This window comes from Pseudomonas sp. NPDC089918 (genome assembly GCF_050280605.1).
Classification (GTDB): domain Bacteria; phylum Pseudomonadota; class Gammaproteobacteria; order Pseudomonadales; family Pseudomonadaceae; genus Aquipseudomonas.
Genome location: NZ_JBNNVP010000005.1, coordinates 55348 through 113018, shown reverse-complemented (window position 1 = coordinate 113018; position 57671 = coordinate 55348). Strand labels below are relative to the sequence as shown.

General features: G+C 58.9%; 52 protein-coding genes (2 of these 52 only partly in view). 28 read left to right on the top strand and 24 right to left on the bottom strand.

What is annotated here, in order from left to right; genetic code table 11:
- Together ACQKPC_RS05690 and ACQKPC_RS05685 are read right to left on the bottom strand one after the other, a co-directional pair.
- Positions 1-226: the start of a dicarboxylate/amino acid:cation symporter gene (locus ACQKPC_RS05690; RefSeq protein ID WP_427623512.1), read on the bottom strand. It extends 1130 nt beyond the left edge of the window; the window shows 226 of its 1356 coding nt (coding positions 1-226); the start codon lies at positions 224-226; its stop codon lies beyond the left edge, outside the window.
- Positions 227-333: 107 nt separating this feature from the next.
- Entirely contained in the window at positions 334-1389 is a 1056-nt protein-coding gene (locus ACQKPC_RS05685) for a tartrate dehydrogenase (protein WP_008076642.1), read from the bottom strand.
- A gap of 137 nt (positions 1390-1526) precedes the next feature.
- Here ACQKPC_RS05685 and ACQKPC_RS05680 point away from each other — a divergent pair, with 137 nt between their 5' ends.
- A complete protein-coding gene (locus ACQKPC_RS05680; protein WP_063343356.1) occupies positions 1527-2450 on the top strand; it encodes a LysR family transcriptional regulator in 924 nt (307 codons plus the stop codon).
- Positions 2451-2754: 304 nt separating this feature from the next.
- Here the strand turns inward: ACQKPC_RS05680 and ACQKPC_RS05675 are convergent, their stop codons facing one another.
- From ACQKPC_RS05675 to ACQKPC_RS05660, 4 genes are all read right to left on the bottom strand, one after another.
- Positions 2755-3405, bottom strand: a complete 651-nt coding sequence (locus ACQKPC_RS05675) for a response regulator transcription factor (protein ID WP_427623510.1) — start codon at positions 3403-3405, stop codon at positions 2755-2757.
- A 107-nt stretch (positions 3406-3512) separates the two neighbouring features.
- Positions 3513-4121, bottom strand: a complete 609-nt coding sequence (locus ACQKPC_RS05670; RefSeq protein ID WP_427623509.1) for a lecithin retinol acyltransferase family protein — start codon at positions 4119-4121, stop codon at positions 3513-3515.
- 156 nt (positions 4122-4277) lie between these two features.
- Positions 4278-9749, bottom strand: coding sequence for a trifunctional serine/threonine-protein kinase/ATP-binding protein/sensor histidine kinase (locus ACQKPC_RS05665; RefSeq protein ID WP_427623508.1), 5472 nt, complete (start codon positions 9747-9749; stop codon positions 4278-4280).
- A gap of 226 nt (positions 9750-9975) precedes the next feature.
- The gene (locus ACQKPC_RS05660) at positions 9976-10911 is read right to left on the bottom strand and encodes a LysR family transcriptional regulator (protein WP_218396514.1); all 936 of its coding nucleotides are present in this window, start codon (positions 10909-10911) and stop codon (positions 9976-9978) included.
- Positions 10912-11206: 295 nt separating this feature from the next.
- Here ACQKPC_RS05660 and ACQKPC_RS05655 point away from each other — a divergent pair, with 295 nt between their 5' ends.
- The 12 genes from ACQKPC_RS05655 to arsN2 all read left to right on the top strand — a co-directional run bounded on the left by ACQKPC_RS05655 (position 11207) and on the right by arsN2 (position 21996).
- Positions 11207-11599, top strand: coding sequence for a response regulator transcription factor (locus tag ACQKPC_RS05655; RefSeq protein WP_427623507.1), 393 nt, complete (start codon positions 11207-11209; stop codon positions 11597-11599).
- A 243-nt stretch (positions 11600-11842) separates the two neighbouring features.
- Positions 11843-13045, top strand: a complete 1203-nt coding sequence (locus ACQKPC_RS05650; protein WP_427623506.1) for an NAD(P)/FAD-dependent oxidoreductase — start codon at positions 11843-11845, stop codon at positions 13043-13045.
- 49 nt (positions 13046-13094) lie between these two features.
- Positions 13095-14063 (top strand): MBL fold metallo-hydrolase, encoded by a 969-nt coding sequence (locus tag ACQKPC_RS05645; RefSeq protein ID WP_427623505.1) that lies wholly within the window; start codon positions 13095-13097, stop codon positions 14061-14063.
- A 247-nt stretch (positions 14064-14310) separates the two neighbouring features.
- Entirely contained in the window at positions 14311-15141 is an 831-nt protein-coding gene (locus ACQKPC_RS05640) for an alpha/beta fold hydrolase (protein ID WP_008011081.1), read from the top strand.
- A gap of 379 nt (positions 15142-15520) precedes the next feature.
- A complete protein-coding gene (locus tag ACQKPC_RS05635) occupies positions 15521-16297 on the top strand; it encodes an ABC transporter substrate-binding protein (RefSeq protein WP_063343350.1) in 777 nt (258 codons plus the stop codon).
- 105 nt (positions 16298-16402) lie between these two features.
- Positions 16403-17092, top strand: coding sequence for an ABC transporter permease (locus ACQKPC_RS05630; RefSeq protein ID WP_032830789.1), 690 nt, complete (start codon positions 16403-16405; stop codon positions 17090-17092).
- Positions 17093-17104: 12 nt separating this feature from the next.
- Positions 17105-17803 (top strand): ABC transporter permease, encoded by a 699-nt coding sequence (locus tag ACQKPC_RS05625; RefSeq protein ID WP_007904476.1) that lies wholly within the window; start codon positions 17105-17107, stop codon positions 17801-17803.
- Positions 17804-17812: 9 nt separating this feature from the next.
- The gene (locus tag ACQKPC_RS05620) at positions 17813-18925 is read left to right on the top strand and encodes a succinylglutamate desuccinylase/aspartoacylase family protein (protein ID WP_427623503.1); all 1113 of its coding nucleotides are present in this window, start codon (positions 17813-17815) and stop codon (positions 18923-18925) included.
- A gap of 18 nt (positions 18926-18943) precedes the next feature.
- The gene (locus ACQKPC_RS05615) at positions 18944-19708 is read left to right on the top strand and encodes an ABC transporter ATP-binding protein (protein ID WP_007904480.1); all 765 of its coding nucleotides are present in this window, start codon (positions 18944-18946) and stop codon (positions 19706-19708) included.
- Between the two features lie 126 nt (positions 19709-19834).
- Positions 19835-20743 (top strand): MurR/RpiR family transcriptional regulator, encoded by a 909-nt coding sequence (locus tag ACQKPC_RS05610; protein ID WP_427623502.1) that lies wholly within the window; start codon positions 19835-19837, stop codon positions 20741-20743.
- 190 nt (positions 20744-20933) lie between these two features.
- Complete coding sequence (locus ACQKPC_RS05605; protein WP_427623501.1) at positions 20934-21416, top strand: GNAT family N-acetyltransferase; 483 nt, start codon at positions 20934-20936, stop codon at positions 21414-21416.
- A gap of 130 nt (positions 21417-21546) precedes the next feature.
- A complete protein-coding gene (arsN2, locus tag ACQKPC_RS05600) occupies positions 21547-21996 on the top strand; it encodes an arsenic resistance N-acetyltransferase ArsN2 (RefSeq protein WP_116265249.1) in 450 nt (149 codons plus the stop codon).
- 118 nt (positions 21997-22114) lie between these two features.
- Here arsN2 and ACQKPC_RS05595 read toward each other — a convergent pair whose 3' ends face one another.
- Genes ACQKPC_RS05595 through ACQKPC_RS05580 form a run of 4 tightly spaced genes read right to left on the bottom strand, consistent with a single transcriptional unit; the run spans position 22115 to position 25694 of the window.
- Positions 22115-22963, bottom strand: coding sequence for a sugar phosphate isomerase/epimerase family protein (locus ACQKPC_RS05595; protein ID WP_427623500.1), 849 nt, complete (start codon positions 22961-22963; stop codon positions 22115-22117).
- Between the two features lies 1 nt (position 22964).
- On the bottom strand, positions 22965-24206 hold the full coding sequence (locus tag ACQKPC_RS05590) for an NAD(P)/FAD-dependent oxidoreductase (protein ID WP_427623499.1): 1242 nt from the start codon (positions 24204-24206) through the stop codon (positions 22965-22967).
- A gap of 18 nt (positions 24207-24224) precedes the next feature.
- A complete protein-coding gene (locus ACQKPC_RS05585) occupies positions 24225-24545 on the bottom strand; it encodes a MocE family 2Fe-2S type ferredoxin (protein WP_007904516.1) in 321 nt (106 codons plus the stop codon).
- A gap of 36 nt (positions 24546-24581) precedes the next feature.
- The gene (locus ACQKPC_RS05580) at positions 24582-25694 is read right to left on the bottom strand and encodes a fatty acid desaturase family protein (protein ID WP_427623498.1); all 1113 of its coding nucleotides are present in this window, start codon (positions 25692-25694) and stop codon (positions 24582-24584) included.
- Positions 25695-25874: 180 nt separating this feature from the next.
- On the opposite strand from ACQKPC_RS05580, the gene ACQKPC_RS05575 reads away from it, so the two are divergent.
- The gene (locus tag ACQKPC_RS05575) at positions 25875-26924 is read left to right on the top strand and encodes a LacI family DNA-binding transcriptional regulator (RefSeq protein WP_427623497.1); all 1050 of its coding nucleotides are present in this window, start codon (positions 25875-25877) and stop codon (positions 26922-26924) included.
- A gap of 210 nt (positions 26925-27134) precedes the next feature.
- Here ACQKPC_RS05575 and ACQKPC_RS05570 read toward each other — a convergent pair whose 3' ends face one another.
- Entirely contained in the window at positions 27135-29156 is a 2022-nt protein-coding gene (locus ACQKPC_RS05570; protein WP_427623623.1) for a sigma-54 interaction domain-containing protein, read from the bottom strand.
- 200 nt (positions 29157-29356) lie between these two features.
- Between ACQKPC_RS05570 and ACQKPC_RS05565 the strand changes: the two genes are divergently transcribed.
- The 5 genes from ACQKPC_RS05565 (at position 29357) to ACQKPC_RS05545 (ending at position 38061) form a co-directional block, all read left to right on the top strand.
- Positions 29357-30379, top strand: a complete 1023-nt coding sequence (locus ACQKPC_RS05565; RefSeq protein WP_427623496.1) for a Gfo/Idh/MocA family oxidoreductase — start codon at positions 29357-29359, stop codon at positions 30377-30379.
- The gene (locus ACQKPC_RS05560) at positions 30376-31164 is read left to right on the top strand and encodes a TIM barrel protein (protein ID WP_427623495.1); all 789 of its coding nucleotides are present in this window, start codon (positions 30376-30378) and stop codon (positions 31162-31164) included. The genes ACQKPC_RS05565 and ACQKPC_RS05560 overlap by 4 nt, the downstream gene beginning before the upstream one ends.
- A 99-nt stretch (positions 31165-31263) precedes the next feature.
- Positions 31264-32190: a sugar ABC transporter substrate-binding protein gene (locus ACQKPC_RS05555; RefSeq protein ID WP_427623493.1), complete on the top strand. Its 927-nt coding sequence runs from the start codon at positions 31264-31266 to the stop codon at positions 32188-32190.
- Positions 32191-32469: 279 nt separating this feature from the next.
- Positions 32470-33627, top strand: a complete 1158-nt coding sequence (locus tag ACQKPC_RS05550; RefSeq protein WP_427623492.1) for a response regulator — start codon at positions 32470-32472, stop codon at positions 33625-33627.
- Between the two features lie 42 nt (positions 33628-33669).
- A complete protein-coding gene (locus ACQKPC_RS05545) occupies positions 33670-38061 on the top strand; it encodes a response regulator (RefSeq protein ID WP_427623491.1) in 4392 nt (1463 codons plus the stop codon).
- Positions 38062-38109: 48 nt separating this feature from the next.
- Here ACQKPC_RS05545 and ACQKPC_RS05540 read toward each other — a convergent pair whose 3' ends face one another.
- The gene (locus ACQKPC_RS05540) at positions 38110-38502 is read right to left on the bottom strand and encodes a GFA family protein (protein ID WP_063343341.1); all 393 of its coding nucleotides are present in this window, start codon (positions 38500-38502) and stop codon (positions 38110-38112) included.
- Between the two features lie 133 nt (positions 38503-38635).
- On the opposite strand from ACQKPC_RS05540, the gene ACQKPC_RS05535 reads away from it, so the two are divergent.
- The 3 genes from ACQKPC_RS05535 (at position 38636) to ACQKPC_RS05525 (ending at position 40307) form a co-directional block, all read left to right on the top strand.
- Positions 38636-38947 (top strand): hypothetical protein, encoded by a 312-nt coding sequence (locus tag ACQKPC_RS05535; protein WP_427623490.1) that lies wholly within the window; start codon positions 38636-38638, stop codon positions 38945-38947.
- Positions 38948-39055: 108 nt separating this feature from the next.
- A complete protein-coding gene (locus ACQKPC_RS05530) occupies positions 39056-39535 on the top strand; it encodes a VOC family protein (protein WP_427623489.1) in 480 nt (159 codons plus the stop codon).
- Between the two features lie 31 nt (positions 39536-39566).
- Positions 39567-40307: a Mut7-C RNAse domain-containing protein gene (locus tag ACQKPC_RS05525; RefSeq protein ID WP_192343543.1), complete on the top strand. Its 741-nt coding sequence runs from the start codon at positions 39567-39569 to the stop codon at positions 40305-40307.
- A gap of 315 nt (positions 40308-40622) precedes the next feature.
- Here ACQKPC_RS05525 and ACQKPC_RS05520 read toward each other — a convergent pair whose 3' ends face one another.
- Both ACQKPC_RS05520 and ACQKPC_RS05515 read right to left on the bottom strand, forming a co-directional pair.
- Positions 40623-42338, bottom strand: coding sequence for an amidase (locus tag ACQKPC_RS05520; RefSeq protein WP_427623488.1), 1716 nt, complete (start codon positions 42336-42338; stop codon positions 40623-40625).
- 247 nt (positions 42339-42585) lie between these two features.
- A complete protein-coding gene (locus tag ACQKPC_RS05515) occupies positions 42586-43467 on the bottom strand; it encodes a LysR family transcriptional regulator (RefSeq protein ID WP_427623621.1) in 882 nt (293 codons plus the stop codon).
- Between the two features lie 102 nt (positions 43468-43569).
- Between ACQKPC_RS05515 and ACQKPC_RS05510 the strand changes: the two genes are divergently transcribed.
- On the top strand, positions 43570-44640 hold the full coding sequence (locus ACQKPC_RS05510; RefSeq protein ID WP_427623487.1) for an alkene reductase: 1071 nt from the start codon (positions 43570-43572) through the stop codon (positions 44638-44640).
- Between the two features lie 51 nt (positions 44641-44691).
- A complete protein-coding gene (locus ACQKPC_RS05505; RefSeq protein ID WP_008068209.1) occupies positions 44692-45276 on the top strand; it encodes an isochorismatase family protein in 585 nt (194 codons plus the stop codon).
- A 147-nt stretch (positions 45277-45423) separates the two neighbouring features.
- Here ACQKPC_RS05505 and ACQKPC_RS05500 read toward each other — a convergent pair whose 3' ends face one another.
- Together ACQKPC_RS05500 and ACQKPC_RS05495 are read right to left on the bottom strand one after the other, a co-directional pair.
- On the bottom strand, positions 45424-47325 hold the full coding sequence (locus ACQKPC_RS05500) for a potassium transporter Kup (protein ID WP_427623486.1): 1902 nt from the start codon (positions 47323-47325) through the stop codon (positions 45424-45426).
- A gap of 298 nt (positions 47326-47623) precedes the next feature.
- The gene (locus tag ACQKPC_RS05495; RefSeq protein ID WP_427623485.1) at positions 47624-48244 is read right to left on the bottom strand and encodes a cell wall hydrolase; all 621 of its coding nucleotides are present in this window, start codon (positions 48242-48244) and stop codon (positions 47624-47626) included.
- A 189-nt stretch (positions 48245-48433) separates the two neighbouring features.
- Between ACQKPC_RS05495 and ACQKPC_RS05490 the strand changes: the two genes are divergently transcribed.
- Entirely contained in the window at positions 48434-49285 is an 852-nt protein-coding gene (locus ACQKPC_RS05490; protein ID WP_427623484.1) for a CAP domain-containing protein, read from the top strand.
- A gap of 35 nt (positions 49286-49320) precedes the next feature.
- Positions 49321-50679 (top strand): chromate efflux transporter, encoded by a 1359-nt coding sequence (chrA, locus tag ACQKPC_RS05485; RefSeq protein ID WP_427623483.1) that lies wholly within the window; start codon positions 49321-49323, stop codon positions 50677-50679.
- 16 nt (positions 50680-50695) lie between these two features.
- Here chrA and ACQKPC_RS05480 read toward each other — a convergent pair whose 3' ends face one another.
- From ACQKPC_RS05480 to ACQKPC_RS05460, 5 genes are all read right to left on the bottom strand, one after another.
- On the bottom strand, positions 50696-51094 hold the full coding sequence (locus ACQKPC_RS05480) for a DUF5329 domain-containing protein (protein WP_427623482.1): 399 nt from the start codon (positions 51092-51094) through the stop codon (positions 50696-50698).
- Between the two features lie 69 nt (positions 51095-51163).
- Positions 51164-51400, bottom strand: a complete 237-nt coding sequence (locus ACQKPC_RS05475; protein ID WP_427623481.1) for a hypothetical protein — start codon at positions 51398-51400, stop codon at positions 51164-51166.
- Positions 51401-51524: 124 nt separating this feature from the next.
- Entirely contained in the window at positions 51525-51761 is a 237-nt protein-coding gene (locus ACQKPC_RS05470) for a hypothetical protein (RefSeq protein WP_008006271.1), read from the bottom strand.
- 61 nt (positions 51762-51822) lie between these two features.
- Positions 51823-52611, bottom strand: a complete 789-nt coding sequence (locus ACQKPC_RS05465) for a DeoR/GlpR family DNA-binding transcription regulator (protein WP_427623480.1) — start codon at positions 52609-52611, stop codon at positions 51823-51825.
- A gap of 193 nt (positions 52612-52804) precedes the next feature.
- Positions 52805-53698, bottom strand: coding sequence for a LysR family transcriptional regulator (locus tag ACQKPC_RS05460; RefSeq protein WP_427623479.1), 894 nt, complete (start codon positions 53696-53698; stop codon positions 52805-52807).
- Between the two features lie 85 nt (positions 53699-53783).
- Between ACQKPC_RS05460 and ACQKPC_RS05455 the strand changes: the two genes are divergently transcribed.
- Positions 53784-54617 carry an NAD(P)H-dependent oxidoreductase gene (locus ACQKPC_RS05455; protein ID WP_427623478.1) on the top strand — a complete coding sequence of 278 codons (834 nt, stop codon included), beginning with the start codon at positions 53784-53786 and terminating at the stop codon, positions 54615-54617.
- A gap of 564 nt (positions 54618-55181) precedes the next feature.
- On the opposite strand, the gene ACQKPC_RS05450 is transcribed toward ACQKPC_RS05455, so the two are convergent.
- The gene (locus ACQKPC_RS05450) at positions 55182-55604 is read right to left on the bottom strand and encodes an HD domain-containing protein (RefSeq protein ID WP_427623476.1); all 423 of its coding nucleotides are present in this window, start codon (positions 55602-55604) and stop codon (positions 55182-55184) included.
- 15 nt (positions 55605-55619) lie between these two features.
- Positions 55620-56009, bottom strand: a complete 390-nt coding sequence (locus ACQKPC_RS05445; protein WP_427623475.1) for a hypothetical protein — start codon at positions 56007-56009, stop codon at positions 55620-55622.
- 586 nt (positions 56010-56595) lie between these two features.
- Here ACQKPC_RS05445 and ACQKPC_RS05440 point away from each other — a divergent pair.
- Entirely contained in the window at positions 56596-56889 is a 294-nt protein-coding gene (locus ACQKPC_RS05440; RefSeq protein WP_427623474.1) for a fructose-bisphosphate aldolase, read from the top strand.
- A 281-nt stretch (positions 56890-57170) separates the two neighbouring features.
- Here the strand turns inward: ACQKPC_RS05440 and ACQKPC_RS05435 are convergent, their stop codons facing one another.
- Positions 57171-57671, bottom strand: the final stretch of a protein-coding gene (locus ACQKPC_RS05435) for an isocyanide synthase family protein (protein WP_427623473.1). 1260 nt of this gene lie beyond the right edge of the window; only the last 501 of its 1761 coding nucleotides appear in the window; the start codon falls outside the window, past its right edge; its stop codon occupies positions 57171-57173.

Below are 57671 nucleotides of genomic sequence, written 5' to 3'. Positions count from 1 at the left end.
CACGAAAACCAACACGCCCCAGCTCTTTCATGTTCTCCATACGTGCAATGCCCGTCACCACCGTGAGGAAGATTACCGGTGCGAGCAGCATTTTGATCAATTTGATGAACGCGTCGCCCAAGGGTTTGAGCGCTGTTCCGGTTTCGGGAACGAACACCCCGACAATGGCGCCGAGGATGACTGCGATGAGCACTTGTACGTAGAGTTTGCCAAATATTCTTTTCATGACAGGGCCCTGATTTTTTATTGTTGTCAGGAGATGCCAAGGGGTCGGACTCAGTGATCCGCCCCTTGGCGTTGTGCCGCAGTACTACTTTGAATCGCTGGAAAATTTCAGCGGTTGATCAAGGCGATGACGGCATCGGTGATCTGTCGGGTGGTGGCGTTACCGCCGAGATCCGGGGTATGCAGACCGCTTTCGGTCACGGCTTCGATAGCCGACATCAGCTGTTTGGCCGCGGTTGTCTCGCCTAGGTGTTCGAGCATCATCGCCGCTGTCCAAAACGTCGCGATCGGGTTGGCAACACCCTTGCCAGTGATGTCGAAGGCCGAGCCGTGGATGGGTTCGAACATCGAGGGGAATTTACGCGAAGGGTTCAGGTTGGCGGTCGGCGCGATACCCAGGCTGCCGGACAAAGCGGCAGCCAGATCGGACAGGATGTCGGCGTGCAGGTTGGTGGCGACGATCACGTCCAGCGTCGACGGTTTAAGCACCATGCGCGTGGTCACCGCGTCGACCAGTTCCTTGTCGATCTTCACATCCGGAAAATCCTTGGCGACCTCGTAGAAAATCTCGTCCCACAACACCATGCCGTGACGCTGAGCGTTGGATTTGGTGACCATGGTCAGGTGCTTGCGAGGACGGCTCCGGGCCAGTTCGAAGGCGAAACGGTGAATACGCTCGACCCCGGCACGAGTGAACACAGACACTTCCGTGGCGACCTCTTCAGGCAGGCCCCGGTGAACACGACCGCCGTTGCCGGAGTACTCGCCCTCGGAGTTTTCACGCACCACGACCCAATCGATTTGATCACCATTGAGCAGCGGGCTTTTTACCCCTGGCAATACGCGAGCCGGACGCACATTGGCGTACTGGTCGAAGCCTTGGCAGATCGGCAGACGCAGGCCCCACAAGGAGATGTGATCCGGTACGTTGAGCGCACCGACAGCACCGAAGAAAATGGCATCGAAGGTTTTCAGTTCTTCCAGGCCACCTTCAGGAATGTAGTAACCATTTTTCAGGTAGTTATCGGAGTTCCAGTCGTAGTGTTTGAAAGTCAGGTCAAAACCGGATTTTTTCGACAGGGCTTGCAGTACCTCGACGCCTGCGGCGATCACTTCAACACCGATACCATCACCGGGAACTGCAGCAATTTTGTATGCACTCATCGTTAACTCCACTCTCGTCACGTTCTTGTTGTGCCTGTCGAACGGGGGTGTTCAATCAGGGTGTGAGCGGAGTATATGTAGTGAGCAAATAAGCGTGAGTTACTCCAAATCACTACATAGATGAATTTGAGTTATCAATGAGCCAGACACTGGATTTGTCTTTTTTCTACCTGCTGGCCAACAAGGGCAGCCTGGCGGCGACGGCTCGAGAGCTGGGCGTGACACCACCGGCGGTGAGCAAACGCCTGACCGCGCTGGAAGCACGACTAGGCATCCGCCTGGTCAACCGCACCACGCGCTCAATGAGTCTGACCTCGGAAGGTGAACTGTATTTTTCCCATGCCGCCCGCATCCTGACGCAGATCGATGAGGTCGAGCAGTTGCTCAGCAGCAGCCGGGCAACCCCTAAAGGCCTGATTCGCGTCAACGCTTCGCTGGGCTTCGGTCGGCGCTACATCGGCCCCGCATTGGGCGCATTCTTCGCGCAGTACCCGGAGGTGGAAATACAGCTGGAAATCAGCGATCACCCGCTCGACCTGGCGACTCACGGGTTTGACCTGGGCATTCGTTTCGGCACCCTGCCGGACGCGGCCTTCCATGCACGCAAGATCGCATCCAATCGCCGCCTGCTATGCGCCTCGCCGCTGTACCTGGAAAAGCATGGCGTGCCGCAACGTTTGGCGGATTTACAACAACACAACTGCATCTTCCTGAGACAAAACGAAACGCCCTACGGCGTGTGGAGCTTCACCAACGGCGGGCGCACGCAAAACATCAAAGTGCGCGGCGCGTTAGGCTGTAACGACGGTGAAGTGGCCCTGAATTGGGCGCTGGAAGGTTACGGGATTCTGCTTCGAGCCGAATGGGACATCGCCCGTTACGTGCGCAGTGGGCGCCTGCGCCTGGTACTGGAGGATCAGACACCGACCCGCGCCGATGTCTATGCCGTTTACCCGCAACAGTTGCACCTGTCGGCGCGAGTGCGCAGCCTGATCGATTTTCTGGTCGAGCGCTTCAAGCACATCGATCATCTGGACGAACCGGAATCTTCGCTCGACTGAATAGTGTTGGCTGGGTTCTTTGGAGACGCTGACATAGAATTCAAACTTGAACTGGAAGCAAGCAACACCGGCGGCATGGGTGAATACCTGGCACAGAAAGACCCCTTTATCGAGGAGCTTATGGGGTCAGCAAGCAGAGGTGCAGCCGGGTGCGACACCGATTGCGACCCCTCACGATAGGCAGCTTCCGGGCCAGCCTGTGTAAAAACGCATATGGATTCGCGGTAGAGGTTACGCAGCCGGTTCGAAGACACCTGCATGGTGCGTCCAGGAAATCAGGAACGATTCAAACCTGTTGTTCTGATCAACGATCAAGACGCTCCCCTAATGACTCTGCCATCCGAACCAAATCAGCAAACGACTTTGCGTGCATTTTTTTCATTGCATGCCCGCGGTGAATTTTCACGGTGATCTCGCTCAGATTCATCTGCCCTGCAATCTGTTTATTCATCAGACCTTTGACTGCAAGGGCCATTACCTCTTTCTCACGAGCTGTCAGCGTCTGATAGTGGGCATGCAGATCTGAAAACTGCTGCTCAAATTGCCGGCGTTTGACATCGGCCTGCAGTGCGGCAGACACCGCATCCAGAAGGTCCTGTTCACGGAACGGTTTTGCCAAAAAATCCACCGCGCCGGCTTTCATCGCCTTGACAGACATTTCGATGTCCCCATGCCCGGTGATGAAAATAATCGGAATACTGGCATTGGACTTAGCTAACTGGCTTTGAAACTCAAGACCACTGTTACCTTGAAGTCGTACATCAAGGATCAAACAGCTTGCACCCTCTGTTTTTGGCTGTTGAAGAAACTCCGCAGTGGATGCGAACGTCTCGACTTGTATACCGGCAGAGCGTAAAAGATTGCTTAATGCATTGCGCATGGAAGCGTCGTCATCCACCACGAACACCATAGAACCTTTACTGCTTTGCTCATTGGATGGTGGATTTCCGTTCATGCACAGCCCTCTTTGGTTGGTTGAGGGAAAAATTCTAGCACAACACTTTACGTCGCGTAAGCGCGCGCACAAACATGCTTATAACCACCCGAAAACACTGGGAAAAATCATGCAATAAAATACAGCTCCAACGCTGAAATAAAAGAAAGCAGATAACATGGGCAATGGAGAAACGCCCTGACCTGGACACTACAACTTTCCCCACTAATGCACCAGTTGCAAAAATGCTCGCAGTTATTGGACAGAATCCTGTATTGACTTTCACCCATTCTAGAATGCGCACGACGGACAATTTCATCGCTTGAATATTCACACGATTCCCGTATCAACCAGACTGGCTTGCCGTTTGCGAAGCTTTCAAGGTCAGTCACTTCGATGGGACCTGGCTTGAGTGAACTGCTAAATCCAGAGTAATGAGCTACGTCTCCACGCCCAAGGTATATGCCATGATGCGCATAAAATTTACGCGGGCTAACCAAGTGCGAACCTATTGGCAAATCACCTGCATCTTTTTCGACAGGCATTAACCCCAATGGAAACATGGAAGATTTTCTTGACGACTTACTACTATTGCAGCGCTCGACAAACAGACAACTTTCAAACATCAGCGCCTTCATATACCCGGCAAGATCTATTGCTATTATCGCCAAGCACAAAACAATTGCCGCTCGAAGCGATGAAGCCCCACTTATCAACTTAATAGCCAGAGTATCCACAACACATTCTCCACAGACCTTTGATATGTAATATATCGCCCGGACTGCGAAGCTTCATTTGTACAAATGATTAATTTAAGCAACCATTAATATACCTCCCCGAAACCTAAGTATTAAACAGAACACTTGGTTGCAGGCGACCAGACTGCAGTAGATTCAACCATGCTCGACAGGAAGGGTGAATTGAACGGTAGCACCGCGGGGGCGGTTGACGCTTGCCCACAAATGGCCGCCATGTGCCTCGATGATCGAACGGCAGATTGATAACCCCATCCCCAATCCGGTGGGCTTGGTGGTGTAGAAAGATGCGAAAATCTGCTCGGTGTTTTCCGAGGCAAACCCTGGCCCCGAATCGCTCACACTGACGAGCACACAACCGGCGTCATTTAACAGAGCGCTGATGTGCAATTGGCGTTCACCCTCGCTCACACCATTCATGGCCTCGAGCGCATTCATGATCAAGTTGAGCAGCACCTGTTGCAGTTCAACGCGGTCGCCTTCGATAAATGGCAAACCGTCTTTGAGTTGAGTCCGAATCAAGGTCCCACTTTTCATGATCTGGCCACGGGTGAACTCGATCATTTCGCGAATCGCCGCGTTGATGTCCACCGCGCCCTTTTGCGGTGGTGCCTTGCGGATATGCCGACGAATTCGACCCAATACATCGGCTGCCCGATTGGCATCCATGATCAGACTGCCAAGTACTTTGTGGACCTCTTCGATCTCCGGCGGCTGGACGTTCAGCCAGCGCAGCGCGGCGTTGGCATTGAGGATGGCCGCTGCAATCGGTTGATTGACTTCATGAGCAATCGAGGCGACAAGCTGCCCCATGGTCGCGACACGGTTCGCGTGGGCCAATTCCGTTTGCACCTCGCGATAGCGTCGTTCGCTTTCGCGGATTTTTTCTTCCGCCTGTTTGCGCTCGGTCAGATCCAGCACGAAAGCGACCCCTTCCTTGCTGCTGGCTTCGAACATCGCCAAACCGACAATCACCGGCAGGCGGCTACCATCCTTTCTGAAATATTCCTTCTCGTGGGGTTGGGCATAGCCGGTCCGCACGGCTTGTGCCAGAAAGTGCTCGCTGACTTCACGAAATTCCGGTGTTGTCAGATCTCTCCAGCGCAGACAGCCCGAGACAAGATCCTCTCGCTCGTATCCCAGCATGCGAAGAAACGCATCATTGGCCTCGACGATGTCACCGTCGGCGTTCCAGACGAGGATCCCGATGATGTTGGCGTCTACCAGACGTCGAATCTTCCCTTCGCGCTCGGCAACCTCGCGGTACAAACGGGCATTTTCCAGCGAAATAGCAGCCTGTGAGGCCACCAGTTTCAACACGGCAATCCGGGATGGGCTGAACACACGGGCGGTCAGATTGTTTTCGAGGTAGAGCGCACCGGTCAGTTTGGCCTGGTTCATCAACGGCAGGCAGAGAACCGATCGGACGTGGTGCCGACGTATATAGGGGTCTTCGGCAAATGGGGCCTCGGTCAGGGCATCATCAAGAAAAACACTCTCACCCGTGCGCAGGACATGGTAGAGCAGTGACTCCGGCAGCAGTGCCGAAGTCATCGGCTCATCGCGCAACTGCATCGAATGGCTGCCAGTGGTCACTTGCGCTGCTATGCGGTGCTCACCCGTGTCCGACAGAATCAACACGCCTCGTTCGGCACCGGCCTGTTCGATGGCTGTGCGCATGATCATGTCGATGAGTTTTTCCAGGACGATCTCTCCCGACACGGCCTGCGAGACCTTTATCACGGTGGCCAGATCGAGGTGTTCGACCGGTGCAGCCATCGTAGTTGTCGGGCCGAGCGTTTGCTCTTCGGTCCTCAGCAACGGATACCGCGCCTCAAGCTGCCGCACCTTGCCATCAGCGCCCCAACGCAGGTAGCCGTAGCGGGCGTCTTGCAAGTAAACGCGGGCTACTTTCCCAAGACCGCGAGCCGCGTAGAAGCGAGACGCCAGTTCGTTGGCAAGTGCTTCGATATGGACAAAGCCGCTCTTCTGCGCCGAGTGGACGGCTTGTTCGTAAAGCAACTCGGCCTCGATCAAGCGTCCTTCGACGCGGGCGATCTCGGCGTCGACCAGCGCGGCCCGGCTCGCGAAATTCTCTGGGCACTGTTGAGCCCAGATCTGGAGTTGCCGGTGATCCGTCGCCATTGCGATCAAGTGCTGTGCACGCTCGTCCACCGGGACACTGTCGCACCATCGGGCACGAGCCAGCGCGTCATAGAAGTAAAACTCAGCTTCCTCGAAGAACAAATATGACGCCCATAGCAACTGCTGTGCCTTTGCGGCGGCTTGCATGGCCGCCTTGGGGTCGTCGGCCATGTAGCAGGCCTGTAATTTGCGAACCCAGTACCAGCACTCGGCCAATGCCAGGTCCGGATTGCTGGACAGGTGGGCTTCGGTGCCTGGCTCGTCAAACTGTCCATCATCAAAACAACCGAATATTGGCGTCGAACCCCGGAGCATCCGGATCAGCGCCAGTTGTGTGCCAATGAAATCGGTAACCAGCCCGAACCGCACTTTCCTGGCGTAAGCCAAGCCACGTTCGGCTTCGTCCTGTACCTCGGACAATGGCTCGCCGGCGAAGAGAGCGTCGGAGGTGAGGCTATTGCCCGCATAAGCACCATATGGCAAGTCACCGATCCGGTTCGCCGCAGCAAATGAGCGGTGCAGCAGGTCGCGGCATTGCCCTACAGGCTTCATCCAGCGCACGGAAAAATTCGAGAAACAAAGATAGGTACTGGCTTCAAATCGCTTCAGGCCTCGTTGCTCAACGAGTTCGCAGCCGAGTTGGCCGAATCGAAATCCCGCCTGGTAGTCGCCGAAACGCCGTCCGGCGACTCTGAATGCATTGGCGTAATGCACACATGAAGCATCGCAGTTGCCCCCTTCGAGGCTCAGGCTGATCGCCTTGCAGATCAACAGGTCCGTCAGGTTTGCATCCGTCTGCAAGGCAGGCGGGAAGAGCTTGCTCAGAGCGCTGACGGTCATGAGGGAGCCCGCATCCTCCATCAGCGGCAAATCGATCAGTTCCTCGATTTGCCGATCGCCCAGTAACGACCAGATATGGTCGTACTCCTGGCGCACTTCATCGTCGCTCGGATGGGCCGACCACTCGATGCCCACATGCCGCAGATAGGCGAGACAGACAGCGACCGCGCCATCGCTGCGATCCATGAGCAGGTAGACATCCATTTGCAGGCACACGACATTGGCTCGTTCGATCATAGTCGTGGCGCGATCCGACAGCGCCGCCAGGCGCTTGTCCGCGACCGATAACTGCCCGGTCAGCAGCTCGCATTCGGCCCGGTTCAACTCCAGCGCGAACATCAACCCATGGAGACGCGTCCAACAGCTGTCGTCCAACAGCTGCGCGCCCGTGGTGAGATAGTTGAGCGCCGAAGCATAGGCCGTTGACGCCTTGGCGCGCTGGCCGGCTATCAGGTTGAGCTCTGCCAATTGCTCCCGCTCGGCCTGATCGGTGAGCAGCACAGCGCCGCTATTGAGCTGGCCGACGATGTCAAAGATCGCCTCCTCCAGCCCTTGCAAGGGCGTCTGCGCTGCGAGCAGCCGGCCTATTCGCAGATGAGCCTCGGCGCGAGCCCCCTTGGGGATCAGTGAGTAGGCCGCTTCATGAATACGGTCATGAACAAAGCCATAAGCGCCTTCCAGCCGCTGAACCAACTCCTGGCGTACGGCTTCCCACAATACCGTGCGGATCTGTGCCTGGGGGATGTCCAGAACGGTCGAAAGCGTCGTGGTCCCGGCAACGTTCCCCAGACAGGCAAGCTGCTGTAATGCCAGTTGCGTTTCAGCCGGCAAGCGGGTCAGCTTGCCGACCATCAGGTCCACGATGTTGTCGGTGTAGCCCTTGGCATGGATGCGCTCCGGACTCCAGCACCACTGCCTTGCTTGATGATCGAAAGTCAGCAGCTGTTCGTCAGCGAGGGTTTGCAGAAACTGGATCACGAAGAACGGGTTGCCGGCGGTTTTGTCCAGCACCAACTGCGCCAGGGGCTCGATGTGCGCAAGCTCGTCGTGAAGCGCATCCGCAATCAACTGCTCAATGTGTCCCTTCGCGAGCGGCGCCAGCGTGATTTCATCTACCCTGCCCCCCGCGTTCCGAATGGCCTGAAGTTTGCCCGTTAGTGAGTGCGTGACATTCACCTCATTGCTGCGGTAGGCACCCACCAGCATCAGATGCCGCACATCCGAGCTGGTCAACAGATCCTCCAGCAGGTCGAGCGTTGCCGCGTCGATCCACTGCAGATCGTCCAGGAACAGGGCAAGCGGATGCTCCGCCCGGGCAAATACACCGATAAAGCGCCGGAACACCAGGAGGAAACGGCGTTGCGCCTGTTGAGGCTCAAGTGTCTGCACCGGTGGCGGCTCACCAATGATGAGCTTCAGTTCGGGAATGAGGTCGGTCATGAGCCCCGCGTTGGCATCCAGTGCGTTCTGTAATGCGTCACGCCATTGCGCCAGCTCAGTGTCGTTCTTGCCTAGCAGCGTGCGCACCAGGCTTTGAAAGGCCTGCACCAGCGTCGAATAGGGAATATCGCGCCGGTATTGATCGAACTTGCCAGCTGCGAAGAGTCCTCGCGGTGGGACCAGCGCTTTGTGCAGCTCATTGACCACAGAGGATTTGCCAATACCGGAATAGCCGGTGACCAACATCAGTTCCGGCGCGCTGCTGGCGATGATCCGATCGAACGCGGCGATCAAGGTACTCACCTCATGCTCGCGCCCGTAGAGTTTCTCGGGAATCATCAGCCGATCGGATGTCCCTTGCTCACCCAACGCAAAGGCATTGATGTGGCGCAAGGACTCCCAGTCTGCCAGGCATTGCCGCAGATCGTGTTCAACACTCGCAGCCGTCTGGTAGCGCTCCTCAGCAGTCTTGGCGAGCAGCTTCATGACAATCCGGGAAAGCACATCGGGGACGGTTTCGACCCGCACGCTCGGTGGCTGCGGTTGTTTGGCGATATGGCAGTGCACCCACTCTATCGGGTCAGATGCCGTAAACGGCAGCGAACCCGTGAGCATCTGGTAAAGCGTGACGCCGAAGGAATAGAGGTCGCTGCGCAAATCGATCGAGCGATTCATCCTGCCGGTCTGCTCAGGTGCCATATAGGCGAGCGTGCCGGCGATAGTCTCAGGCGCCTGTCGCTCACGCGGTAGCCACGAGGCGAGGCCGAACCCTGTAAGCCGGGCCTGACCGTCGGAGCAGTTCACCAAAATATGAGAGGGCTTGATATCTTTATGGACGAGTCCGCGCTGGTGGAGCTTTCCCAATGCCTGCGCGATGCTAATGGCAAGACGCAGAAAAGTTGGCGTTTCCATGGGGGCAACCAGCAGCTGCACAAGCGGCGTGCCACCCGTATCCTCCAGCAGCAGATACATCTGCCCACTTTCTCGCACCATCTCAAGCGGACGCACAGCCCAAGAGCCATCCAGTTCGTCCTTCAGGCCAAACTCGTGGACGAAACGGCCAAGACAAGCCGGAAGCGGTTGTTCAGCAGCAGGTCGTGCAACCAGAACATTGCGGTTGCCTTCCACACCCGAGCGTAACTCTCGACAGAAGGTACGCTCGCCATCGTTCCATAGTATTTGCATGCTGTTATCCGTCGGAGCGGGAACAATAAGTAGGTTCTTGACTGCCGCACATTGCCGTCACGCGGTATCCAGTGTCGCGCCGCACATGCCGATGCCGCCGCAATAGCCTACAACAGCTTCCAGCACCATTAGAACCTGGATTTGACCCAGCCCACCGGCAGCACAAAGATCAATGCCAGTGATAAAGCTAACGGGGGGACGCTTCACGGAACAACGTAGCCTCAAGTCACGCTACGGCCAGAGGCACGGGCTGCTCTTGATGTTGACCGAGATAGCGACAGAAGCACGAACGCAACCAGCGTTCCCGAGGGTCGTTGTGGGCTGCGCCGCGCCAGGCCATGGACAAGTCCGGCGCCGGTAGCGCCAACGGCGCAAAGTCGGCGCGCATCCCTTCCATTCGCGCCATGGCCCGGGCGACGTAGTCCGGTACGATCGCAATCATGTCGCTGCCGGCGAGCAAAGCGGGCAAGGCACTGAACTGCGGAACAGCCAGGACTACCCTGCGCTGCCGACCGACCAGACTCAGGGCATGGTCGGCATCGTCGATGACATTTCCCATCGACGAGACAACCACATGAGGCCGTCTGCAAAAGTCATCCAGCTCCAGGGCGCCAGGGTCCGAATCGGCGCGCAATAGCATTGGCTGCATCGCTCGCAGGCTTTTGCAATGGGCACTGGCCGGCAACTCCTGGGCGAAGCTGATACCCACGGAAATCTCTCCCGAGGTCAGCAATTGGGGTAGTTGCCGATGGTCCACTCTACGCACTACCAGCGTGATGTTTGGCGCCTCATCTCGCAGGTGCTTGATCAAACGTGGAAGCAGCGCGTACTCGACATCGTCAGAGAGTCCGATATGAAAGGTCTCGTCACTGGTGAGTGGGTCGAACGCCTGGGCACAACTCAAGGCGACAGCGATGCCATCCAATGCTGGCGTCAGCCGCGCATGAATTTCTTCTGCGCGCGCAGTCGGCTCCATCACCCTGCCAGTGCGGATGAACAGCGGATCATTGAACATCGAACGCAGTCGCCCGAGGGCGCTGCTGATAGTGGCCTGGCACAGGAAAAGTTTCTCTGCGGCCCGGGTAACGTTGCGCTCGCACATCACTGTTTCGAAGACAATCAACAGATTGATGTCGGCACGCCGCAGATCATTTCTGTTCATCACGTTCACCGCCCAGGCACAAGGCCGCATGAGTAAGGGAGTTCAAGCTTATGCAGCCCAACAGCAAGCCGTCACTTGTATCTAGGTTCAACCGATGTATCCCTTGGTTGCGCAGCCTTGTACGTGGGTATGCCCGCAATCGCGACCCAGTAGTACAAGACCAACTTGGGTGATTTCATCGAACTTCCAAGTTCCCCCACACTTTGGTCTTAGCAGATTATACATTGGTATACTTCAACACTTTATAAGTCGGCGTATGTTGTAATAACGGCCAAAGCTGTCACGAGGGTCCCAAATGAAGCAAGACACACCAATACGCAACTCAATGATTATCGCCATCGTCGATGATGATGACTCGGTCCGGACAGCGCTTGAAAGCTTGCTGCGATCCAGCGGTTACAAAGTTCAAACTTATTGCAGCGCTCTGGAGTTTCTCAACACGAACGGCCCCGCTCAAACACATTGCCTCATTTCCGATATCCAGATGCCGGGAATGAGCGGTTTGGAGCTTCACAAGCAGCTCGTCGCGATGGGCTTTCACATTCCCACTATATTCATCACGGCTTACCCTGAAGCCCTCCCCCCCCTTGGCACCAATACGCCTGCGCTGATTGCCTGTCTGCCTAAACCTTGTGACGCCAATAAGCTTCTGAACTACATCGAAACAGCCCTCCTCCAGCAGAACTGAGAGCGCTCTGAAAGTTCTCTTTAGCATCCAATACAAACCTTCGTATATACCCATACCCCTGACGTATAGTTTTTCTGAACCGATGTAGAAGTGCGCCAAAAATAATCCAGCCATAACATAAATCCACAGCGGGCGACCTGCTGCATTCAACATAGATACCTGGAACTTCGGCGCCTATGTATCGCTCCACCAAACTTGAAGAACAACTTCAAGAACATTGAAAACCTTTTTGAGGAACAACTAATGAAACAGCATATTCTGGTTATTGGTGCGGGGTTCGGTGGTGTGTGGAGTGCATTGAGCGCCGCCCGCCTACTGGATAAGCACAGTCGTAGCGACGTGGAAATCACGCTGCTGGCACCCCAGGCGCAATTGCGCATCCGTCCCCGCTTCTACGAAAGCGACGTGCACAAAATGTTCGCTCCACTGGATGGCTTGTTCGACTCGGTAGGTGTGCGTTTCATCAAAGGCACCGCCGAGCACATTGATGACCTCGGAAGGACTGTTGGCTATCGCGATGAGGCTGGCCGGTGGAGCACATTGACCTATGATCGCCTGGTGCTTGCCGCTGGCAGCCAGTTAGCCCGTCCGACGGTGCCAGGCCTTGACGCCCATGCCTTCGACGTTGATCAGATCGAAGCCGCGGTGCGCCTGGAGAACCACCTCAAATCCCTCAAGAACCGTCCCTCCAGCGTTGCCCGCAACACGGTGGTGGTCGCCGGTGGCGGTTTCACCGGTATCGAGACCGGCACCGAGATGCCGGCGCGCCTGCGGTCCTTGCTCGGTAACGATCAGGACATCCGCGTGATCATCATCGACCGTGCGCCTCAGATCGGCGCAACCATGGGTGAGGGAATTCGTCCATCAATCATCGAGGCGTCCGAATACCTGGGCATTGAATGGGTGGTCAACGCCAGCGTGACCGCAGTGGACGCCAACGGCGTTACCCTCGCCGATGGTCGCCGCATCGAGAGCCAAACAGTGATCTGGACCGTCGGCTTCCGCGCCAGTCCGCTGACCGAACAGATTTCCAGCGTGCGCGATGTCCAGGGGCGCCTGCACGTCGATGAGAACCTGAAGGTGCTCGGCCAGGAGCATGTCTACGCCGCTGGAGACGTCGCCTATGCCGCCACCGACGACCTCGGCAACTTCGCCGCAATGTCTTGCCAGCACGCGATTTCTCTAGGCCGTCACGCCGGCAATAACGTCGCTGCGGACCTGCTCGGTGTCGCGCCCACCCCCTACCGTCAGCCCAAGTACGTGACCTGCCTCGATCTGGGCGCCTGGGGCGCGGTGTTTACTGAAGGCTGGGATCGTCAGCTCAAGTTGGTCAAGGAAACGGCCAAGGAGCTCAAGACGCAGATCAACACCCAGTGGATCTACCCGCCGGTAGCTGATCGGGCCGCCGCCCTGGCAGCTGCCGACCCGATGATTCCTGTGGCTTGAAGCCCCCTCCACCTGAACCCGACGTGACCCAAGCAATAGGAGAAGGACCATGACAATGCAGTTGAACCAACCCTCCCAAAAGGATGGAACACAGAAAAGGAACGCTCAGCAGGAGTCAAACATGAGCTTGCACAACACGGGGTCCGAGGAGCTGGTTCCTTCGCGCTATGCGCTGCGGATCGGCGAGATTGACGTGCTGGTGGTCAGTGATGGAGTGCTGCCTCTGCCGACCGAGACGATGTCCACCAATGCCGACCCGGCCGCCCGCGCGGCCTGGTTCAAGGACATGTTCCTGGGGCCGGACGCGTTCGATTGGGCGCTGAACGTACTGGTGGTGCGCAGCGGCGACAAGCTCATCCTCGTCGACGCGGGACTGGGCGGGCAGTTCCCCGGCTTTCCGCGGGCCGGGCAGTTCCCCAAACGACTGAAGGCCGCCGGTATCGATCTTTCGTCCGTGACCGACGTGGTGATTACCCATATGCACATGGACCATATTGGCGGGCTGCTGGTCGATGAGGTGAAGAGCCAACTGCGTCCGGATCTGCGCATCCACGTTTCAGCCACCGAGGTCGCGTTCTGGGAGTCGCCCGATTTCTCCCTCACCGCCATGCCGTCGCCGGTGCCGGACGTGCTGCGGGCAACGGCCAATCAGTTCATTAACGAATACCGCAGCAAGGTGCGCACGTTCGAGGATGAGTATGAGGTGGCACCAGGCGTGGTCGTCAAGCTCACCGGTGGCCACACCCCAGGGCACAGCGTGGTCTACGTGACATCCGGCGGCGAGCGGTTGACCTTCGCGGGCGACGCCCTGTTCCCGGTCGCCTTCGAACACCCCGACTGGCATAACGGCTTTGAACATGATCCTGAGGAGTCGGTTCGCGTTCGTGTCCGCCTGTTGCAAGAGGCGGCGGCTAGCGGTGAGCTGTTCGTGGCGACTCACCTGCCCTTCCCCTCCGTTGGCCGGGTGGCAGTGGACGGTGACGCCTTTCGTTGGGTCGCGGGTTTCTGGGACTACTGATCGCTTGTCGGGTTGCGCCTGCGTTCACGGAGGCACGAATCTCCCTGAGCAACAACACATGATCGAGAGACCGCCAATGAAAGACTCCAATCGGGAGATAGATCTCCAGCGTCGGGCCATATTGACAAGTTCAGCAGTAGTGGCCGCCAGTTTGTTGGTTCCGCTTTCCAGTTTTTCCGGGTTGACGCAGGCCGCTGACAAGCCCTCTACAACCCAACACAAACCAGATCACAAGGAGATGCGCGCTATGAACTCTATTACGACCAAAGACGGCACCGAGATTTTCTTCAAGGATTGGGGTCCGAAAGACGCGACGCCCATCGTGTTTCACCACGGCTGGCCATTGAGCGCGGACGACTGGGACAACCAGATGATGTTTTTCTTGCTCAAAGGCTATCGGGTGATCGCGCACGACCGCCGCGGTCACGGGCGCTCGACCCAAACCTGGGTGGGCAACGAAATGGACACCTACACCGCCGATGTCATCGAGCTGACCGATGCGCTCGACCTTAAAGGTGCGATCCATGTCGGCCATTCGACCGGTGGTGGTGAAGTAGCGCGCTACGCCGCTCGAGCAAAACCGGGACGCGTTGCCAAGGCCGTACTGATCAGCGCGGTTCCCCCCATCATGGTTAAGTCAGAGAAGAACCCCGGCGGTTTACCTCTGGAAGTGTTCGACGGGTTCCGTTCGGCACTGGCCGCCAGCCGCGCGCAGTTTTACCTGGACGTACCATCGGGACCGTTCTACGGTTTCAATCGACCCGGGGCGAAGGTTTCACAAGGCGTAATCGACAACTGGTGGCGGCAAGGCATGATGGGCGGTGCAAAAGCTCATTACGACTGCATCAAAGCGTTTTCCGAGACCGACTTCACCGAAGACCTGAAGGCGATTCAGGTGCCCACACTGGTCATGCATGGAGAGGATGATCAGATTGTGCCGATTGCCGACTCTGCACCGCTTTCGGCCAAACTATTGAAGCATTCCACGCTCAAGACGTACCCGGGCTTTCCCCACGGTATGCCGACGACCAACGCGGATCAGATCAACGCCGATTTGTTGGCGTTCATTCGCGGTTGAGCACTAACCTCGTGACGGCGATCTGATCGCCGTCGCGGCGTCTGAAATGGTTGGTGCTGGAAAACCCTGAACGACGAAACACCCGCTGAAAGATTTAGCCAATCTGTTGCATCGACCAGTTGAATCCACAGCAAAAAACGGTCATTCGCCCCCCCGAAACAATCTTTGTGATCCCCCGCACAACCGGTCACCAGTGCCTGCGCCAACCGGGCACTGTTGCGCTTTGCCACGCCACGAACTGATATGAATATTTTCACAAGCATTGCACATTGATTTTTATTGTGTCATTTATAGTCTCGCCGATCACAGGACTGATCCGCCGCGCCAACCCGGATGGCGGGCACCCGTACCCCCAAATGCCCTCCAAGGAGTCAACAATATGAACAAGACAGAACTTCTAGGTGCTCTGGCGCTATGCGCTTTCAGCTTCCTGGCACATGCCGACGAAGACAGCCTGCGTATCGGTATCGAAGCCGCCTACCCTCCCTTCTCCTTCAAGACACCAGAGGGCAACGTCAGCGGATTCGATTACGACATCGGCAACGCCTTGTGCGAAGAAATGAAGGTCAAATGCGAGTGGGTCATTCAGGAGTTCGACGGCATGATCCCGTCGCTCAAAGTGCGCAAGATCGATGCCGTGCTGTCGTCGATGTCGATCACGGAAGACCGGATGAAGTCCGTGGATTTCAGCAAAAAGTACTACCACACACCGGGCAAGTTCGCGATGAAGGCCGGTAACCTGATCAATGACCCTTTGGTGGACCTCAAGGGTAAGAAAATCGGCGTGCAGCGCTCCTCGACTTACGATCGTTTTGCCACCGAGCAACTGGAAAAAGCCGGCGTCGTCGTGGTGCGCTATTCCTCACAAAATGAAGCCTTCCTCGATCTCGCCTCGGGTCGTCTGGACGCCACCCTCGCCGACATCGTCAACACCGATGAGAGCTTCATCAAGACACCGGCTGGCCAGGGCTTCGCACTGACAGGACCCGACATCAACGATCCGAAGTATTTTGGCCGGGGTGCCGGGATTGCCGTGCGCAAAGGCGACAGTGCCAACGTTGCGCGCCTGAGTGCTGCGATTGACGCCATTCGCGCCAATGGCAAGTACCAGCAAGTGATGGCCAAGTACTTCGCGTTCGATATCTACGGCGAGTAAGCCTTACCCCTGCCCCCCTGACCCCTGACCCGGCGACGGCCCATCGCAGGCGTCTGTCGGGGCTTGTCTTGCGCGCCTCGCGGCGCTTGCTTGAGGAACTTCATGATGCTCCACGGCTACGGATCGAGCATTCTCGATGGCGCCTGGCTGACCATAAACCTGGCCTTGACGTCCATGTCCCTGGCAATTGCCCTGGGGCTGATCGGCGCGGCATTCCGATTGTCACCACTCAAATGGCTGGCCGTGCTCGGGGAAAGTTACACCACCCTGATTCGCGGTATTCCAGACCTGGTGCTGATCCTGCTGATCTTCTACGGTGGCCAGGATCTGGTGAACCGCATTGCCCTGGCGCTCGGTTACACCCGCTATATCGACATCAACCCCTTTATCGCCGGCGTCTGCACCATGGGCTTCATTTTTGGCGCCTACCTCTCGGAAACCTTTCGCGGCGCCTTCATGGCGATCCCCAAAGGTCAGGCCGAGGCCGGCGTGGCCTATGGCATGGGCGGTGCGCAGGTGTTCTGGCGAATTCTGGTACCGCAGATGATTCGTTTCGCCATTCCCGGGTTCACCAACAATTGGTTGGTACTGACCAAATCCACCGCGCTGATCTCGGTGATCGGCTTGCAGGACATGATGTTCAAAGCCAAGAACGCAGCGGATGCCACACACGAGCCATTCACGTTTTTCCTCGCGGTAGCGGCGCTGTATCTGATGCTCACCAGCCTGTCCTTGCTGGTGCTGCGCTATCTGGAAAAACACTACTCGGTCGGCATCAAAGCCGCCGAATTGTGAGGGGAGCCGCCCATGATTCTCGACTACAACCTGATTTGGGAAAACCTGCCGCTGTACTTCAATGGCGCCTTGTTGACCCTCAAAGTCCTATTCATTTCCCTGGCCCTGGGTTTGGTATTGGCCATTCCACTGGCGCTGATGCGGGTGTCGCGATCACCGCTGATCAACTTCCCGGCCTGGCTCTATACCTACGTGATTCGCGGCACGCCGATGCTGGTGCAACTGTTCCTGATCTATTACGGCCTGGCGCAGTTCGAAGCCGTGCGCCAAAGCGTGCTCTGGCCTTACCTCTCCAGCGCCACCTTTTGCGCCTGTCTGGCCTTCGCGATCAACACCAGTGCCTATAGCGCAGAGTTGCTGGCCGGCAGTTTGAAATCCACCCCCCATGGCGAGATCGAAGCCGCCAAGGCCATGGGCATGTCACGCCTGACCCTGTATCGCCGCATTCTCATGCCGTCGGCCTTGCGCCGGGCATTGCCGCAGTACAGCAACGAAGTGCTGATGATGCTGCAAACCACCAGCCTGGCCTCCATCGTCACCCTCGTCGACATCACCGGAGCCGCGCGGACTGTCAGCTCGCGGTTCTATCTACCGTTCGAGGCGTTTATCACCGCCGGGCTCATCTACCTCGCCCTGACCTTCATTCTGGTGCGCCTGTTCAAGTTGGCCGAGCGCCATTGGCTGGCGTATCTGGCACCGCGCAAGTACTAAGGAGCTGTTATGGAGCACATTCAATACCGCTTGCCGTGGAGTGCATCGGGCACCGAACGCACGCTGACGCTGTTTCGTTTTGGCAGTGGAGCACGCAAAGCGTACATCCAGGCGTCATTGCATGCCGACGAGTTGCCGGGGATGCGCGTCGCCGTCGAGCTCAAGCGCCGTCTTCTGGAACTGGAAACACAAGGCCGCCTGAGCGGGGTGATCGAGTTGGTGCCAATGGCCAATCCGATCGGTATCGCCCAGATGTTCCAGGCCACCCATCAGGGGCGCTTTGAGTTCTCCAGCGGCAAGAACTTCAATCGCGAGTTCCCGGAGTTGGTCGATACCGTTGCACCCCTGTTGGAAGGCCAATTGGGAGACGATGCCGACGCCAACGTCGCACTCATCCGCCGTGCCATGGGCGATGCCCTCGCCGCCATGCCAGCACCGACCTCGGAACTCGACGGCCTGCGTCGCTTGTTGCTGCAGCATGCCTGTGACGCCGATGTGGTGCTGGACCTGCACTGCGATTTCGAATCGATCATGTTGTTGTATGCGATGCCGCAACATTGGCCACGCTTGCAGTCACTGGCCGCTCGCCTCGGCGCCGGGGTCACGTTGTTGGCCGAAGATGCGGGCGGCAGTGCCTTCGACGAAGCCTGCGCAATTGCATGGTTACGCCTGGCTGAGCGGTTTCCTGAAGCCAATATTCCCCTGGCGTGCATGGCCACCACCATCGAATTGCGTGGCATGGCAGACACCGAGCGCGGGCAATGCGTCGACAGTGCACAAGCCATTCTCGGGTATCTCGCCGAACAAGGCCTGATCAGCGGTGACTGGCCAGCGGCACCGCCGAGCCATTGCCAGGCCATGCCATTCGCCGGCGCGCAGTACGCCTGTGCGCCCCATCCGGGTGTGGTGAGTTTTCTGCAACCGCTGGGCGCGCAGGTCAAGGTCGGCGATCCGCTATTCGAGGTCATCGAGCCGCTGACCGACCGCCATAGCGTGGTGCGCGCCAGCACCGACGGGATTCTCTATGCCCGCGAACGGCTGCGCTATGCCCAGCCCGGATTGTGGCTGGCCAAAGTTGCCGGTTCTACCCCCATTCGCCAGGGTCGCTTGCTCAGCGACTGATTCCAGAGAGTTAAAACCATGTACAAACTCGAAGTTCAAGACCTGCATAAAAGCTACGGCGCGCACCAGGTGCTCAAGGGCGTGTCCCTGCAAGCACAGGCCGGTGACGTGATCAGCATCATCGGTTCCAGCGGCTCTGGCAAAAGTACGTTCCTGCGCTGCATCAACCTGCTGGAGCAACCCAATGCGGGCAATATCGTACTCAATGGCGAACCGCTCAAGCTGGTAGCCAACAAGCTTGGCGGGCTGAAGGCGGCCGAACCCAAGCAGTTGCAACGCATGCGTTCACAGCTATCGATGGTGTTTCAACACTTCAACCTCTGGTCACACATGAGCGCTCTGGAAAACGTCATGGAAGCCCCGGTGCATGTGCAGGGCCTGGGCAAAAAAGAGGCACGGGAAAAGGCCGAGCACTACCTTGATAAAGTCGGTGTAGCCCACCGCATGAACGCCTGGCCGGCGCATATGTCCGGTGGCGAGCAGCAGCGCGTGGCCATTGCCCGCGCACTGGCGATGGAGCCGCAAGTGATGCTGTTTGATGAGCCGACGTCGGCGCTCGACCCCGAACTGGTCGGCGAGGTGCTTAAAGTCATGCAGGATCTGGCGCAGGAAGGCCGCACCATGGTGGTGGTGACTCACGAAATGGGCTTTGCCCGCGAGGTTTCGAACCAACTGGTGTTCCTGCACAAGGGCGTTGTTGAAGAGCGCGGCGACCCGAGTGAGGTGCTGGTCAACCCGCAGTCCGAACGCCTCCAGCAGTTTCTGTCCGGGAGTTTGAAGTAAGACCGCCGCCCACCCTCCACGGCTCGGCGCTGCCCTGACAAGGCAGGCTTGGGATACACTCCAGCCAACCTTGTCAGGGCATCAGGCACAGCCCTTCTTTCACCTTCAGGAACTGTTGAGCTGGATATGCCAACCCCATCGAAAGACACCACTGTCTATGCCGCGCCGGTCATGCGCAAACTGACGGAAATCGTTTCCGAACTGCCGCCGTCACTGCGCAAGGTGGCGGACTTTATCCTGCGTCACCCGCTCAAGGCCGCGACACTGACCATCGAGGAGATGGCTCACGAAACATTGACCTCACCCGCCGCCGTCAACCGCCTGGCCAAAGCACTGGACCTCGGTGGCTACAGCGGCATGAAGGCCGAGCTGGTCACCACGTTGCAGCAGATGGTGTCGCCGGTCGACAAACTGCGCAACGAACTTGCCCATCGCCCCGGTGGCGCGTTTGGCCTGCATGAACAACTCCAGAGCGCCAGCAGCAACCTGGCCACTGCGGCGAGCAACAACCACGCCGACACCTTTGAAGCTTTCGTCACTCGCCTGACCACGGCACGCAAAATCTACATTCTGGGGTTCGGCAACAGTGTTTACTTCGCCGGTCTTGCCGCCTCGACCCTGATGCCCTTTTGTGCGGACGCCACGGCAATCAGCATGGAAGGCGGCAACGAAAACGCCGCTTACCGTCTGGCCGCAATCACCGACCAGGACGTATTGCTGGCGATCTCCCTGCCGCGCTACTCCCTCGACACCCTGCAACTGGCACGCTTCGCCAATGAACGTGGCGCATCGGTGCTGGCCATTACCGACTCACCCGCCTCGCCGCTCACCGGCATTGCCGAGCACACGCTGTTTGCGCCTTGCGATCACCCGGTGCTGACCAGTTCCAACATCGCCGTGCTGGCCTTGATCGAAGGCTTGGTCGCCGGCGTGATGGCGCGCAATAAAGAAGCGGTCAAACTGGCAACCGAACTGACTGAAAGCGTGATGTCGTACCTGCACATCCCTGCCAGCGGTAAACCACCGAAAAAGTGATTCCGTTCTGGTTTTTACCTGATAGACCTGTGCGGGAGTGGTCTGGAGATGTTTTCTTCGCTACCCACATGCTGAATCGCCTCGGGTTCCGTAGATAGCTTGACGGCAAATTCCATCAAGCAGTGATAGTGGAACCACATATCAGGCTCTCTATACTGGCCATCCCTGGATGGTAGTTAGAGCGCAAAATATGCCCGTCACACCCAATCAAAATTCCCCAGTCGTTTTGGTCCTGGCTCAACAAAGCGACTTGGATAATCTTGTAGCCATTCGAATTGAGGCTATGCGCGAAAGTCTGGAGCGTGTTGGGCGATTTGATCCAGTGCGTGCGCGAGAGCGGTTTCTTGGCGGTTTTGAAGCCCACAACACACACTACATTGAGGTATCTGGAGAGAGGGTTGGTTTTGTAGTGGTCAAGCATCACCACAATGAACTCTTGCTCGACCACTTGTATGTGAGACCGAGCGCGCAAGGATCAGGGATAGGCTCTGCAGTTCTCACACAGATTTTCAAAGAGGCGGATGCGGCTGCGCTCCCTATTAAAGTTGGTGCTCTCAAAGAAAGCGCTTCGAATCGCTTTTATACCCGCCATGGCTTCCAATTCGTCGAAAGCAGTGAATTCGACAATTATTATGTTCGTCAGAGCGTTCCGCCGGTTGGCCCAGCTTGCTAGCTGGATGTGATGCACCTCGACGTACGTTTTTACACACTCTGGGCCATGAGAAGACATTCAACGGTGTCAGGAAATACGGGGCGATTCACCTGCTAGCATTGAGTGCTTGAACATTATAAAAGGGCTGATCATGCAGATGATTAAAATAGATGTGAGCGGTTTGAATCAGCTTCGAGAGTCTTTGAGTCAAGCATCATTGCCTTACGATGATGTAAGCGAGCCCGGGCGACAGTTTTACCGTTTCGAAATGGATGGCAAATGGGTAGCTTATGGAGGACTCGAGGGTTCTGGTCCAGATATGTTGCTTCGTTCAATCGTCGTTTGCGAGGCGCGTCGTGGAGAGGGGCTGGGCAAAGCAGTGTTGTCTGAGCTAGAACGATTTGCTACCTCCCAAGGTGTGACCCGATTGCACTTGCTGACGCAAAGCGCCGCTGGATTTTTCGCAGCCAACGGCTATGAACTGCTTGATAGGGGGGAGGCGCCTTTCGCAATCAATCAAACAGCCCAGTTCAAGCATTTGTGTCCTGCGTCGGCGAGCTACTTACGAAAAACATTAAGCGTTCCCTCTTGTACTGAGTAAGTCATCGATACGATTTTGGATCAGAGAGCGTGTGTCTTTTCCTGGCCGATTTCTGCCTATGCTGACAGGCAGCTTAGGGGCCGATAGCTGCCCGCCCTACGACCACTCCTGCATTAAATCACCCCCCATCATTTGACCCCGCCCGGCAGTCATTCCAAACTTCACGTATCACATCCTTAAGCATCATCGCCTCCGCCCAGCGATCGGTGATGTCGCGTCCGTCGGCACCCGTAATGGCATAAGGCGGTGGGCCGAGTTCACAGGTGAATGACAAGCTGGCGGGCGTGTTCGGTCGGGCCAGCCAATCTTCGATCCCATAGCGCCACCAACCCAGGAAACGCTCCAGCCAGGGTCGATGCTGGGCGAAGCTCAGGGGCACCTGGACCTGTTCGCCGTTGGCGACACGACCATGAAAACCCCAACTGTGGCGCAGGATGGTGTGGATCTGTTCGTCGTCCTCGGCAGTGGCCGGCTCTGACAGTTCGCGGCCCACGACATAGTGGGACAAGTCGGCCAACAGTTTGAGATTGGGCATTTCCTCGAGAATGTCGAGGGTGAACAACAGGTCATTGGTGAGGCGATAACGGTGGGTTTCCAGCAGAACGGGAAAGTCCACCTGCTCGGCCAGACGCTGCCAGCCTTCGATCAGTTCGATAGCTTGCTTCAACGTGCGCGGCCGCACGTCTGCTTGCAGCGTGAGGTGGTGGCAGCCGTAGCGGGCCGCGACATCGATCGCTGCCGCCAGATCATCCACGGTGCGGGGGAACACCTGCCCTTCGATTTGCAGGCCCTGCGCCTTGGCGGCGGCATGCAGGCGTGCGGCATGTGGCGCGACCCAAAAATGGTCGGTGATCCCGTCGAAGCCGGCAGCGGCGATTTTCTCCACTTGCGCTTCCAGGGAAAGGTCGCATTGGCCGCGGTGATCTTGCATGGCCCACTGGGACTGAAAGACCAGGAATTCACGCATGTCAGTTCCTCAGCAGTTGTTTGAGCGGTACATCGACGTCGGCCAGAGCGTCCACCGAGAGAGGGTTATGGTGAGCGATCAGCCGTTCGCACAGCTTGATGTCCTTGGCGATGCTATTCCCCTGCCCCCAGCCGCAAGCACCTTGCAGACGTTGCTCGGCATCGAGGTAGAACAACAGGAAACCGCCACCGGGGGTTGTCCGGCTCGCCGTGGGTTGTGTGTTTGCGATCACGCCCACGGTCTGCAGTCCCCAGTCGTATTGATCGGACCAAAAACCGGGAATGACCTCGAAGGGCAACTCGCCGCCCAACAGATTCAGGGCGGCGTGACGACCTTGGGTCTCGGCGTTGCGCCAGGTTTCCTGACGCTGGAAAACGCCTTGCGGGTGCAGACGAAACTCACAGACATCGCCCGCCGCAAAGATGTCCGGCGCACTGGAGCGCAGTTGGGCATCGACGCGAATGCCCTGGCCGACCTCAAGTCCTGCGGCCGTGGCCAGCTCGGTGTTGGGTTGCATGCCGATGCCCACCACCACCAGGTCGCAGGGCAGCAACTCGCCGTCGACCAGTTGCACGGACTCAACATGAGTAGTGCCCTGCACCGCCTCAATCGCCACATTCAGCCGGACATCCACTCCCTGACTGCGATGCAGGTCCAGCAGGACACTGGACAGTTGCTCCGGCAACACCCGTCCCGCCAAACGCGGTCCGGCCTCGAGCAAGGTCACGGTGCAACCCAAGGCCCGGGCGGTGGCGGCGACTTCGAGTCCGATGAAGCCGCCACCGATGATCACCACCCGGGCGTCAGGTTGCAACGAAGCGCGCAATGCCAGCGCCTCGTCATGGGTTCGCAGATAAAGCACATTGAGCAGGTGCTCGGGCACCGAGGCGAGTCTGCGCGACCGCCCTCCCGTCGCCAATAACAGCCGGGCGTAATGCAGCCAGCTGCCGTCGGCCAATTGCAGACGATGCTGCTGCGGATCCAGGCATTTCACCGGGTTACCCGCCAGGTGTTCGATGCCCAGTTCGGCGAGCTGAGTGGTATCGCACAGACTGTAACCCGCCAGATCGACCGTGCCCTGCAACAGCCCCTTGGACAGCGGCGGACGTTCATAGGGCGTGTGGGACTCGTCGCCTATCAGAATCAGGCGACCGCTATAACCTTCGTCGCGCAGGGTCAGGGCCGCACGGCCACCCGCATGCCCGGCGCCAACGATGACCAGTGGAGCATTGGCAGGATTCATGGCACAGACTCCGTGCAGTTAAACCGTGATGGCGAGCAGCACACGCCCCGCCTCGACCCGGACTTCATAGGTCTTGAGATTGACGCACACCGGTGCGCCAAGGGCTTTGCCGGAGCGGTAGTCGAAACGCCCGTTGTGCTTGGGGCACTCGACGACATGGTCCATCACCAAACCATCAGCCAAGTGGATGGACTCGTGGGTGCACAGGCCCGCGGTGGCGAAAAACTCGCTGTTAGCGGAGCGGTAGACGGCATAGGTGTGCTGGCCATGGTCGAAACGAATGACATCTTCATCGTCGATATCGTCCACGGCACATACATCGATCCATTGATCGGTCATGGCGTTTTCTCTTGTAGTGGTACACACAGGAAGGTGTCAGGCCGGCGTTACTTCAGGTTCTGCCTGGACGTTGGCGGCCGGCGCTGCGCGTTGTGGCAAAGGACGAGAGACGAAATACGTCGGGTCTTTGCGCTGCTTCCAGATAGTCGGGAGGATTTCCTTGAAGGCCTCGAACAGGCTGGTGTAAGGCGGCGGGCAGTCACGGCGGATCTCCTCGTGAAGTTGTGCCAGCGCGTGAAACGGCACCATCGGATACATGTGATGCTCAAGGTGATAGTTCATGTTGAGGTACATGAAGCGCAGCACCGGGCCCATACAAATCGTGCGGCAGTTGCTGCGATGATCGAGTACGTCCTCAGCCAGGCCGACATGCTGCGACAGGCCGAACAGGTAGGACAGCCAACCGCCATAGAGGGTCGGCAGGCCGATAAACATCAGCGGCAACCAGCTCTGCAGATAAAGCGCAGTGCCCACGGTGAGCGCATAAATCGCTAGCCAGACGCGTGCGTCCCTCACCACCTTGGGCCACTCGGATTCGGGGATGAACGTCTGCTCTTCTTCACCCATCCGCCCTACCGCGTGCTTGCAGACTGACCACATCGTGTTCAACGCGTAAGGCATTCTGAACAGGCTCAGCACCATATTGATCAGGCTTGGCGGACGTGGTTCGACGATCTCCGGATCGCGGCCGACGATCACGGTGTCGGTGTGGTGCCGTGCATGACTCCAGCGCCAGACTTGGGGTTCGAACATGAACATGAAGCTCGACAGCTGATAGACCGCATCATTCATCCAGCGGGTCTTGAACGCCGTACCGTGACCCGCTTCGTGCCAACGGGCATTGGACGCCGTGCCGTAAAGCAGCCCGTAGACGAAGAAGAACGGAACGCAGGCCCAGGAGCCCCAGAACCAGTAACCGCCGAACCCGGTGACGACCATCGCCGATAGCCAGATTGCGGTATCCAGCAAGGCCGGGCCATCGCGGCGCTGCATCAATTCCTTCATGCGTTTACGAGAAATGGGGGATTGGTACCAGCTTGCCGATACCAGGCCTTTTTGCGCCGCTCGGGCGGCTTCGGGGCCGGTCAATCGATAATCCCGAGGCTTGGGTTTACCGGGGTTTTCAAAGGCTGCGTTTTGTTCAGGCATTTTATTGTTCTCCGCAAGCTTGATTGTTTTAGGCACTTTTCGACGCGGGATCACATCGCTGGGGAAAATATAGAGAGCGCAGAAATCACCCTCAAGCCCTTGAATACATTCCCTATCAAGCTATCATCCAGGCCCATTGAAGCTTGATAGTTTTCTATCAAAGCGTTTGCGGGACCTGCCATGAACAACACTAAACGCCCAACCATCGCCACCGTTGCCGAACACGCTGGCTTGAGTGTCGCCACCGTCGACCGGGTGCTCAACGCCAGGGCTCCGGTCAACCCGGACACCGCCGAGCAGGTATTCCAGGCCGCCGAAGCCGTCGGTTATTTCGCTGCCAGGCTGATCGGCCAGCGGATCCGCGAACGGCGTCCCACCTATCGTTTCGGCATCCTGCTGCTCGGTACCGCCCAGGCGTTCTATGGCAATGTTGCCGCCGCCATCACCGAGGCGGCGCAGCGTCAGGCTGGGGCCAACCTGAGCATTCAATTCGAGTACGTCTTCGATCGCACGCCCAGCGCGATCATTGCCCAGATCGAACAACTGGCGGTGCAGTGCGATGGTCTGGCGGTGGTCAGCTTCGCGCATCCGCTGATCAATGCCGCCATCGCGCAGATCAGAGAGGCCGGCGTGCCGGTGATCGCGATGCTGTCGGACATTCATGAGGCGGCGGATGAGCCTTATGTCGGCCAGGATAATCACGAGGTCGGACGCACCATGGGTTGGCTGATGGCGCACACGTGCGGCGCCCGTAAAGGCAGCGTCGGGGTGTTGCTCGGCGGCCACCGTTTTCTTGGCCATCAGGCGCGGGTCGAGGGGCTGCGCAGCTACCTGGCGGAGCGCGCCCCAGGGTTGCGGCTGCTGGAAGCGGTGATCAATCTGGACAATTGCGACATCACCGAAGAGGCGACGCTGGACCTGCTGGCACGGCATGACGACTTGCGGGGGTTGTGCGTGGTCGGCGGTGGCGGCGACGGGGTCATCAATGCCCTGTCGCAGCTACCGAAGCAGCCGTCGCTGTGCTGCATTCTGCAAGAGTCGACCGAGCTGTCGCGACAAGCGCTGGATCAGGGATTGATCAGCCTGGTGATCGACTCTCAGCCGCGATTGCTGGCGGCAGCACTGGTCGACTTGCTGGTCGAGCTGCAGACCACGCCGGACTTCGATCCGATACGGCATCGAATCCATATTCCGTTGCAGATCGTGACCTCAGAGAACGCTCGAGGCTGAACCTGTGAGGGGTACCGAGAATATCCACACACTTTCGCAGGCACACCAAACCTGTGGCGAGGGAGCTTGCTACCGCAGGGCTGCGTAGCGGCCCCAAAACCGATCACTGAGTTCTTTCTGAAAAACTGCGGCAGCCCTATTGGGGCCGCTGCGCAGCCCTGCGGGAGCAAGCTCCCTCGCCACAAGGTCGCTCTTCATTCAGCCTACTCATCAGAAGTCGGGTTCCGAACGGAAAGCATCGGCACTCAGCCCGAACCGATTCATCTTGTTGTACAACCCGCCGCGAGAAACATTCAGCTGCCTCGCGGCCAGGCGGATGTTGCCGCGGGTATCCTTGAGGGCGGCGATGATCGCATTCATTTCATGGGTGCCAAGGTCCAGGGCAGCCAGGGGTTCGGGCACACTTCCCGGCACCGGCTGACGTAGCCTTTGCTTGATTTCAAGCGGTAGATCAGCTGGCTGGATCAGTTCGGTCACCGCCAGATTGGTCGCACGTTCAATGGTGTTTTCCAACTCACGAACATTACCCGGCCAGCTATAGGCCGAAAGAATATCCAACGCCTCTGGCGAGATGCCCTGCACCGATTTGCGCAGCGACCGGGCACAACGATTGAGAAAATGCCGCGCCAGCAATGGAACATCTTCCCGACGCATCCGCAGCGGCGGAACCGTCAGGTTCAGCACATTGAGCCGGTAGTAAAGATCCTCACGGAAGGCGCCATCGGCAACCGCCTGGCTCAGGTTGCGGTGGGTGGCGGCGATGATGCGTACATCCACCTGCTGCGATTTTTTCGCGCCCACGCGAGTCACCTCGCCTTCTTGCAAGACGCGCAGCAGGCTGACCTGGGCATCGAAAGACATGTCACCGATTTCGTCGAGGAAGATCGTTCCGCCATCGGCCAGTTCGAACTTCCCGGCAGAGCCTCCACGGGCCGATCCGGTGAAGGCACCCTCGACATGACCAAACAGTTCGCTCTGCACCAGATCTCGCGGAATGGCCCCGCAATTGACGGCCACAAACGGACCGTTGCAACGCTCGCTGGCGTTATGGATCGCCTGGGCGAACAGCTCCTTGCCAGTACCGCTTTCACCCAGGATCAGCGTGGTCGAGTCACTGCGACTGGCAATCCGCCCCAGGTGCAACGCGTCCTGTATGGCTCGCGAACTGCCCTGAATGGTCTCGAAGGTGTAGCTGGCTTGAGTGCCGATGATCCGCCGGGTAATTTCCCGGATGCGCCGGTTCTCGCGCAACGAAACAATGCGCCCGCCTTGCTCCAGTGGGCACACCGAGACCAGGCACGCCAAGTGGCTGCGATCATGCAATTCAAACGTGCAATCCAGGTCCCTTATCCCTTCATACTGCTGCCCTTCCCCGCCGCGCAGCAAAATCTCATCGGTCAGCTCGCTCTGGCCCAGACGCTGGAACGGGCTGCCCAGCAGATCCCGGCCCACGCGGAACAATTGGCGGGCATAGCGGTTGAGCGCCTTGATGCAGCCCCGCTCATCCAGCACCACAAGACCCTCGTTGAGCACTTCGAGGACGGTTTGTTGTTCTTCCAGCAGAGCTTGAAGCGCCATCTGCCGCGAGACCGCTTCGGCCGCTGCCTGGACGGTGCCCAGCGTATGGAAATGAAACCAGCCCGGCTCGGCGGTCAAGGTCAGCATGGCCAGCGTCCTGCCTTGCGCATCCCTGATCGGCGCGGCAGCACAATGCATGCGCCGGCGACGCAGGCCGATCCCGAAGTTCTCCTCGGCCAGCACATACACCAAGCGATCTTCGGCAATCGCCAGCCCGGTGCAGTTGGTGCCCTGCACCGACTCCAGCAGCCGACTGCCCACAGGCGTGAGGTCCAGGCCGCAGAAATACAGGGTCGTGCCTGTGGCATCGGTCAGATTGATATGGCCCCTGGGGTTGTAAGCCAACAATCCCTTCATGACCTCCGCCGCTGCTGCGATCAAGGCGCGATTGGCCGCCAGCGTTGCGGCCAGCACGGCTGGGGCGACAAACCGGTATTCGCCATCCTCAGGATCGAGGCCGGCACTGACGCTGCGCAGCCAGGAGTCCCAGATAACCTGCCTGACCCCGGCCGGTCGATCGGTGCGGCCGTTCAAACAAGCCAGCCAAGCCTGGTCCAACTCGGCGATCGGTCCTTCGTTCAACGATGCAGGCCCGAGCGCGGTGATGTAATCGAGGTCCTGCGCGCTGAAGGCTGTTAGCTGTGGGTTCACCATCATCGGTCCGCTTCTATGTTCACGTTTTAGACATGTCAGTGTAGACATGTCATGCGAATGAACACATCTTTCAAAAAATATTAATTAACTACTTAAATATCAAGCGCTTAGATATTGGCACAGCCCTTGCTCTCTTGATTAACGCCAGCGAGGACATTCCTGCTGCGAGTCATTGAACAACAATAAAAGGGAGTCATTTCATGAGTACGTCCAAGATCATCCGCCTGGGTCTCATCGGTGCTGGCCGCATGGGCAGCTTTCACGGCCTGACTGCCGCCAGACACATTCCCGGCGCCTGCCTGGCCGCCATCGCCGACCCTACCCCCGGTCAAGCCGCCCGTCTGGCTGCAGAGTTGGGTGTGCAACGGGTCTATACCGATCCACAACAACTGCTCGATGACCCGGAAATAGACGCTGTCTTGATTGCCGCCCCCGCCCGCAGCCATGCCGAACTGGTGATCAGTGCGGCCCGGGCCGGCAAAGGTGTGTTTTGTGAAAAACCCATGGCCATCACCCTCGACGAGGCCGACCGCGCCATCGCCGCAGCCGCCGATGCGCGAGTACCACTGCAGGTCGGCTTCAACCGCCGCTTTGCCAAAAGCTTCCGCGCGGCTCACCTGGACGTGGTCGCCGGCCGCATCGGTACGCCGCAACTGCTGCGCTCGCTGACCCGCGACCCGGCGCTGAACAACCCGGCTGCCTCGCCGCAGTGGGTGATTTTCCTCGAAACCCTGATCCATGACTTCGATACCCTGCGCTACCTCAATCCCGGTGCCGAAGCGGTTGAGGTTTTTGTCATGGCCGATGCCCTGATCGCACCGGACTACAAGGCCAAGGGTTTCCTCGACACCGCCGTGGTCACGATCCGTTTCGACAACGGCGCCATCGCGACGGCCGAGGCCAATTTTCAGGCCGTGTATGGCTACGATGTTCGAGGAGAAGTGTTCGGCAGCGCTGGCATGCTGACCATGGGCAGCGTCAGTGAGTCTGACCTGGTTCGTTATCTGGCCAATGGCATCCAGACAGACACCCAGCGCCTGGACACCGACCTGCTGCGTGATGCCTACGTGGCCGAGCTCAATCACTTTGTCGACTGCCTGCGCACCGGCGATAAACCCCTCGCCAGCGGTGAAGATGCCCGGGCGGCACTGGCCATTGCCCGCGCGTGTATCGAGTCCTTCCAGCAGGGCAAACCTGTGCGCGTGCAAGGAGCCCATTCATGAGTTTCACACCGTTCAAACTGGCGATCAGTGCCGAGATGGTCTTCCTTGATCTGCCATTCACAGAGCGCGTTAAACGCATTCACGCGCTGGGGTTCAGCGCCGAACTCTGGGACTGGACGAAGAAAGACATTGCGGCCCTTGTCGCCACGGGCGCTGACTTCACCTCGATGACCGGCTACATCTCGGGCAACCTGACCGACCCCGAAGACATCCAGCATCTGCTCGATAGCGCACGAGAATCGCTGGCCGTCGCCGCACAACTGAATTGCCCGAGTCTCAACCTGCATGGCACTGGCCTGGGCGACCAAGGTTTGCCGGTCAAACCCGTGGCCCACACCACCGGACGCATGTGGCTGAGCGCCTGCAAGACCCTGGAAAAAATCGCTCGCCTGGGCGAAGACGCAGGCCGGGTATTCTTGCTGGAAAACCTCAATACCGAGGTGGACCACCCCGGCACTCCCTTCGCTCGCGCCGACGATACCCTGGCGCTGATCGAGGCCGTGGGCAGCCCTCATCTGAAGATGAACCTGGATCTTTACCATGCCCAGATCGGCGAAGGAAACCTGATCGAACTGATCCAGCGTGCCGGCAGCGCCATCGGGGAAATCCAGGTCGCCGATGTCCCCGGCCGCATGGAGCCGGGCACCGGCGAAATCCATTATCCGGCCATTGCCAAAGCCTTGTTCCGCATGGGATACACCGGTGTCGTCGGGCTTGAGGGCTGGGCCAGCGGCGACAGCGAAGCGGCACTTGAACGCTTTCGGCTAGCTTTCACGCTGGATTGAGGACGCTGGCGCTCTCGACGGGTTTGATTCAGAGAGCGCCAGCCCCCACGTTTTTGATCTTGATGAATTTCAACTCATAACAAAAAAGGAAAAGCCATCATGCGTCGCTGCACACTTCTTTTTGCCACGCTGTTATTCCTCTTCAGCCAATGGGCCGCCGCCAGCTATCGCATCGGCGTCAGCATTGCCAGGGTTGACGACAATTTCATGACCTATGTGCGCAGCGGCCTGGAAGATGCCGCCAGGAAGGAGAACATCCAGATCCAGTTCGAGGATGCCCAGGGCGATGTGGTTCGCCAGCTCAATCAGATTCAGGGCTTTCTCGGCCAGAAAGTGGATGCCGTCATCGTCCTGCCCGTGGACACCGCCGCCACCGCCAACATGACTCGCGCCGCCGTCGAAGCGAAAATACCGCTGGTCTACGTCAACCGCCATCCGGACGAACGCGTCCTGCCCAAAGGCGTGGTCACGGTGGCGTCCAACGACGTTGAGGCCGGGCAACTGCAAATGCGCTACCTGGCTGACAAGATGGCGGGCAAAGGCAACATTGCGATCATCATGGGCGACCTGGCGCAAAACTCCACGCACGACCGCACCGAAGGCGTCAAACAGGTGCTCAAGGACTATCCCGGGATCAAGATCGTCGAACAACAAAGTGCCGAGTGGCAGCGCAACAAAGGGATGGACCTGACCAGCAACTGGCTCCTGGCCGGCACCGGTTTTGATGCCATCGTGGCCAACAACGACGAGATGGCCATCGGCGCCGCCATGGCACTGCAGCAAGCCGGCAAAGCCAAGGGCGAGATTGCAATTGTCGGCATCGACGGCCTGCCTGACGGTCTGGCGGCCATCAAGCGCGGAATGCTCGTAGCCTCGGTCTTTCAAGACCCCAAAGCGCAAGCGACCAGCGCGCTGCAAGCGGCCATCAAGATGATCAAAGGGGAGCCGGTCGAGACGGATGTCTGGGTGCCCTTTCAACTGATCACGCCGGAGCAGGTAGCGGTTTTTGAGCAGCATTATAAATAGCGTCAAACGGCAGAATTTGAAGATGGCCGCGGGGAATCTCAACCTCAGCGTATTACCTTCCAGGCGAGGCAGGTAAACGACTGATGCCTGATGTCCGCTTTGGGTCCGCTTTGGGTCCGATTTCGGTCAGTCGCAACAGGCAGAAATCGGCCAGAAACGGACACCCACAAGCCTCCGACTTTCTCCTAGCGATTGCAGATTTTCCTAGCTACGCTTGCCAGCAAGGGAATGGCGTAAGTACGGCCTCTCCTTAATTGTCAGGCCAGGGAGCCAACATCTATGGATAGCATGCAGAGCGTTTATCCATCAGCCACCGTTCTGGTGGTCGACGACACCCCCGACAACCTGATGTTGATAGCCGAGTTACTCAAGGACAGCTATCGGGTCAAGGCAGCCAACAGCGGCGAGAAAGCGTTGCGTCTTCTCCAGAGCGACCCACTTCCCGACCTGATCCTGCTGGACATCATGATGCCGGGCCTGTCCGGCTACGAGGTTGCCGGGCAGCTCCAGCTTGACCCCCGCACTCGCCATATTCCGATCATTTTCCTGACCTCCATGGCTGCCACAGAGGACGAGATTCGCGGCTTGAGCCTGGGCGCCGCGGACTACATCACCAAACCGATCATCCCCCCGGTGCTCATGGCCAGGGTCGCGACCCAGATCAAGATCAAGGCGGCTGCGGATTTCCTGCGTGACAAGAACGAATTCCTGGAGCAGGAGGTGCAGCGCCGCACCCGCGAAGTGATTGCCATCCAGGACGTCACCATCCACGCCATGGCATCGCTGGCCGAAACCCGCGACAACGAAACCGGCAACCACATTCGCCGTACTCAGCACTACATCAAACTGCTGGCCGAGCTACTGCGCGAGCATCCTCGCTTCCGCCACTTCCTCGACGAGGAAACCATCAAGCTGCTGTTCAAGTCGGCACCGCTGCACGATATCGGCAAGATCGGCATTCCCGATCGCATCCTGCTCAAGCCGGGACGTCTCACTCCGGAAGAGTTCGAGATCATGAAGACCCACACGACGTTGGGGCGCGATGCCATCCAACACGCCGAGGATCAGTTAGGGATAGGCGTCGACTTCCTTCATCTGGCCAAGGAAATCGCCTATGGCCACCAGGAAAAATGGGATGGCAGTGGCTATCCGCAAGGGGTGGCCACCGACGACATCCCCATCAGCGCCCGTTTGATGGCCGTGGCGGATGTCTACGATGCGCTGATCAGCCGCCGCGTGTACAAACCCGGTATGCCCCATGAGCAGGCGGTGGAAATTATGCGCGAAGGCCGGGGTTCGCATTTCGACCCAGACATCTGCGATACCTTTCTGGCCAATGCCGAACGGTTCCGGGAAATTGCCGAGCGGTTCGCCGACAGCGATCAGGACATGGCCAAGCAGTTAGCCTCGCTGGAGAAGATCGCTGAGCAGCCCTGAGTCCTTGCATCCTTGTGCACACCCAGCTGAATGAGGCGGTATATGAACAGACTGTTCGAGCTGCTCGAGCGCCTGTCCCTGCGCAGTAAATTGATCATCGGCTTCTCTGCGTTGCTGGTACTGATCCTGGTGCTGGGCGTGCAAAGCCTGCGCACCCAGTATTCACTCCGGTACGAAATGCAGCAGTTGTACCAACAGGATTTGGTCGGTATCCAGCATGTGCAGGAGATTCGGGTGCGGCTGCCGCATCTGTTGCTGGCACTGCAACGCGCCGTCGCTACCAGCAACGCGGACATCCGCATCAGCGCCAGAGCGCAGATGGACGTCGCCCAGGAGCGTCTGCACGAGGCCCTGGAGCAGGTTCGCCCAACGCTGCGGCGACCGAGCAGCCTCAACAGCTTGCTGGAGTTTGAGGTGGTCTTGCAGCGCCTGCAGAAAAATGGCGATGAAGCGCTGGAACTGGCTGGCAAGGGCTCCCTGGGTCAGGCGCTTATGTTACTCAACAGTAAGGAATTTCTCGCGCGGGAGCAGGAAAGCGAAGAGCTGCTTCTGCAGATAGAGAAAAACAAGGAAGCCGACATCCACGATACGGCGAAGAATCTGGCCGAGTATGCGCAGCACAGCAGCACGATCACTTATGTGTTGCTGCTGGGCGGATCGACGCTGGCCTTGCTGTTGACCTGGCTGGTCAGTCACTCCATCCGCGTGCCGCTGAATCGCGTACGCGCGGCGGTTGACGAGCTGGCATCCGGCAAACTGGACGGTCAGATCCCTCACACCGACCTTCGCAACGAAACCGGCGACCTGGCGCGCGCCATCGCTACGTTGCAACTGGAGGCTTGTCAACTTGAGCGCCAGCGCTGGGTCAAAACCCACGCCTCGCTCCTGCAAGTGGATCTGCAACAGGCAGAGACGCCGCAACAGTTGGCCCAGGTTTTTTTTGGCCGCATCGCGCCACAGCTGGGCATGTGCCAAGGGGCGCTGTACGTGCTTTATGAAGGCGCACCACGCCTGCAATTGTTGGGTGGTTATGCGGTGGACAGTGAGCGGCCACTGCGCGCTGAACTCGAGCTCGGTGAAGGGCTACTTGGCCAGTGTGCGCTGGATCGCCAACCCCGCCAGCTCAAGGATCTGCCCGAGCAGTTCTGGCGTGTGCGCACACAGTTGGGCGAAGCCCCCGCCAGCCATCTGCTGGTTCAGCCCGTACTGCGTGGCGAGCGTCTGCTGGGGGTTATGGAAATGGCCGGCTTTCGCTCCCTGGAAGAGAACGAGGCGTTGCTGCTGCAGGAAGTGCTACCAAGGTTGGCCGGTGCCATGGCCATTATGGAACGCAGCGAGGCGGCCCAGGCGCTGCTGCAGGAAACTCGCCGCCAGGCTGACGAGATGGGTGCCCAAACCTTGCAACTGGAATGCCAGGCCAGGGAACTGGAGGCCCAGCAGGCAGCACTGCGCGCCACCGAGGCCTGGTACCGCGGCATTATCGAGGCGGCACCAGACGGTATGCTGGTGCTGGGGGCCGACGGCCGCATCCTGATGACCAATCCGCAAATGGACACGCTGTTTGGCTATGAACAGGGCGAACTGATCGGTGCCAGCATCGAGCGCCTGGTGCCGCAGGCTGCCCGCGAGCGGCACGTCAAGTTACGCGACGGGTTCATTGCCAGCGGCGGCACCCGGCAGATGGGCGGCGACCTGGATGATCTGAGCGGCGTGCGCAAGGACGGCAGCCTGTTCTCCGTGGAAATTGGCCTGTCCCATCTGCCCCGCCTGGAGGGCCGTGGCGTCTGCGTTTGTGCCTCGGTGCGCGACGTGAGCGAGCGCAGGGCGATGGAGGCCAAGCTGCGTATTGCCAGCGATCGCCTGAACCTGGCGCAGGAGGCCGGCGACATCGGTTTGTTCGACGTTGATCTGATCAGCGGCAAAAACTATTGGACGCCACAGCTCGAAACGCTGTTCGGGCTTGAGCCTGGCGAATTCGGTGGCACTCTGGAGCACTGGAAGGCGCTGGTGCATCCGGATGACATGGCGCGTGCCAGTAGCACGTTCGAGCGCGCAATCCAAAGTGATGATGATCGCGCCGAGTTCGACTTTCGCATCGTGCGGCAAAACGATGGGCGGGTGCGCACATTCAAATCGCTCACCCGCTTCTCACGTACACCTGACGGCAAGCCCTTGCGCGCAACCGGCATCAACATCGACGTGACTGCACTGGCAGAGGCGAGGGCGGCGGCCGAGGACGCGACCCAGGCCAAGAGCGAGTTCCTCGCCAACATGAGCCACGAGATCCGCACGCCCATGAACGCCATCATCGGCATGAGCCACTTGGCACTGCGTACCGATCTGGATAGTCGCCAGCGCAACTACATTGAAAAGGTGCACCGCTCGGCGGAGAACCTGCTGGGGATCATCAACGACATCCTCGATTTTTCCAAGATCGAGGCCGGCAGGATGAGCCTCGAACAGACCCCCTTCCGCCTGGAGGACGTACTCGACAGCTTCGCCGCCATGATTGGCCTGAAAACCGAGGACAAGGGCCTGGAATTGTTGTTCCAGACCCCGCCCGATCTACCCACTGCACTACTCGGAGACCCCCTGCGCCTGGGGCAAGTGCTGATCAACTTGGGTAATAACGCTGCGAAGTTCACCGAACGTGGCGAAATTGTGGTTGGTATGGAAGAAGTTGGCGTGCAGGACGACCGCGTGCAACTGCATTTCTGGGTGCGCGACACGGGCATCGGCATGACCGTCGAGCAGTGTTCGCGCATGTTTCAGTCGTTTAGTCAGGCCGACAGCTCGACCACGCGCAAATACGGCGGCACTGGGCTGGGTTTGTCCATCTCGAAGAAGTTGGTGGAGCTGATGGACGGCCACATTTGGGTTGAGAGCGAGCCGGGAGTCGGCTCCACGTTCCATTTCCAGGTGCGCCTCGGCGTTCAGCAAGGCGTTCAGCCGCGTCGTATGTTCAAGGCCGATGAACTGCTGGGTATGCGGGTGCTGGTCGTGGACGACAACGCCAGTGCCCGTGAAATCCTCTCGGGCATGGCGCGCAGCTTTGGCCTGGAAGTGGATGTCGCGCATAACGGTAGTCTGGCGCTGCGCATGTTGGCCGACGCCGAGCATAAGGCGCTGCCCTACGATCTGGTGCTGATGGATTGGCGGATGCCCGGCATGGATGGCGTGGAAACCGTGAGCAGAATGCATTCCGCCAGCCTGATGCATACGCCGTCGGTCATTATGGTCACCGCTTTCGGTCGCGAAGAGGCACGCGAGGAAGCCGAGCGCCAAGGCATCCAGTTACCGGTGGTGCTGACCAAGCCAGTAACACCGTCCTCTTTGCTCGAAGCCATCGGCGTGGTGCTGGGCAAAGGCCCGCAGAGCGATACTCGGGCCGGCGAACGCTCCCAACAGAATGCCAGCACCTTAGCCAGCCTGAATGGAGCCCGGCTGCTGCTGGTAGAAGATAACGAGCTGAATCAGGAACTGGCCTGCGAGCTGCTGGAGAGTGTCGGAATACGGCTGAAACTGGCCAGGCACGGCCAAGAGGCCCTGGACATCCTGGCTGAGGATGGCAACTTCGACGGCGTGTTGATGGATTGCCAGATGCCAGTGATGGACGGTTACACCGCCACCCAGCGGATTCGCCAGCAGCCGCGCTTTAACGCGTTACCGGTGATCGCCATGACTGCCAACGCCATGGACGGTGACCGCGAGCGAGCCCTGAGCAGTGGCATGAACGACCATATATCCAAGCCACTCGATGTCGATGACATGTTCGCCACACTGGCAAAATGGATCAGGCCACAGCCCGCTGCCCAGGCAGCACCATCATCGCCAAATGCAGGCCTGCCGGATGGGTTGCCGGATCGTCTTGCGGACATTGATATGGTTGCCGGCCTAGCCACCTGCATGGGCCGGCGAGAACTCTATCTTCGCCTGCTCTGCAAGTTTCGCGACTCTCAGACAGGCTTTGCCGAGCATTTCCAGGCGGCACTGGCTGACCCGGATGCTGGCGCGGCCAGACGAGTGGCTCACAGCCTGCGTGGCACGGCCGGCAACATCGGCGCCAAAACCGTGGCGCAGGCTGCCGCTGTGCTGGAACAGGCCTGCCAGAACGGCGAGCCCACTACGGTGATGCAAGAGCTGGCGACGGAGGTCGAGAGTTGCCTGCTGCCGACCTTGGCGGCCCTGGCTGACCTGACCGCAAACGCCCCTGCATCGATGAGCGATGGCCTGCAGAATGGCCCCAAGTTGAGCGAGCAACTGAACAGGCTCAAAGGTCTTTTGGCCGAAAGTGACACGGCGGCCATGGAAGCGCTTACCGAACTGCGCAATCTGTCACTCGATCGCGCCTTGGCCAAACGCCTGGTTCTGGTCGCGGAGCAGGTGGAACTGTTCGACTTTGATCGTGCCCTGGAACTGTTGCAGGACGGGTGAGCCACACGGTGGTGTCCGTTCTCGGCGTCTTCGCACCGTACATGCGACCTACTCCTCAAAGCGCCCCGTGGCGTCACGATCGCGCTCGTATCGTCGCGTCAGCGGAAACGGCGGCAACCAGGATTCGCGACGCACGATCCAGCTTTCGTAGGTAGGTGTCAGTTGGTCAGGGGTATCCAGGGATCCCAGGCTCACTTCGATTTCGTCGCCGGTGCGGGCGAAAACGGAGGAGCCGCAGCGAGGACAGAAAAACCGCCCGGCGTAGTCGCGTGTTTCACCCTCGATCGTCACCGCGTCCTGAGGGAATATCGCACAGGCGTGAAACAGAGCCCCATGATGTTTGCGGCAATCGAGACAGTGGCAAAGGCCGACCCGGTATGGGTGTCCCGACGCCTCGATTCGGACGTTGCCGCACAGGCAACCGCCGGTGAATCGGTCCATGCTGCGTCCCCTCTGATCAAGCGACGGTTGTGACTTTGCAAACTGTGAAAATAGTAGCGAAGCCACGGCCATGGGTCGACTAATCTGAGTAGAGCACCAGCACAAACACGCCTCTAACCTCAGGGGAAACGGGATGACCGGAAAAACAGCGCGCCAGTGTTCGTCATGGGTCCTGCCCTCCCTGCTCGCGATCAGCCTGGCGCTGATGGCGGGATGTGCAGGCAAAGCTTCCACGGCAAGCTATTCAGCCTCAAATACAGGCTCAAATACAGGCTCAAACTGCTACGCAAAAGCGATACCCACTGCCGGCGAGGGCGGCCTGGCTTGGGGCGATACCTTGAGCATCGCTCGCAAAAAATCCATGGATAATTGCATTCGCTATGCCGGCCGATCCGGGGGTACGCCCAATACCTGCCAGGTGGTGTTGTCGGAGTGCAAAAATTAATAGAGCGTCATCGAAACGGTCCATTCTGTTCGCGGTCAATCGTCTGAACAAACACCCGTCGGTCATGACCGACGGCACTGAATAACACGCCAATTCTGGAGAACCAAGATGATCAGCAAGAACACGATCTGTCTCTGGTACGACGGCACCGCGCTGGATGCCGCGACGTTCTACGCCGAGACGTTCCCGGACAGCGCCGTGGGCGCTGTCCTTCGCGCGCCAGGCGACTATCCGGCGGGTAAACAGGGCGATGTCTTGACGGTGGAGTTCACGGTGATGGGTATCCCTTGTCTCGGGCTGAACGGCGGGCCAGAGATCAAGCACAACGAGGCTTTCTCGTTCCAGGTTGCGACCGACGACCAGGCCGAAACCGACCGCTTGTGGAACGCGATCGTCGGAAACGGCGGCCAGGAAAATGTATGCGGCTGGTGCAAGGACAAGTGGGGACTGTCGTGGCAGATCACTCCACGCGTGCTGACTGCCGCGATAGCCAATCCTGATCGAGCGGCGGCCAAGCGTGCGTTCGACGCCATGATGGGGATGGGCAAGATCGATATCGCTGCGATTGAAGCGGCTTTGAAAGGTTAACCAGCGCTGCGGCCCTGCCATACTGTTTAACATGACCCGTGCAACCTTCCGCTTCTACGAGGAGCTCAACGATTTCCTGCCGGCCGACCGGCGGCGGCAGTCCTTCACCTGCGAGTGCGCACGCGGGGCGACGGTCAAGCACATGATCGAAGCGCTCGGAATTCCGCACACCGAGGTCGAGCTGGTGCTGCTCAACGGCGAGTCGGTGGGCCTGGAGCGGGTGATTTTCGACAATGACCGGCTGGCGGTGTATCCCAAATTCGAAGCGCTGGACATCAGCCCGCTGCTTAAGGTTCGTGCGCAACCTTTACGGGTGCTGCGCTTTATCGCTGATGCGCACCTTGGCGGGCTGGCCAACCTGCTGCGCATGAGCGGCTTCGACACCCTCTACGACAATGGCTTCGAGGACGGCGAGATCGCCGAGATCGCAGCGCAGCAAGGACGCATCGTGCTAACCCGCGACCGCGAACTGCTCAAGCGGCGGATCATCAGCCACGGCTGTTACGTGCATGCCCTGAAACCGTCGCTGCAGCTGCGCGAATTGTACGAGCGCCTCGACCTGGCGCGTACTGCGCGGCCATTCAGCCTGTGCCTGCATTGCAATCTGCCGCTGCACGAGATCAGCCCGGAAGTGGCCCGGTTGCAGGTGCCGCCCCGCGTTGGCGCCCTCTATTCGCACTTCCTGCGCTGCGACGCCTGCCAACGGGTTTACTGGGAGGGTTCGCACTGGCGCAGCATGTGCGCACTGCTGGCACCTCTGCTGGGCCGATAGCCGAGCGCATCGGGACGGCTGCCAGGGAAACTGGCTTTTGCGGGGTCTTGGAGCCTATGCAAACCCGAGGAACGACAGGATAACCACGACGATCACAACTACCCCGACGATGTAGATGATGTTGTTCATGAAATCCACCTCTCAACCTGGACAGGACTGCGTTAGAAAGACAAGACACTGCACCTTTGCCGGGAATACACATCGGCCGCGCTGCACACTATTTTTGCGAGCGACGATTTGAGTACAGCCAGACTGCCCTGGCTTACCGTTACCGGGCGGGATTGACGCGTGTGCCGTGCGCCAATCCCGCCCTTCCTAGTTCTGACCCCCCGACAACGGTGGGGTTCGCGGCGGAATCAATCGCTTCGTCCCCGTCGACTCAAACGCCGAAGCCAAGCGCAGTAGCGTCGAATCGTCATAGGCCCGACCGGCGAAGGTCAGCCCGACGGGCATGCCGATGTCCGGCATGATTCCCATCGGCACCGTGACCGTGGGAACACCCAGGTGGCGGATGGCGAGATTGCCGTTGGCGACCCAGACACCGTTACTCCACGCGATGTCCGCAGACTTCGGATCGACATCGGCATTCGCCGGCCCAACGTCGGCCACCGTCGGGAAGATCACTGCGTCGAGCCCCAACCGATCCATCCAGTCCTCAAGATCGATTCGGCGCGTCTGCTCAAGGCCGCGTAGCCCGTCCGGCACCGTGGGAATCTTGTCCCAAGGGGTGATGCCGCGCTCTGCCATCCGCACATACTCGTCCATGCCAGCGGCAAGGTCGCCCTCACGGTTGGGCAGCGTTCCCGGGTCGTGCGGGAAAATCAGCGGCCCGTTCACATCGACCAGGCGATTGAGTTCTGGATCGCCGTTGGCCCGCAGAAAATCGTCGAACGCCCAGGCCGTCAGATCCCACAACTCATGGTGAAGGAACTCTTTGGAAACCAGGCCCCGGTTAAACACCGTTGGCGCACCGGGACGATCACCCTCGCAATTGGAAACCAGCGGGAAATCGACCTCGATCACTTCGGCCCCAAAGGCTTCGAGTGCCTTGCGTGCCTCCTCCCAGAGCCCGATCACGGAAGGACGGGTGTTGATTCGCTGCCCCGTCGGACCACCGATACCCGGCGCATCGCTCGTGCCGGCATCGGGATCCGCGTTGATGTACATACGAGGAACGCCGAAGCGTTTGCCAGCGAGGGCATCGGTATTGGCGGCAAGCGCCCCATAGGAAGCGGGACGCACCGAGGCGACACTTGGAATAGGCACCCAGGGTTGCATCCGCCACAGATCGCCTCGTGTATCGGGATCGTCCGCCACCACCACGTCGAGCACTTCGAGCAGGTCGGCCATGGTTCTGGCAAACGGCACGACAACGTCCATGGTCGGCGTCAACGGCCAGTTCCCGCGCACCGAGATCACTCCGCGCGAAGGCGTATAGGCACACAAACCATTGTTCGACGCCGGGCCACGTCCGCTCGACCAGGTTTCTTCGGCGAGGCCGAATGCCGCGAAGCTGGCGGCGGTTGCAGTACCGGCGCCGTTCGATGAGCCCGAGGCGAAGGGTGCGGTGAGATAGCCAGCGTTGTACGGGCTCTCAGCCCGGCCATACACCCCGCGCTGCATGCCGCCGTTGGCCATGGGCGGCATATTGGTCTTGCCCAGGCAAATTGCGCCAGCGGCACGAAGCCGTTCGATGGTGAACGCATCGCGATAAGCAATCAGGTTCGCGAACGCGGGACTTCCAGAAGCGGCGGTAAGCCCCTTCACCAGATAACTGTCTTTAGCCGTATAGGGAATGCCATCGAGCGGCCCCAGCGATTCGCCCTTGGCCCGACGGGCATCGGACGCCTGCGCTTCCTTGAGCGCATCGGGGTTGCGAACCACCACTGCGTTGAGGGCGGTGGGCGTGTCGGGGCCGTCGTAGGCATCGATCCTGGCGAGATAGGCCTGGACCAGTTCAACCGCCGTCGTCTGGCCCGATTCGAGCGCAGCACGCAGTTGGGCAATGGAAACCTCGGTGACCTCGATCATGCTATTACCGCCGGCGGCTGATGGGTTACTTGATCTTGGGCTCAAAGACATCACTTATCTCAAAATGGTTTTTCATATGGGTTCTCGTTGCACTGCATTAGCGCGGTCGATTACTCACAATACGGGCTTAACATCTTTCTTTCAGGGCGCTTGGTGCAGGATCTGCGATCAATACGCGGTAGTACGTCGTACCCGTGATTTTGCACAAGATTTGAGAAAGAGCCCACCCCATGAACAGCCCGGATCGCTACGCATCCTGAAGCCGCTCACGCAGAAACTCGATAAACCGCTGGGTTTTAGCTGGCAACAGCCGCGTCTCGGTGAGGGCGTAAACCGAGACGGGTGAAGCCTGCCACTGCGGCAAGACTCTGCGCAGTGTGCCATCGGCGAGGTCTTGCGCAACGATACCTTCCCCCAATAACGCGATACCCAGATCCAGCGTCGCCAGACGTCGAATCATTCCCACGCTGTTGAGTTCGAATCGACCGCCAACCTCAACCTCCACCTCCCCTTCACTGCCGGAGAGTATCCAGCGGTCGGCGCGCGTGCCGCGCATACGCAGGCATTCGTGGCTGGTCAGGTCCGTGGGTTGAATCGGATCACCGTGCAGTTCGAGATAACGGGGTGAGGCATACAGGCCGCGGCGCAAACTGGCGAGCTTACGGGCGATCAGATTCGAACTCGCGGGCTCGCCCATGCGGATGACCACATCAACCGGCTCACTCACCAGATCGACCTGACGCGGAGTCAGATCAAGCTCGAAGCTGATACCGGGATACAACCGGGCAAACTCCGCAATCAGCGGCGCCAGGTAGATATTGGCGAAATCCACCGGGAGCGAAGCCCGCAGCACTCCGCTGGGTCGGGCAAGCATTTCGCCGAGCTGCTCGTGCGCGAGCCGGGCTTCGTCGACGATGCGTTTGCAGCGATCGAAGTACAACTGCCCTGCCTCGGTCAGCTCGATTTTGCGCGTGGTGCGATGCAAAAGCCTTAGCCCGATTTCCTTTTCAAGGCCACTTATCCGACGCGACAGCGTCGAGTTCGGCATCCCCATCGCCTCCGCCGCCCGGCGGAAACTCCGCGCCTTCACGACCTCGACGAACAACGCCATGTCGTTGAGAAACTCCAATGTCATTGCTCCATCAGTGGATCAGTCATTTCAGTTTTACCCGGTTTATCCCGGATTCGGATTGATCAATGATAGCCACATCGTTTACCGAGGAGTACCGCAATGCATTCGCTTTTTTCTCAGGTCCAGATCGGTCGCCATACACTGACCAACCGCATGGTCATGGCCCCGATGACCCGTTCGCGTTCCGATGATTTCGGGGTACCTACCGAGCTGGTGCCGACCTACTACGCGCAGCGCGCCGGTGCCGGATTGATCATCTCTGAAGGGGTGTTCCCTGTGGCCTTGGGCAAGGGTTATGTGCGCACTCCCGGTATCGAAACCGCCGAGCAAGTGGCCGCCTGGAAGCAGGTTTCCGATGCCGTACATGCTCGCGGCGGACGGATCTTCATGCAATTGATGCACTGCGGACGCATTTCGCACCCTTCGCTGTTGCCTGGCGGCGCCCTGCCACAGGCCCCCTCCGCGATCAAACCCGCCGGCCAGACCTGGACAGCCACGAGCCTTCAGGACTTCGTCACCCCACATGCGCTGACCGTGGTCGAGATTGCCGCGGTCATCGAGGGCTACCGTCAGGCCGCACGCCTGGCCATCGAGGCCGGTTTCGACGGTGTCGAGCTGCATGCCGCTTCGGGGTATCTGCCTGAACAGTTTCTCTCGACGAGCAGCAATCAGCGCACGGATGAGTACGGTGGATCGGTTGAAAACCGTGCTCGTTTTGTACTGGAGGTGTTGAACGCCATGGCGACGGAAATTGGCAGTGATCGCGTCGGCATCAAGCTCTCCCCTGAAATGAACTTCAACGACATCGTCGATGCCAACCCGCAAGAAACCTACACCTGGCTGGTCGAGCAATTGCGCGGGCTGAATCTCGCTTATCTGCACGTGGCCCTGTTCGGCGCCAGCGTCGACTACCACGCCTTGCTGCGCCCACTGTTCGATGGCAGCTACCTGATCGGTGGCAGACTCGACCAAAACGCCGCCCAGTCCCTGCTCGCCAAGGGCCAGGCCGACGCGGTGGTGTTTGGCAACGCATTCCTCGCCAACCCCGACCTGCCCGAGCGTTTTCGCACAGGCGCCGAGCTGAATGTGCCGGACAAAGACACGTTCTACGCACCGGGCGCTCAGGGGTATATCGATTACCCGACCATGAGCCCGGCTCAAAGCGCCTGAGGAAACTGCCATTCCCATGCATGCCCCAACCTTGCTGCCAGGAGAATCATCATGACGTACGAAAAATTCAGTGCCGACAATGCCGCCCTGCTGTTGATCGATCACCAGGTGGGGACGATGGGGTGGGTGAAATCCATTCCGTTCGAAGAGCTGAAACGCAATGCGCTGATGCTCGCCAAAGCGGCCAGTATTCTGAAGCTTCCGGTGGTCCTGACCTCCAGCATGGAGGAATACGCTCAGGGGCCGCTGCTCAGTGAACTGGAGCAGATCCTGCCCGCCGAATTCGCTTCCCGCGTCAAACGACTGGGTATCGTCAACGCGATGGACGATGAACACTTCGCCGCCGCCGTCAAAGCCACGGGCCGTAAAAAACTCATCATTGCCGGTGTCACCAATGACGTCTGCACGGTCTATCCGGCGCTGAGTCTGGTGCGCGAGGGGTATGAAGTTCAGGTGGTGGCCGATGGCGGCGGCTCACCGAGTGTCATGGCCGATGACATCGCCCTGCGGCGGATGGATAAAGGCGGCGTGACGCTGACGACCACCAACCAGCTGATTGCAGAACTCGCCGGAAGCTGGGCTACGCCGCAAGGTGGGCAGTTGGTGCAAGTGCTGATGGAAGCGCTTCAAGGCTAGAAACATCCAGGCCATCAAACGCAGAACCTGTGGGAGCGGGCTTGCTCGCGAAAGCGGTGTGCCAGGCAACATTAATGTCGGCTGACACTGCCTCTTCGCGAGCAAGCCCGCTCCCACAGGGATGTGCGTTTGATTGACTGTTGCCGTCTACATCTCAACCTGCGTGCCCAGTTCTATCACGCGATTGAGCGGCAACTTGAAGTATTTGAGGTTGCTGTTGGCGTTCTTCAGCAAGAACGCGAACAGGCTTTCGCGCCAACGGGCCATGCCGATACGTTTGGTCGGGATCACAGTCTCACGGCTGAGGAAATACGTGGTGCGCATCGGGCTGAAATCCAGCTCTTTCAAATGGCACAGGCTCAACGCCAGAGGCACGTCGGGCTCCTCGATAAAACCAAAGTGCAGACTCACTCGAAAGAACCCTTCACCATAAGCCTCGACCTCGAATCGCCGGTCCGCCGCCACGCGTGGGCTGTCTTCAGACACCACGGTGAGCAACACCACCTGCTCGTGCAGCACCTGGTTATGCAACAGGTTGTGCAAGAGGGCATGAGGGACCGCATCCGCCCTGGCCGTCAGAAATACCGCGGTACCCTGCACACGATGGGGTGGTTGCGAGCCAATGCTGCTGATGAACAACGGCAGCGGCAGCGAGGTTTCGTCCAGTCGCTCGACAATGATCTTTCGGCCCCGTTTCCAGGTGGTCATCAATATGAACAGGGCAATACCGGCGATCACCGGGAACGCACCGCCCTGGAAGATCTTCGGCGCATTGGCGGCGAAGTACAGGCTGTCCACTATGAGAAAACCCAGGAGCATCGGAATAGCCAGCCAACGAGGTGTTTTCCAAAGCAGCAATACAACAGCCGAGGACAGAATGGTGGTAATCAGCATGGTCCCCGTCACCGCCACACCATAAGCCGCCGCCAGTGCACTGGACGATTCAAAACCGATGACCAGCAACACGACGCCGACCATCAGCGCCCAGTTCACCATGCCGATGTAAATCTGCCCCTGCTCCTGACTGGAGGTGTGCTGGATAAACATCCGCGGCACGTAACCCAGCTGAATGGCCTGGCGAGTCAGTGAGAACGCGCCGGAAATCACCGCCTGGGAGGCGATGATGGTGGCCAGTGTCGAGAGCGCGACCATCGGCAGCAACGCCCAGTCAGGTGCCAATAGATAGAACGGATTACGTACCGCTTCAGGGTTCCCGAGGATCAGCGCACCCTGGCCAAAATAGTTGAGTACCAGGCCGGGGAGCACCAGGATGAACCAGGCTCGGGCAATGGGTTTGCGACCAAAATGGCCCATATCGGCATACAGTGCTTCGGCACCGGTCAATGCCAACACGACGGCGCCCAGAATGGCGACGCCAATGCCCGGATGGACCACGAAAAATTGCACCGCCCACGCAGGGTTCAGCGCTTGCAGAACTTCCGGCCGTTGCAAGATGCCGTAAATGCCAAGTGTGCCCAACACCACAAACCACAGCACCATGACCGGGCCGAACAGGATGCCGATACGAGCCGTGCCGTGTTTCTGTATCAGGAACAGTGCGACCAGGACGACCACGGACAGCGGAACCACCCAATGCTCAATGCCATCGAACGCAAGCTGTAGCCCTTCAACCGCAGAGAGCACCGAGATGGCCGGGGTGATCATGCTGTCGCCGTAAAAAAGTGCCGCGCCAAACAGGCCAAGCAACACCAGGACCCTGCTCATTTTGGGATACGGCGCCGCGGCCCGACGTGCCAGTGCCGTCAAGGCCATGATGCCCCCTTCGCCCTGGTTGTCGGCACGAAGGATAAACAGCACGTACTTGATCGAGACGACCCAGATCAGTGACCAGAAGATCAACGACAGAACGCCCAGTACACCGTCGTGATTGGCCTGGACTCCGTAATGACCGGCGAACACTTCCTTGAGGGTGTAAAGAGGGCTGGTGCCGATATCCCCATAAACCACGCCCACCGCGGCGACGAGCAAACCCACTCCCGAGGTTTTGGAATGGGATTCTTCATGGGCCGGGGTCGCTGTTTCGCTCACGGGTTGCTTCTCGATAAGGAGGAAGGATTGCAATGTCAGTCAGTTTAGAGAGATCCGTGTGGGAGCGGCGGTGCGACGATTCGACTTGCTCGCGAATGTCGCCTGACACACCGCTTTCGCGAGCAAGCCCGCTCCCACAGGTTTCGCACTTAACTGACTGGAATCAGGAAAAATTACAGGCATATTCATGATCAAAAAAACGCGGCAAGTATCGTCGCGAGGGAGAATATCGACCGTAAAGAATCCGTAAAATTGTACGAATAGCACCCTCCCCCAATGCTCATCAAGCGGTTCACTCCTATTTTGCCGTCCCGCCACGAGGTTTATAGAACAGGAATTTCCGGGTCTCAGCCGTCTTGGTGTATTTCTTCGCCCAGGCGGGCTTCACCGTTCTGTCGTGGAAATACAAGGCACCATGGGTTCGATCCGTGAGTTGCTTGTTGAGTGCCTTGCGCGCGATTTCCTTGGCGAGGGCATATTCGTCGTCTTCCTTTACCTGATCTGCACGGCCGTCGCACCACCATGAAAACTGGCAGGAGCCCGTTTCAGAGCCTTGCTTGACCACGGCGCACACCGTATCGGGAAACCCACCATGGCCGAGCCGGTTCATAACCACGCTGGCGACGGCTTCCATGTTGGCAGGTGCAATACCTTTGGCTTCCCAATAGATACTGCGTGCAAAGCAGGTGATTGCATCGTCCAGAGGGGCTGCGCCTGCCGGATCGACCGCCTGCACTTCGGAGGGGGTGATGACCTCGGACTTGGGCACCGGAAGTTCGCTGTCCTTCTCGGCGGCTTTCTCTTCCAGGACCTGCGCCTTGTCTTCAGCCACTTCCTGTTTTTGCTCCTGCTCAGTCGCCAACACCTGGCCGCACAGAAGGATGATTGCGAAGCAGGTGACTACCCATTTTAATCGCATGATCGATCCTTCCGATGACACTGGCTTGAGCAATGAAACTGCGATGTTGTAGTGCTGACCTGCTGTGATTGTAGTCGTCGCACGTCATTCCAGCCGTCTGACAATAAACGCACTTCGGCGCAAAAAGGCATTGCGTGCGCAGGGGGGAAATCGCGCATCATGAGTGCAGTCCGTCCAAGGGAGATTTTCATGCGCAGCCTGTCATCCGTTTTGCATCTCGCCGTGTTGTCATTCGGGCTGGTGTTCAGCGTCGCCGCGTCGGCGGCCGATGAAACGCAACTGGTCGAGTCGATCAACATTTACCGCAGCCAGGCGCAGCGCTGCGGCGGCCAGGCGTCTTCGGAGTTGCCACCACTGGCGAGCGATCCGCGTCTGGTCCTGTCCGCCAACAGCATCGGCGACTTGCAACAGGCACTGGCCCGCGCGGCGTATCCGATGGTCAATGTCCAGGCGATCAGCCTGTCCGGCCCGCGTGATGCGCCGTCCGCCATGAAGGCGATTCAGGAGAGCTTCTGCCAAGTGGTGCTGGACCCGCAATTCGTCGACATCGGCGTCAGCCGCGATGGCCGTGAGTGGCGCATTGTGCTGGCGCGTCCGCTGTTGACCGGGCGATTGGGTGACTGGCAGGCGGAGGGACAGAAACTGCTTGAAGCGATGAACAGCGCCCGCGCTCAGACGCGCCAGTGCGGCACCCAAGCCTTTACCGCCACGACGCCGCTGGCCTGGAACGCCACACTGGGCTCCGCGGCCGAGACCCACAGCCGGGCCATGGCCAACAATAACTATTTTGATCACAAGGACCGCGACGGCCGCACACCGGGTGATCGGGCTGAATTGGCGGGTTATGCGGGCCAGCAGGTCGGCGAGAACATCGCCGCCGGGCAAGACACCGTGCGCAAAGTGGTCGATGGCTGGCTGGCCAGCCCGGGCCATTGCGCCAACCTGATGAACCCGCAATTTCGTGAACTGGGTGCGGCCTATGCGGTGGACCCGAAGAGTGACGCAGGCATTTACTGGACGGCGATGTTTGGTACGCCGTGAAGGCTTGAATCGACCGTTGAAAAAGGAATCATCATTTGAATAAAGCCCCCTCTTCGACCGTCGAACAGGACCTGTCGAAGCCTGAGGCGATCAGCCTGCGAGAAGCCTTCCTGTTCTGGCTGAAGCTGGGTTTCATCAGTTTCGGCGGGCCGGCCGGACAGATTTCGATCATGCACCAGGAGTTGGTGGAGCGCCGACGCTGGATCTCGGAACGGCGCTTTCTGCATGCCCTCAACTACTGCATGTTGTTGCCTGGGCCTGAGGCTCAGCAGTTGGCGACCTACATCGGCTGGCTGATGCACCGCACGTGGGGCGGCCTGATTGCCGGCGCGCTGTTTGTGCTGCCTTCGCTGTTCATCCTGATCGGGTTGTCGTGGGTGTACATCGCCTTTGGCGAAGTGCCGGTGGTGGCCGGGCTTTTCTATGGGATCAAGCCTGCCGTGACCGCCATTGTGGTGCAGGCGGCCCACCGAATCGGCTCGCGGGCATTGAAGAACAATTGGCTGTGGGGAATCGCCGCGGCTTCATTCACGGCCATCTTCGTGTTCAATGTGCCCTTCCCGTTGATTGTGCTGGGCGCCGCGATCATCGGTTATGTCGGCGGACGTCTGGCACCTGAACGGTTCCGCACCGGGGGCCACAGCACGGAGAAAAAATCCTTCGGCCCAGCCTTGATCGATGACGATACCCCGCCTCCCGAACACGCCCGCTTCAACAGTTTTAAATTGCTGCGTCTGGTGCTGGTGGGTGCGGCGTTGTGGGTATTGCCGATGGGCATTCTCACCACTCTGTTCGGCTGGGAAGGCACCCTGACCCAGATGGCCTGGTTCTTTACCAAAGCGGCATTGCTGACATTCGGCGGCGCGTACGCCGTGCTGCCTTATGTGTATCAGGGCGCGGTCGGCCATTATGGCTGGCTGACACCCACGCAGATGATCGACGGTCTGGCACTCGGCGAAACCACCCCCGGGCCGCTGATCATGGTGGTGGCCTTCGTCGGCTTTGTCGGCGCCTATGTTCAGCAGGTGTTCGGCCCTGATCATGTGTTCCTGGCCGGCGCCCTCGCCGCCACGCTGGTGACCTGGTTCACCTTTCTGCCATCGTTCCTGTTCATCCTCGCCGGCGGTCCGCTGGTAGAGTCGACGCACAACGAACTCAGGCTCACCGCGCCGCTGACCGCGATTACCGCGGCGGTGGTCGGCGTGATCCTTAATCTGGCGTGTTTCTTCGGCTACCACGTGCTCTGGCCCAACGGCTTCGGCGGCCAACTCGACTGGCCTTCGGCGCTGATCGCCATTGCAGCGGCCATCGCTTTGTTCCGCTTCAAGCGGGGTGTGATCGAGGTGTTGATGGGGTGCGGGCTGATCGGGCTGGCGGTGCATCTACTGCGCTAGCCCATCAAGACGCAAATCAATGACGTTGCCGTTGCCTCTGTAGCTCAGTCTTCAGCCAGAGGCTGGCCGGTTGTACCCCCGCCGGACAGCGCACTTCATAGGCGCGGCCACTCATACTGCTTTGGGTGGCCGCCAGCTCGATGAAGTCTTCGGCGCTGTTTACCTTGTTTCTGTCTTCGAGGTACGTCAGTTTCTTCTGCAAATGTACCCGGGCCTCAGCGCCCGGGTATTCGCTCCCGTTGCGCACAAACCGGCACTCGCTGTGCTCGACAAAGTCCAGCAAGCTGTTTATTTCCTGAGTGGCTTGAGGTGGGGTTTGCGCCTGTGCATTGGGCATTATGGCGGTCAGGCCGATACCCGCCGCGATCAACCAGTGGCTGACATGCCGAGTGAAACGTCCAGGCAGAATTCCCATGGTGACACCTCGCAGGACTGACGGCAGATCAGAGCGGTGGTGCCCGCTCTGAAGGCTGGCGAGCAAGTATCAATCGTCGTCGCGGTCGTCGCGGTCCCGGTCACGGTAACGACGGCGATCATCACGCCGGTCGTAATCCCGGTCATACCGTCGATCATCACGCTGGTCATAACCTCGGTCATGGTCGCGACGGTATTCACGGCGGTGATCCCGATCGTACCTGTCATCATCTTCCCAGTGAGGAAAGCAGCCTCCCAACAGGAGGGTACTTGCAATGGCCAGGGTCATTATCGCGGTGCGCTTCATTTGAACGTCCTAAAAGGTCAGAGCTGCGGGGATGAGGTGACGCTTCCCGCGAAATAAATCGCAGTGCGTTCAAACCCATAACTACGACCTTCCAGCCAATCAATGATTCAGTTATCGCAGGGCCTTACAGCGTTCTTTGGCTGTTACCGATGGTTTTGGCTTTTTCGATAGCCCACTCCATCGCCGCTTCCATGTCCAGCAGATGCGGCGACGGATGGTTGTCCTCAACGATGGCCGAACCGTCCGGCCAATAGACACCCATGAACATCTTCAACGAGCCGTCTCTCAATATCTCGGCTTTAACCTCGATGCTGCATCCGTTCGATAGCGTTTCCGAGTGGATCATATGGCGCTCAGTCATGGCTGCATTCCTCCCGTCGTTGCTATCAGCGTAACCCATGCAGCACTGAGCGCGATGACGCTCAAGCGTCTATCTGCACCACCTCGATCCCCAGTTTTTGATAATCCTCGACATTGCCCGAGGCCACGTGACGTTCGGTGATCAGGGTATGCACGCGGTTGCAAGGCGCAACAACGAAAGGCTCCACCGCCCCCAGTTTGTCCGCGGTGGTGACGGCAATCACATGGGAAGCGCTGGCGAGCATCGCCTGCTTCACCGGTACCTCATCGAAATGCAGCGAGCTGATGCCGACTTCCGGATGAATGGCGCAGACCCCGGTGAACAGCAGATCGGCCTTGATGCCTTCGATCAACCGCAGGGTTTCATGGCCGCCGGAAGACATCGTCGCGGGATTGAGCTGACCACCGGCAACAATCACCGTGATGCCTTTGTATTCGGCCAGGGTGATCGCGATCATCGGCGACGCGGTGATGGCCGTGATGGAGATGTCAGCGGGCAGCGAGCGCGCAATCTGCAGCGTGGTGCTCCCGGAATCGAAAATCACGATCTGACCATCTTTGACCCGGCGTGCGGCGAGTTGGGCCAGACGGGTTTTCACTTCATCGGTTTCGCCGACCCGGGTGAAGTAATCCTTGCCCGTATCCTTGGGCCGCGGCAGCGCCCCGCCATGCACCCGCTGCACCAGCCCGGCGCTGGCCAGCTCCGACAGATCCCGGCGAATGGTGTCTTCGGACACAGCGAAATGCTGGCTCAGCTCGGAGGCCATGACCTTACCGTCGCGTTCGAGGATCAAAAGGATTTTCTGACGGCGCAACTGCGGGAGTTCGGTGATGGAATGCTCGGCTTGCATGGTTATGCCTGTTTTTGCGTGTTTGTGCGAGATTAGTCAAACACTGGAGCGAACACAACCGGCATGGCAGCGCAGAACCTGTGGGAGCGGGCTTGCTCGCGAAGGCGGCGGCACATCCAGCATTGATGTTGACTGACACACCGCTTTCGCGAGCAAGCCCGCTCCCACATGGATTGCGTTTAACGGACGTTAATCACAACGCACTCACGATGAACTCGCGCAACCATTGATGCGCAGGGTCGCGATGAACACGCTCGGGCCAGAGCATCGACATCTCGTAACCCGGGACATCAAGCGGTGGCTCGACCACCTCCAACGCCCCCGCATCGCGAACCAGCCGCGACGGCAGCATCGCGACCATGTCAGTGCTCTCCACCACCGACCGGACAAACAGGAAATGCGGGACTGAAAGCACCACCCGGCGCGTCATGCCCACCGCCGAAAGCGCCTGGTCGGTGACACCCTGAAACGCCCCACCATCCCGTGACACGATCACGTGGTCGAGTTCACAAAATTGCGCCAGTGTCGGCCGTTTTTTCAACTGCGGATGGCCGGCACGCCCTACCAAAACATACCGCTCGGTAAACAACGCTCGACGCCGCAAGCCGAGGGGAGCGTCCTCGCTGGTGTGAAAAGCCAAATCAATTGCCCCCTGCTCCGCTTGTCTGGCGATCTGTGACGGAACCAGGTCAAATACCGCCAGACGCGTGCCGGGTGCTGCCGAACGCAGCCCGGCCAACGCGGGCAACACGATGGTCGACTCACCGTAGTCAGACGCCATGACGTTCCACGTCTGCCGTGCCTCAACCGGGTTGAAAGGGCTGGCGGGTGACACGGCGCGCTCCAGGGCTTCCAGGGCCTGGCGCAACGGCTCGCGCAACTCATCTGCCCGGGCGGTGGGCCGCATGCCCCGTGGTCCTGGCAATAACAGTGGATCACCGAAAATGTCCCTCAATTTGGCAAGATGAACACTCACCGACGGTTGAGACAAACTCAGGCGTTGCGCCGCACGGGTCACGTTGTGTTCCGAGAGCAAGACATCAAGGGTCAGCAACAGATTGATGTCCAGGCGTCGCAGATTATTCATGGTAATACCTGGCATATTGGTTATTCATTTCCAATATACCGGGCAAAGCCCGACTCTGCAGCCTCCTGACACCGGAGACTCAGCCATGAAAGTCCTGCTCGTTTATGCCCATCCCGAACCAAAATCATTGAACGGCTCGCTCAAAGACTTTGCCGTCAAACGCCTGGAATCTAACGGCCACCAGGTGCAAGTCTCCGATCTATACGCGATGGACTGGAAAGCCTCGCTGGATGCCGATGACAGTCCCGGTCGGCCAGCCGAATCGCGGTTCAATCCTTCGCTGGACTCCAAACTTGCCTTCGAAGAAGGCCGGCAAAGCCAGGACATCGTCCTCGAACAGGAAAAACTGCTCTGGGCCGATGCCGTCATTCTGCAGTTTCCACTGTGGTGGTTTTCGATGCCGGCGATCCTCAAAGGCTGGGTGGAACGCGTCTATGCCTATGGTTTTGCCTATGGCGTGGGGGAACATTCCGATGCGCGCTGGGGTAACCGCTATGGAGAAGGCACGCTGGCGGGCAAACGGGCGATGCTGATCGTCACTGCGGGTGGATGGGAGTCTCATTACAGTTCCCGGGGCATCAATGGGCCCATCGATGATCTGCTATTCCCCATTCAGCATGGCGTACTGTTTTACCCCGGCTTCGACGTGCTGCCACCGTTCGTGATCTATCGGACCAGCCGAATGGATGAAGCGAAATTTTCAACAACCTGCGACGCGCTCGGTCAACGGCTTGATGACCTCGGGAGGACCGCACCGATTCCTTTCCGGCCGCAGAATGCCGGGGCGTATGACATCCCGCAACTCACGTTGCGCGCGGAGATTGCGTCGGATCAGACTGGGTTTGCAGCTCACGTCAGACAGGCAGAGCGTGATGAACAAGACGTGCGAGTCGCGTCCGCAAAAGCGCGCGCCGTGTAGAACAAACTGGCTACCCGCAAACACGAAAAAGCCCGCACAAGGCGGGCTTTGGAAATCGATGTAGGTGGCCAGCGCTGGTCTCTGGCTTACAAGGTTTATCGGGCCTCTCACAGAACAGGATTTTTAACTTTAGGCTGTTCTGCCTCACACGGCATAAGGGCTGGATCTCAGCGCGGAGATCTTTCTAACCGTGTACCCTTGGGAGCGCGCCCCACGCTTCCTCGCTATCCCTTTGCGCATCAGTCTGCGTCTTCACCTACAGCTTCAGAATAGCAAATCGTTCGAGGCCTGGGTCGGGGTTTTTAGACCGATTCTTTTCCAAGAGAACAGTGGGAGGATTGAAAAATAATAATGGCGCGCTTAGAGATCAAATCAGGACGCGATCTCCTGTAGGAGCTGCCGAAGGCTGCGATCTTTTGATCTTAAAGCTCCCAAACCACCGCTAATTTAATAAACCGCCTTGGCGGGATCAAAGCACGCTGCACAGAACCCGCACTCACCGCAGGAGAGACAATAGCGCCGGACGGCGTAGCACTCACGCCGGCAACACGTTACCAACACTCACTACGACCGCAACACCCCGATCGCCCGCCGATACTTCTCAACGCGCTCCAGATCCTCCCAGGACGGCTGGGCAATCCGCGACAAGTCGCTGTTCTCTTCCAGATCCGCCAGTTTCACCACCCGCCCGATCGGGTTCTGCGCCACGCGCTCGATAAACGCCTCGTAGGATTCGCCCGGCACCTTGGTCACCGACGCAATCGCCATCAGCACCGTTTCGCTAAAACCTTCGTTACGCAGATCGTCGAAGCTGATGCCGCAGTCTTCGACCACGTCATGCAGCACCGCGACGATGCGCTCTTCCAGCGTGTTCACCCGCAGCATGACTCTCAGCGGATGCAGGATGTAAGGCGCGCCGCCCTTGTCCACCTGCCCCTCGTGCGCCGCCGCGGCGATGGCAATGGCGCGTTCCAGTGTCTGGGTCATGGGATTCTCCTCGGGTTAAACGCCGTAACGGCCGGCGACATGAATGTTGCGCTGGAACCAGCCTGCAATCGCTTGCCACCGCCCCACAGGCTTGGCGCCCTCAGCGTGGCGTTCGAGAATCATCGACACCAGCGTCGCCTGATCGACGCCCGGATGACCATCCACCACTTCAGCGACCCAGCCACAACCAGCCTTCTGCAAATGCAGACGCCATTCACCCGGCCAGGCTTCAAGCGCCGACACCGCCAACCACACCGCCCCGCCCTGCTCGCAATGACCGCCACCGATGGACTGTTCGAAACAAAAAGGCATATCCGGGCGGGAAAGGTCGATGTGAAAGAGATAAATGTCCTGGGTTTTGTGCTGTGGCGTGGGGGCGTTGTTGCGGCTACCGATTTCGATCATGGGCGTGTTCCATCCTTGATTTGCCGTTGGCTTTCAGTCTACGACGGTGGCGGCGCTGAACGGAAGCAAGCGTACTCACCACCGAAAATCCCGCGCTTGATCGTTTGATGAAGGCGCGGCCAGGATTTTGAAGTCTGAAAAACATGTAGGAATCTGCCCTTTGTGGCGAGGGGGCTTGCCCCCGTTGGGCTGCGAAGCAGCCCCAAACCCTGCTAGCCCGTTTCCTCAGACACACCGCAATGCCCGGTTTTGCGGCGGCTGCGCCACCGAACGGGGGCAAGCCCCCTCGCCACAGTGACCCCGTGTGGTCCTACAGCCCGGTTGCGGCTACCGAAATCGCTGCCTAGAGTGGGTCTGTCGCTGACCGCAGTTGGCGATAGGGTTTCGCAGCCCTTAAGATTGACACCTTGTTCCGTCAGACACGGCCGACTCCCGGCTGCGTATCGTTTTATGGCGGTTGTGCGTGGGAGACCTTCGGGTCTGCCGGGTCTTGGTGTTAATCCGGTCTGCGAACCCGCGCATAGCTGCCACCCATTTTGTTTCGCAGCAGAACGGTGGCAATTCTACTTTTATTAGGATTAACACCATGACAACTCAACACCCGCTCCGCCACTACACCCCAATGTCCCATTTCGCCACCGACCACCCCGTCCTCCTCATCGACGCCGACGCCCCACTGCGCGAACTCCACAACTGCCTCAGCGAACGCCTCAACGCCGTCCTCAAATACCTCAACCTCATGGCCTGCACCAGCCTGCCGGACTACGCCGAGCACGACATCAACACCGTCACCAACATCGCCCGGATCATGGTCCAGGATGTGAGTGATGTGTTTCGGGTGATTGAGCAGCGTGGGTTTGATGCGCCTAAGGGGCAGTGACCCTATTTGAGCCGTAAAAAAACCCGCGTTTTTGCGGGTTTTTTACGACTATGGCTTCGCTAGATCCCATTCGCACGACCTCAAGCGATCAGTGTCAGTGCCACTTCCTTTTCGCATATCAATGTTGCCATCTGCGTCGAGGTAGATGTGAGTATTGGGCCAACTTGGTGTGATGCTGATGCAATGCCAGCGATTTTTCTCGATTCGCAACTTCATCGCGCAGTGATGAGAAAAGCTCTCGAAGAAAGGCCCTGTCCCCAGGGCCTCCCAGACGCCATCGCTTAGTAAACCTGCACCCGCCACAACTCCCGCGACGAAGAACCCGCCGACATCGGCAACCGCCCATGCAGCGTCCGATAGTTGTCGATCAGCACCAGATCACCCTCACTCCATTGATGGGCAATCAGGCACTCCGGGTCATAAACCAGCGAGTTGACCTGTTCGAGCAGCGCCTGTTGAGCCTCTTCATCATGGTCCTGCACAGCCTGGCTCAGGGTCTGCAATGTCGAGTCGGTGCCCTCTTGGTAACGCAGGATGAGTTCGCCGCTGCGGGGGTGATGATCCACCAGGCTGTACATGCGCGGGGAGCCACCGAAGTAGGTCATTTTGGTGTAGTAGGTGATGTTCACGTCCTGCCATTGTCGGGCGACTTGCTGCCCGACTTTGCGCAGTACGTTTCGGCTGTCGACGATGGTGGTCTGGCCCTCGCCCGGCTGCGGCGCGGTCTTGCAATACAGCATGAATTTGCTGGCGCAGAATTTCGGGTTGCGCTGAACCTGTGC

What these genes read in the sequence shown, in the direction of transcription:
- ACQKPC_RS05615 (WP_007904480.1), top strand. Translation starts at nt 18,944, where the DNA reads ATGTACAAACTCGAAGTTCAAGACCTGCATAAAAGCTACGGCGCGCAC.
- ACQKPC_RS05660 (WP_218396514.1), bottom strand. Translation starts at nt 10,911, where the DNA reads ATGAACAGAAATGATCTGCGGCGTGCCGACATCAATCTGTTGATTGTC.
- ACQKPC_RS05605 (WP_427623501.1), top strand. Translation starts at nt 20,934, where the DNA reads ATGCCCGTCACACCCAATCAAAATTCCCCAGTCGTTTTGGTCCTGGCT.
- ACQKPC_RS05480 (WP_427623482.1), bottom strand. Translation starts at nt 51,094, where the DNA reads ATGGGAATTCTGCCTGGACGTTTCACTCGGCATGTCAGCCACTGGTTG.
- ACQKPC_RS05520 (WP_427623488.1), bottom strand. Translation starts at nt 42,338, where the DNA reads ATGATCGAGGTCACCGAGGTTTCCATTGCCCAACTGCGTGCTGCGCTC.
- ACQKPC_RS05675 (WP_427623510.1), bottom strand. Translation starts at nt 3,405, where the DNA reads ATGAACGGAAATCCACCATCCAATGAGCAAAGCAGTAAAGGTTCTATG.
- ACQKPC_RS05540 (WP_063343341.1), bottom strand. Translation starts at nt 38,502, where the DNA reads ATGGACCGATTCACCGGCGGTTGCCTGTGCGGCAACGTCCGAATCGAG.
- ACQKPC_RS05565 (WP_427623496.1), top strand. Translation starts at nt 29,357, where the DNA reads ATGAGTACGTCCAAGATCATCCGCCTGGGTCTCATCGGTGCTGGCCGC.
- ACQKPC_RS05570 (WP_427623623.1), bottom strand. Translation starts at nt 29,156, where the DNA reads ATGGTGAACCCACAGCTAACAGCCTTCAGCGCGCAGGACCTCGATTAC.
- ACQKPC_RS05470 (WP_008006271.1), bottom strand. Translation starts at nt 51,761, where the DNA reads ATGACTGAGCGCCATATGATCCACTCGGAAACGCTATCGAACGGATGC.
- ACQKPC_RS05645 (WP_427623505.1), top strand. Translation starts at nt 13,095, where the DNA reads ATGACAATGCAGTTGAACCAACCCTCCCAAAAGGATGGAACACAGAAA.
- ACQKPC_RS05680 (WP_063343356.1), top strand. Translation starts at nt 1,527, where the DNA reads ATGAGCCAGACACTGGATTTGTCTTTTTTCTACCTGCTGGCCAACAAG.
- ACQKPC_RS05555 (WP_427623493.1), top strand. Translation starts at nt 31,264, where the DNA reads ATGCGTCGCTGCACACTTCTTTTTGCCACGCTGTTATTCCTCTTCAGC.
- ACQKPC_RS05550 (WP_427623492.1), top strand. Translation starts at nt 32,470, where the DNA reads ATGGATAGCATGCAGAGCGTTTATCCATCAGCCACCGTTCTGGTGGTC.
- ACQKPC_RS05535 (WP_427623490.1), top strand. Translation starts at nt 38,636, where the DNA reads ATGACCGGAAAAACAGCGCGCCAGTGTTCGTCATGGGTCCTGCCCTCC.
- ACQKPC_RS05585 (WP_007904516.1), bottom strand. Translation starts at nt 24,545, where the DNA reads ATGACCGATCAATGGATCGATGTATGTGCCGTGGACGATATCGACGAT.
- ACQKPC_RS05665 (WP_427623508.1), bottom strand. Translation starts at nt 9,749, where the DNA reads ATGCAAATACTATGGAACGATGGCGAGCGTACCTTCTGTCGAGAGTTA.
- ACQKPC_RS05505 (WP_008068209.1), top strand. Translation starts at nt 44,692, where the DNA reads ATGACGTACGAAAAATTCAGTGCCGACAATGCCGCCCTGCTGTTGATC.
- ACQKPC_RS05445 (WP_427623475.1), bottom strand. Translation starts at nt 56,009, where the DNA reads ATGATCGAAATCGGTAGCCGCAACAACGCCCCCACGCCACAGCACAAA.
- ACQKPC_RS05575 (WP_427623497.1), top strand. Translation starts at nt 25,875, where the DNA reads ATGAACAACACTAAACGCCCAACCATCGCCACCGTTGCCGAACACGCT.
- arsN2 (WP_116265249.1), top strand. Translation starts at nt 21,547, where the DNA reads ATGCAGATGATTAAAATAGATGTGAGCGGTTTGAATCAGCTTCGAGAG.
- ACQKPC_RS05590 (WP_427623499.1), bottom strand. Translation starts at nt 24,206, where the DNA reads ATGAATCCTGCCAATGCTCCACTGGTCATCGTTGGCGCCGGGCATGCG.
- ACQKPC_RS05490 (WP_427623484.1), top strand. Translation starts at nt 48,434, where the DNA reads ATGCGCAGCCTGTCATCCGTTTTGCATCTCGCCGTGTTGTCATTCGGG.
- ACQKPC_RS05610 (WP_427623502.1), top strand. Translation starts at nt 19,835, where the DNA reads ATGCCAACCCCATCGAAAGACACCACTGTCTATGCCGCGCCGGTCATG.
- ACQKPC_RS05440 (WP_427623474.1), top strand. Translation starts at nt 56,596, where the DNA reads ATGACAACTCAACACCCGCTCCGCCACTACACCCCAATGTCCCATTTC.
- ACQKPC_RS05620 (WP_427623503.1), top strand. Translation starts at nt 17,813, where the DNA reads ATGGAGCACATTCAATACCGCTTGCCGTGGAGTGCATCGGGCACCGAA.
- ACQKPC_RS05525 (WP_192343543.1), top strand. Translation starts at nt 39,567, where the DNA reads ATGACCCGTGCAACCTTCCGCTTCTACGAGGAGCTCAACGATTTCCTG.
- ACQKPC_RS05625 (WP_007904476.1), top strand. Translation starts at nt 17,105, where the DNA reads ATGATTCTCGACTACAACCTGATTTGGGAAAACCTGCCGCTGTACTTC.
- ACQKPC_RS05635 (WP_063343350.1), top strand. Translation starts at nt 15,521, where the DNA reads ATGAACAAGACAGAACTTCTAGGTGCTCTGGCGCTATGCGCTTTCAGC.
- ACQKPC_RS05655 (WP_427623507.1), top strand. Translation starts at nt 11,207, where the DNA reads ATGAAGCAAGACACACCAATACGCAACTCAATGATTATCGCCATCGTC.
- ACQKPC_RS05510 (WP_427623487.1), top strand. Translation starts at nt 43,570, where the DNA reads ATGCATTCGCTTTTTTCTCAGGTCCAGATCGGTCGCCATACACTGACC.
- ACQKPC_RS05580 (WP_427623498.1), bottom strand. Translation starts at nt 25,694, where the DNA reads ATGCCTGAACAAAACGCAGCCTTTGAAAACCCCGGTAAACCCAAGCCT.
- ACQKPC_RS05530 (WP_427623489.1), top strand. Translation starts at nt 39,056, where the DNA reads ATGATCAGCAAGAACACGATCTGTCTCTGGTACGACGGCACCGCGCTG.
- ACQKPC_RS05650 (WP_427623506.1), top strand. Translation starts at nt 11,843, where the DNA reads ATGAAACAGCATATTCTGGTTATTGGTGCGGGGTTCGGTGGTGTGTGG.
- ACQKPC_RS05495 (WP_427623485.1), bottom strand. Translation starts at nt 48,244, where the DNA reads ATGCGATTAAAATGGGTAGTCACCTGCTTCGCAATCATCCTTCTGTGC.
- ACQKPC_RS05475 (WP_427623481.1), bottom strand. Translation starts at nt 51,400, where the DNA reads ATGAAGCGCACCGCGATAATGACCCTGGCCATTGCAAGTACCCTCCTG.
- ACQKPC_RS05460 (WP_427623479.1), bottom strand. Translation starts at nt 53,698, where the DNA reads ATGAATAATCTGCGACGCCTGGACATCAATCTGTTGCTGACCCTTGAT.
- ACQKPC_RS05560 (WP_427623495.1), top strand. Translation starts at nt 30,376, where the DNA reads ATGAGTTTCACACCGTTCAAACTGGCGATCAGTGCCGAGATGGTCTTC.
- ACQKPC_RS05465 (WP_427623480.1), bottom strand. Translation starts at nt 52,611, where the DNA reads ATGCAAGCCGAGCATTCCATCACCGAACTCCCGCAGTTGCGCCGTCAG.
- ACQKPC_RS05685 (WP_008076642.1), bottom strand. Translation starts at nt 1,389, where the DNA reads ATGAGTGCATACAAAATTGCTGCAGTTCCCGGTGATGGTATCGGTGTT.
- ACQKPC_RS05545 (WP_427623491.1), top strand. Translation starts at nt 33,670, where the DNA reads ATGAACAGACTGTTCGAGCTGCTCGAGCGCCTGTCCCTGCGCAGTAAA.
- ACQKPC_RS05455 (WP_427623478.1), top strand. Translation starts at nt 53,784, where the DNA reads ATGAAAGTCCTGCTCGTTTATGCCCATCCCGAACCAAAATCATTGAAC.
- ACQKPC_RS05450 (WP_427623476.1), bottom strand. Translation starts at nt 55,604, where the DNA reads ATGACCCAGACACTGGAACGCGCCATTGCCATCGCCGCGGCGGCGCAC.
- ACQKPC_RS05595 (WP_427623500.1), bottom strand. Translation starts at nt 22,963, where the DNA reads ATGCGTGAATTCCTGGTCTTTCAGTCCCAGTGGGCCATGCAAGATCAC.
- ACQKPC_RS05640 (WP_008011081.1), top strand. Translation starts at nt 14,311, where the DNA reads ATGAACTCTATTACGACCAAAGACGGCACCGAGATTTTCTTCAAGGAT.
- ACQKPC_RS05630 (WP_032830789.1), top strand. Translation starts at nt 16,403, where the DNA reads ATGCTCCACGGCTACGGATCGAGCATTCTCGATGGCGCCTGGCTGACC.